Annotated in this window: 62 protein-coding genes (1 of these 62 running past the window's edge); 36 read left to right on the forward strand and 26 right to left on the reverse strand. The window is 64.4% G+C overall.

Features of this window, described 5'->3' with window-relative positions; genetic code table 11:
• Nucleotides 1–292, forward strand: the 3' portion of a protein-coding gene (locus FYJ91_RS15545) for a YaiI/YqxD family protein (RefSeq protein WP_149523155.1). 170 nt of this gene lie to the left of the window's left edge; the window shows 292 of its 462 coding nt (coding positions 171–462); its start codon lies off the left edge, out of view; it ends in the stop codon at nucleotides 290–292.
• Here FYJ91_RS15545 and FYJ91_RS15550 read toward each other — a convergent pair.
• Nucleotides 270–836 carry a DUF1993 domain-containing protein gene (locus FYJ91_RS15550; protein ID WP_219822605.1) on the reverse strand — a complete coding sequence of 189 codons (567 nt, stop codon included), beginning with the start codon at nucleotides 834–836 and terminating at the stop codon, nucleotides 270–272. The genes FYJ91_RS15545 and FYJ91_RS15550 overlap by 23 nt on opposite strands.
• A 78-nt stretch (nucleotides 837–914) precedes the next feature.
• Here FYJ91_RS15550 and FYJ91_RS15555 point away from each other — a divergent pair, with 78 nt between their 5' ends.
• Nucleotides 915–1,511 (forward strand): DedA family protein, encoded by a 597-nt coding sequence (locus FYJ91_RS15555; RefSeq protein WP_149523156.1) that lies wholly within the window; start codon nucleotides 915–917, stop codon nucleotides 1,509–1,511.
• Here the strand turns inward: FYJ91_RS15555 and FYJ91_RS15560 are convergent.
• Both FYJ91_RS15560 and FYJ91_RS15565 read right to left on the reverse strand, forming a co-directional pair.
• Nucleotides 1,491–2,273 (reverse strand): DODA-type extradiol aromatic ring-opening family dioxygenase, encoded by a 783-nt coding sequence (locus FYJ91_RS15560; protein WP_149523157.1) that lies wholly within the window; start codon nucleotides 2,271–2,273, stop codon nucleotides 1,491–1,493. The genes FYJ91_RS15555 and FYJ91_RS15560 overlap by 21 nt on opposite strands.
• 133 nt (nucleotides 2,274–2,406) lie before the next feature.
• Complete coding sequence (locus FYJ91_RS15565) at nucleotides 2,407–3,009, reverse strand: TlpA family protein disulfide reductase (RefSeq protein ID WP_149523158.1); 603 nt, start codon at nucleotides 3,007–3,009, stop codon at nucleotides 2,407–2,409.
• Here FYJ91_RS15565 and argH point away from each other — a divergent pair.
• The 4 genes from argH to galU are packed head-to-tail and all read left to right on the forward strand — an operon-like array spanning nucleotide 2,969 to nucleotide 6,740.
• Nucleotides 2,969–4,345, forward strand: a complete 1,377-nt coding sequence (gene argH, locus FYJ91_RS15570; RefSeq protein ID WP_149523159.1) for an argininosuccinate lyase — start codon at nucleotides 2,969–2,971, stop codon at nucleotides 4,343–4,345. The genes FYJ91_RS15565 and argH overlap by 41 nt on opposite strands.
• Complete coding sequence (locus FYJ91_RS15575; protein WP_149523160.1) at nucleotides 4,342–4,584, forward strand: flagellar basal body L-ring protein FlgH; 243 nt, start codon at nucleotides 4,342–4,344, stop codon at nucleotides 4,582–4,584. Before argH ends, FYJ91_RS15575 begins: the two co-directional genes overlap by 4 nt.
• A gap of 9 nt (nucleotides 4,585–4,593) precedes the next feature.
• On the forward strand, nucleotides 4,594–5,865 hold the full coding sequence (gene lysA / locus FYJ91_RS15580; protein ID WP_149523161.1) for a diaminopimelate decarboxylase: 1,272 nt from the start codon (nucleotides 4,594–4,596) through the stop codon (nucleotides 5,863–5,865).
• An 8-nt stretch (nucleotides 5,866–5,873) separates the two neighbouring features.
• Entirely contained in the window at nucleotides 5,874–6,740 is an 867-nt protein-coding gene (gene galU, locus FYJ91_RS15585; RefSeq protein WP_149523162.1) for a UTP--glucose-1-phosphate uridylyltransferase GalU, read from the forward strand.
• Nucleotides 6,741–6,861: 121 nt separating this feature from the next.
• On the opposite strand, the gene FYJ91_RS15590 is transcribed toward galU, so the two are convergent.
• The gene (locus FYJ91_RS15590; protein WP_149523163.1) at nucleotides 6,862–7,857 is read right to left on the reverse strand and encodes an aldo/keto reductase; all 996 of its coding nucleotides are present in this window, start codon (nucleotides 7,855–7,857) and stop codon (nucleotides 6,862–6,864) included.
• An 83-nt stretch (nucleotides 7,858–7,940) separates the two neighbouring features.
• On the opposite strand from FYJ91_RS15590, the gene FYJ91_RS15595 reads away from it, so the two are divergent.
• Entirely contained in the window at nucleotides 7,941–8,684 is a 744-nt protein-coding gene (locus FYJ91_RS15595) for a precorrin-2 dehydrogenase/sirohydrochlorin ferrochelatase family protein (protein WP_149523164.1), read from the forward strand.
• A complete protein-coding gene (locus tag FYJ91_RS15600) occupies nucleotides 8,684–9,592 on the forward strand; it encodes a zinc transporter ZntB (protein WP_246152655.1) in 909 nt (302 codons plus the stop codon). The genes FYJ91_RS15595 and FYJ91_RS15600 overlap by 1 nt, the downstream gene beginning before the upstream one ends.
• Here FYJ91_RS15600 and FYJ91_RS15605 read toward each other — a convergent pair.
• Complete coding sequence (locus FYJ91_RS15605; RefSeq protein ID WP_149523165.1) at nucleotides 9,589–10,638, reverse strand: enoyl-CoA hydratase/isomerase family protein; 1,050 nt, start codon at nucleotides 10,636–10,638, stop codon at nucleotides 9,589–9,591. The two genes, FYJ91_RS15600 and FYJ91_RS15605, sit on opposite strands and share 4 nt — an antisense overlap.
• On the reverse strand, nucleotides 10,635–11,294 hold the full coding sequence (locus FYJ91_RS15610; protein ID WP_149523401.1) for a YggS family pyridoxal phosphate-dependent enzyme: 660 nt from the start codon (nucleotides 11,292–11,294) through the stop codon (nucleotides 10,635–10,637). Before FYJ91_RS15610 ends, FYJ91_RS15605 begins: the two co-directional genes overlap by 4 nt.
• Before the next feature lie 21 nt (nucleotides 11,295–11,315).
• On the opposite strand from FYJ91_RS15610, the gene FYJ91_RS15615 reads away from it, so the two are divergent.
• On the forward strand, nucleotides 11,316–11,849 hold the full coding sequence (locus tag FYJ91_RS15615; RefSeq protein ID WP_149523166.1) for a thiamine phosphate synthase: 534 nt from the start codon (nucleotides 11,316–11,318) through the stop codon (nucleotides 11,847–11,849).
• Here FYJ91_RS15615 and FYJ91_RS15620 read toward each other — a convergent pair whose 3' ends face one another.
• Nucleotides 11,850–12,560 carry a porin gene (locus FYJ91_RS15620; RefSeq protein WP_149523167.1) on the reverse strand — a complete coding sequence of 237 codons (711 nt, stop codon included), beginning with the start codon at nucleotides 12,558–12,560 and terminating at the stop codon, nucleotides 11,850–11,852. It lies immediately after the preceding gene.
• Nucleotides 12,561–12,786: 226 nt separating this feature from the next.
• On the opposite strand from FYJ91_RS15620, the gene FYJ91_RS15625 reads away from it, so the two are divergent.
• Genes FYJ91_RS15625 through holA form a run of 4 tightly spaced genes read left to right on the forward strand, consistent with a single transcriptional unit; the run spans nucleotide 12,787 to nucleotide 17,314 of the window.
• Entirely contained in the window at nucleotides 12,787–13,230 is a 444-nt protein-coding gene (locus FYJ91_RS15625; protein ID WP_149523168.1) for a DUF3576 domain-containing protein, read from the forward strand.
• A 34-nt stretch (nucleotides 13,231–13,264) separates the two neighbouring features.
• On the forward strand, nucleotides 13,265–15,772 hold the full coding sequence (gene leuS / locus FYJ91_RS15630; RefSeq protein ID WP_149523169.1) for a leucine--tRNA ligase: 2,508 nt from the start codon (nucleotides 13,265–13,267) through the stop codon (nucleotides 15,770–15,772).
• Nucleotides 15,769–16,284, forward strand: a complete 516-nt coding sequence (gene lptE / locus FYJ91_RS15635; RefSeq protein ID WP_149523170.1) for an LPS assembly lipoprotein LptE — start codon at nucleotides 15,769–15,771, stop codon at nucleotides 16,282–16,284. Before leuS ends, lptE begins: the two co-directional genes overlap by 4 nt.
• Nucleotides 16,285–16,294: 10 nt before the next feature.
• A complete protein-coding gene (gene holA / locus FYJ91_RS15640; protein ID WP_149523171.1) occupies nucleotides 16,295–17,314 on the forward strand; it encodes a DNA polymerase III subunit delta in 1,020 nt (339 codons plus the stop codon).
• Nucleotides 17,315–17,320: 6 nt separating this feature from the next.
• On the opposite strand, the gene FYJ91_RS15645 is transcribed toward holA, so the two are convergent.
• Genes FYJ91_RS15645 through FYJ91_RS15670 form a run of 6 tightly spaced genes read right to left on the reverse strand, consistent with a single transcriptional unit; the run spans nucleotide 17,321 to nucleotide 23,105 of the window.
• Nucleotides 17,321–18,208, reverse strand: a complete 888-nt coding sequence (locus FYJ91_RS15645) for a ParB/RepB/Spo0J family partition protein (RefSeq protein ID WP_149523172.1) — start codon at nucleotides 18,206–18,208, stop codon at nucleotides 17,321–17,323.
• Between the two features lie 43 nt (nucleotides 18,209–18,251).
• Nucleotides 18,252–19,031 (reverse strand): ParA family protein, encoded by a 780-nt coding sequence (locus FYJ91_RS15650; protein ID WP_149523173.1) that lies wholly within the window; start codon nucleotides 19,029–19,031, stop codon nucleotides 18,252–18,254.
• The gene (gene rsmG / locus FYJ91_RS15655) at nucleotides 19,028–19,657 is read right to left on the reverse strand and encodes a 16S rRNA (guanine(527)-N(7))-methyltransferase RsmG (protein WP_149523174.1); all 630 of its coding nucleotides are present in this window, start codon (nucleotides 19,655–19,657) and stop codon (nucleotides 19,028–19,030) included. Before rsmG ends, FYJ91_RS15650 begins: the two co-directional genes overlap by 4 nt.
• Nucleotides 19,654–21,501 carry a tRNA uridine-5-carboxymethylaminomethyl(34) synthesis enzyme MnmG gene (gene mnmG / locus FYJ91_RS15660; protein WP_149523175.1) on the reverse strand — a complete coding sequence of 616 codons (1,848 nt, stop codon included), beginning with the start codon at nucleotides 21,499–21,501 and terminating at the stop codon, nucleotides 19,654–19,656. The genes rsmG and mnmG overlap by 4 nt, the downstream gene beginning before the upstream one ends.
• 52 nt (nucleotides 21,502–21,553) lie before the next feature.
• Nucleotides 21,554–22,870, reverse strand: coding sequence for a tRNA uridine-5-carboxymethylaminomethyl(34) synthesis GTPase MnmE (gene mnmE / locus FYJ91_RS15665; protein WP_281290622.1), 1,317 nt, complete (start codon nucleotides 22,868–22,870; stop codon nucleotides 21,554–21,556).
• Nucleotides 22,848–23,105, reverse strand: coding sequence for a DUF6489 family protein (locus FYJ91_RS15670; protein WP_149523177.1), 258 nt, complete (start codon nucleotides 23,103–23,105; stop codon nucleotides 22,848–22,850). The genes mnmE and FYJ91_RS15670 overlap by 23 nt, the downstream gene beginning before the upstream one ends.
• Before the next feature lie 106 nt (nucleotides 23,106–23,211).
• Between FYJ91_RS15670 and FYJ91_RS15675 the strand changes: the two genes are divergently transcribed.
• Nucleotides 23,212–23,907 carry a dienelactone hydrolase family protein gene (locus FYJ91_RS15675; protein WP_149523178.1) on the forward strand — a complete coding sequence of 232 codons (696 nt, stop codon included), beginning with the start codon at nucleotides 23,212–23,214 and terminating at the stop codon, nucleotides 23,905–23,907.
• Nucleotides 23,904–24,881, forward strand: a complete 978-nt coding sequence (locus tag FYJ91_RS15680) for a quinone oxidoreductase family protein (RefSeq protein WP_149523179.1) — start codon at nucleotides 23,904–23,906, stop codon at nucleotides 24,879–24,881. Before FYJ91_RS15675 ends, FYJ91_RS15680 begins: the two co-directional genes overlap by 4 nt.
• A gap of 49 nt (nucleotides 24,882–24,930) precedes the next feature.
• On the opposite strand, the gene FYJ91_RS15685 is transcribed toward FYJ91_RS15680, so the two are convergent.
• From FYJ91_RS15685 to hemE, 5 genes are all read right to left on the reverse strand, one after another.
• Nucleotides 24,931–25,989, reverse strand: a complete 1,059-nt coding sequence (locus tag FYJ91_RS15685) for a collagen-binding domain-containing protein (protein WP_181008533.1) — start codon at nucleotides 25,987–25,989, stop codon at nucleotides 24,931–24,933.
• A gap of 320 nt (nucleotides 25,990–26,309) precedes the next feature.
• Entirely contained in the window at nucleotides 26,310–26,954 is a 645-nt protein-coding gene (locus FYJ91_RS15690) for a TerC family protein (RefSeq protein ID WP_149523180.1), read from the reverse strand.
• A gap of 54 nt (nucleotides 26,955–27,008) precedes the next feature.
• Nucleotides 27,009–28,265, reverse strand: coding sequence for a transcription termination factor Rho (gene rho, locus FYJ91_RS15695; protein ID WP_149523181.1), 1,257 nt, complete (start codon nucleotides 28,263–28,265; stop codon nucleotides 27,009–27,011).
• Nucleotides 28,266–28,418: 153 nt separating this feature from the next.
• The gene (locus FYJ91_RS15700; protein ID WP_149523182.1) at nucleotides 28,419–28,871 is read right to left on the reverse strand and encodes a CopD family protein; all 453 of its coding nucleotides are present in this window, start codon (nucleotides 28,869–28,871) and stop codon (nucleotides 28,419–28,421) included.
• A 7-nt stretch (nucleotides 28,872–28,878) separates the two neighbouring features.
• Complete coding sequence (gene hemE, locus FYJ91_RS15705) at nucleotides 28,879–29,925, reverse strand: uroporphyrinogen decarboxylase (RefSeq protein ID WP_149523403.1); 1,047 nt, start codon at nucleotides 29,923–29,925, stop codon at nucleotides 28,879–28,881.
• A gap of 309 nt (nucleotides 29,926–30,234) precedes the next feature.
• On the opposite strand from hemE, the gene FYJ91_RS15710 reads away from it, so the two are divergent.
• The 10 genes from FYJ91_RS15710 to FYJ91_RS15755 all read left to right on the forward strand — a co-directional run bounded on the left by FYJ91_RS15710 (nucleotide 30,235) and on the right by FYJ91_RS15755 (nucleotide 36,397).
• The gene (locus FYJ91_RS15710) at nucleotides 30,235–31,062 is read left to right on the forward strand and encodes a pyruvate, water dikinase regulatory protein (protein ID WP_149523183.1); all 828 of its coding nucleotides are present in this window, start codon (nucleotides 30,235–30,237) and stop codon (nucleotides 31,060–31,062) included.
• A 2-nt stretch (nucleotides 31,063–31,064) separates the two neighbouring features.
• On the forward strand, nucleotides 31,065–31,661 hold the full coding sequence (locus FYJ91_RS15715) for a Maf family protein (RefSeq protein ID WP_149523184.1): 597 nt from the start codon (nucleotides 31,065–31,067) through the stop codon (nucleotides 31,659–31,661).
• Entirely contained in the window at nucleotides 31,658–32,530 is an 873-nt protein-coding gene (aroE, locus tag FYJ91_RS15720) for a shikimate dehydrogenase (RefSeq protein WP_149523185.1), read from the forward strand. The genes FYJ91_RS15715 and aroE overlap by 4 nt, the downstream gene beginning before the upstream one ends.
• Nucleotides 32,527–33,168 carry a dephospho-CoA kinase gene (gene coaE / locus FYJ91_RS15725; RefSeq protein WP_149523186.1) on the forward strand — a complete coding sequence of 214 codons (642 nt, stop codon included), beginning with the start codon at nucleotides 32,527–32,529 and terminating at the stop codon, nucleotides 33,166–33,168. The genes aroE and coaE overlap by 4 nt, the downstream gene beginning before the upstream one ends.
• Nucleotides 33,129–33,836 (forward strand): DNA polymerase III subunit epsilon, encoded by a 708-nt coding sequence (gene dnaQ / locus FYJ91_RS15730; protein ID WP_149523404.1) that lies wholly within the window; start codon nucleotides 33,129–33,131, stop codon nucleotides 33,834–33,836. Before coaE ends, dnaQ begins: the two co-directional genes overlap by 40 nt.
• Nucleotides 33,837–33,901: 65 nt before the next feature.
• Nucleotides 33,902–34,477 (forward strand): ribosome hibernation-promoting factor, HPF/YfiA family, encoded by a 576-nt coding sequence (gene hpf / locus FYJ91_RS15735; protein ID WP_149523187.1) that lies wholly within the window; start codon nucleotides 33,902–33,904, stop codon nucleotides 34,475–34,477.
• 46 nt (nucleotides 34,478–34,523) lie between these two features.
• Nucleotides 34,524–34,991, forward strand: coding sequence for a PTS sugar transporter subunit IIA (locus FYJ91_RS20950; RefSeq protein ID WP_246152680.1), 468 nt, complete (start codon nucleotides 34,524–34,526; stop codon nucleotides 34,989–34,991).
• A 1-nt stretch (nucleotide 34,992) separates the two neighbouring features.
• Entirely contained in the window at nucleotides 34,993–35,454 is a 462-nt protein-coding gene (locus FYJ91_RS15745; protein WP_246152656.1) for a PaaI family thioesterase, read from the forward strand.
• On the forward strand, nucleotides 35,451–35,780 hold the full coding sequence (locus FYJ91_RS15750) for a DUF1491 family protein (RefSeq protein WP_149523190.1): 330 nt from the start codon (nucleotides 35,451–35,453) through the stop codon (nucleotides 35,778–35,780). Before FYJ91_RS15745 ends, FYJ91_RS15750 begins: the two co-directional genes overlap by 4 nt.
• 128 nt (nucleotides 35,781–35,908) lie before the next feature.
• Complete coding sequence (locus tag FYJ91_RS15755; protein WP_149523191.1) at nucleotides 35,909–36,397, forward strand: MmcB family DNA repair protein; 489 nt, start codon at nucleotides 35,909–35,911, stop codon at nucleotides 36,395–36,397.
• On the opposite strand, the gene FYJ91_RS15760 is transcribed toward FYJ91_RS15755, so the two are convergent.
• The 6 genes from FYJ91_RS15760 to FYJ91_RS15785 all read right to left on the reverse strand — a co-directional run bounded on the left by FYJ91_RS15760 (nucleotide 36,394) and on the right by FYJ91_RS15785 (nucleotide 41,122).
• Nucleotides 36,394–38,457, reverse strand: coding sequence for an NAD(+) synthase (locus FYJ91_RS15760; RefSeq protein WP_149523192.1), 2,064 nt, complete (start codon nucleotides 38,455–38,457; stop codon nucleotides 36,394–36,396). The two genes, FYJ91_RS15755 and FYJ91_RS15760, sit on opposite strands and share 4 nt — an antisense overlap.
• Nucleotides 38,458–38,496: 39 nt before the next feature.
• Nucleotides 38,497–39,519: a GGDEF domain-containing protein gene (locus FYJ91_RS15765; RefSeq protein WP_149523193.1), complete on the reverse strand. Its 1,023-nt coding sequence runs from the start codon at nucleotides 39,517–39,519 to the stop codon at nucleotides 38,497–38,499.
• A gap of 82 nt (nucleotides 39,520–39,601) precedes the next feature.
• A complete protein-coding gene (locus FYJ91_RS15770) occupies nucleotides 39,602–39,817 on the reverse strand; it encodes a DUF2842 domain-containing protein (RefSeq protein ID WP_149523194.1) in 216 nt (71 codons plus the stop codon).
• 2 nt (nucleotides 39,818–39,819) lie between these two features.
• Complete coding sequence (locus FYJ91_RS15775) at nucleotides 39,820–40,401, reverse strand: 5-formyltetrahydrofolate cyclo-ligase (protein WP_149523195.1); 582 nt, start codon at nucleotides 40,399–40,401, stop codon at nucleotides 39,820–39,822.
• Between the two features lie 200 nt (nucleotides 40,402–40,601).
• Nucleotides 40,602–40,919 (reverse strand): cell division protein ZapA, encoded by a 318-nt coding sequence (locus tag FYJ91_RS15780; protein ID WP_149523196.1) that lies wholly within the window; start codon nucleotides 40,917–40,919, stop codon nucleotides 40,602–40,604.
• On the reverse strand, nucleotides 40,919–41,122 hold the full coding sequence (locus FYJ91_RS15785) for a hypothetical protein (RefSeq protein ID WP_149523197.1): 204 nt from the start codon (nucleotides 41,120–41,122) through the stop codon (nucleotides 40,919–40,921). The genes FYJ91_RS15780 and FYJ91_RS15785 overlap by 1 nt, the downstream gene beginning before the upstream one ends.
• Nucleotides 41,123–41,282: 160 nt before the next feature.
• Here FYJ91_RS15785 and tkt point away from each other — a divergent pair, with 160 nt between their 5' ends.
• From tkt to thiE, 7 genes are read left to right on the forward strand one after another with little or no spacing between them, the layout of a single operon-like run.
• On the forward strand, nucleotides 41,283–43,250 hold the full coding sequence (tkt, locus tag FYJ91_RS15790; RefSeq protein ID WP_149523198.1) for a transketolase: 1,968 nt from the start codon (nucleotides 41,283–41,285) through the stop codon (nucleotides 43,248–43,250).
• A gap of 17 nt (nucleotides 43,251–43,267) precedes the next feature.
• Nucleotides 43,268–44,278, forward strand: a complete 1,011-nt coding sequence (gene gap / locus FYJ91_RS15795; RefSeq protein WP_149523199.1) for a type I glyceraldehyde-3-phosphate dehydrogenase — start codon at nucleotides 43,268–43,270, stop codon at nucleotides 44,276–44,278.
• A 59-nt stretch (nucleotides 44,279–44,337) separates the two neighbouring features.
• Entirely contained in the window at nucleotides 44,338–45,528 is a 1,191-nt protein-coding gene (locus tag FYJ91_RS15800; RefSeq protein WP_149523200.1) for a phosphoglycerate kinase, read from the forward strand.
• Nucleotides 45,528–45,950, forward strand: a complete 423-nt coding sequence (locus FYJ91_RS15805; RefSeq protein WP_149523201.1) for a VOC family protein — start codon at nucleotides 45,528–45,530, stop codon at nucleotides 45,948–45,950. Before FYJ91_RS15800 ends, FYJ91_RS15805 begins: the two co-directional genes overlap by 1 nt.
• A gap of 26 nt (nucleotides 45,951–45,976) precedes the next feature.
• Nucleotides 45,977–46,876, forward strand: coding sequence for a fructose bisphosphate aldolase (locus FYJ91_RS15810; RefSeq protein WP_149523202.1), 900 nt, complete (start codon nucleotides 45,977–45,979; stop codon nucleotides 46,874–46,876).
• Between the two features lie 21 nt (nucleotides 46,877–46,897).
• Nucleotides 46,898–47,224: a DUF2834 domain-containing protein gene (locus FYJ91_RS15815; protein ID WP_149523203.1), complete on the forward strand. Its 327-nt coding sequence runs from the start codon at nucleotides 46,898–46,900 to the stop codon at nucleotides 47,222–47,224.
• Nucleotides 47,225–47,234: 10 nt separating this feature from the next.
• Nucleotides 47,235–47,936: a thiamine phosphate synthase gene (gene thiE / locus FYJ91_RS15820; RefSeq protein ID WP_149523204.1), complete on the forward strand. Its 702-nt coding sequence runs from the start codon at nucleotides 47,235–47,237 to the stop codon at nucleotides 47,934–47,936.
• Here the strand turns inward: thiE and FYJ91_RS15825 are convergent.
• Nucleotides 47,933–50,281 carry a S8 family peptidase gene (locus FYJ91_RS15825; RefSeq protein WP_149523205.1) on the reverse strand — a complete coding sequence of 783 codons (2,349 nt, stop codon included), beginning with the start codon at nucleotides 50,279–50,281 and terminating at the stop codon, nucleotides 47,933–47,935. The two genes, thiE and FYJ91_RS15825, sit on opposite strands and share 4 nt — an antisense overlap.
• 121 nt (nucleotides 50,282–50,402) lie before the next feature.
• Between FYJ91_RS15825 and FYJ91_RS15830 the strand changes: the two genes are divergently transcribed.
• Together FYJ91_RS15830 and dapD are read left to right on the forward strand one after the other, a co-directional pair.
• Complete coding sequence (locus FYJ91_RS15830; protein ID WP_149523206.1) at nucleotides 50,403–51,074, forward strand: pyrimidine 5'-nucleotidase; 672 nt, start codon at nucleotides 50,403–50,405, stop codon at nucleotides 51,072–51,074.
• The gene (gene dapD / locus FYJ91_RS15835; RefSeq protein WP_149523207.1) at nucleotides 51,071–51,904 is read left to right on the forward strand and encodes a 2,3,4,5-tetrahydropyridine-2,6-dicarboxylate N-succinyltransferase; all 834 of its coding nucleotides are present in this window, start codon (nucleotides 51,071–51,073) and stop codon (nucleotides 51,902–51,904) included. Before FYJ91_RS15830 ends, dapD begins: the two co-directional genes overlap by 4 nt.
• A 7-nt stretch (nucleotides 51,905–51,911) precedes the next feature.
• Here the strand turns inward: dapD and FYJ91_RS15840 are convergent, their stop codons facing one another.
• The gene (locus FYJ91_RS15840; RefSeq protein ID WP_149523208.1) at nucleotides 51,912–52,211 is read right to left on the reverse strand and encodes a hypothetical protein; all 300 of its coding nucleotides are present in this window, start codon (nucleotides 52,209–52,211) and stop codon (nucleotides 51,912–51,914) included.
• Nucleotides 52,212–52,358: 147 nt separating this feature from the next.
• Between FYJ91_RS15840 and FYJ91_RS15845 the strand changes: the two genes are divergently transcribed.
• Nucleotides 52,359–52,637 carry a DUF3297 family protein gene (locus FYJ91_RS15845; RefSeq protein WP_149523209.1) on the forward strand — a complete coding sequence of 93 codons (279 nt, stop codon included), beginning with the start codon at nucleotides 52,359–52,361 and terminating at the stop codon, nucleotides 52,635–52,637.
• Nucleotides 52,634–53,506, forward strand: a complete 873-nt coding sequence (locus FYJ91_RS15850) for an aldose 1-epimerase family protein (RefSeq protein ID WP_149523210.1) — start codon at nucleotides 52,634–52,636, stop codon at nucleotides 53,504–53,506. The genes FYJ91_RS15845 and FYJ91_RS15850 overlap by 4 nt, the downstream gene beginning before the upstream one ends.
• The last annotated feature ends 209 nt before the right edge of the window (nucleotides 53,507–53,715 follow it).

A 53,715-nucleotide genomic window follows, 5' to 3' on the forward strand; every position in this document is an offset into this window, starting at 1 on the left:
CGACGACTGGATCGCCGAACGCGCGGACGCCAAGGCGATCGTCGTCACCGCCGACATATTGCTCGCCGACCGCTGCCTGAAGGCGGGGGCGACATTGCTGTCGCCGACCGGCAAGCCCTTCACGCTGCAATCTATCGGTGCGCAGGTGGCGACGCGCGCGATCATGGCCGATCTTCGCGCTGGCGCAGTCGGCGATGCGATCGGCGGGCCGGCGCCCTTTTCCAAAGTCGATCGATCGCGCTTCCTGTCGGCCCTGGATGAAGCGATCATCAGGCTGCGGCGGGCGTCCTGACGATCACGTTCTGCAGCTGCAGATAATCCATCTTGCCCAGCGGCACGCCCTTCATCCGCATGATCGCGTAGGCCATTGATGCGTGAAAGAAGAAGTTCGGGAAGACGAAGCTGGCGAGGAAATCTTCAGCCGAAAAGCGCAGTTCGGCCCCCGGCAGCTTGACCAGAACTTCGGTGCCCGCCTTGGCATCGACGGTGGCCGCATCGACCGTGTCGAGATAGTCGATCGTGCGCTGAATCCGCCCGCGCAGGTCGGCGAAGCTCGCTTCGGTGTCCGCCATAGAGGGCGGTTCACCACCCGATAGCCGGCCGCCTGCGCCCTTCGCCGCGTCGCTCGCGATCTGATATTGGCGGGTCAGCGGGTGCATGTCGGGCGCGAGCCGCGCATCGAGCAATTCGCCTTCCGCCAGGCCAGTTTCGGCACACCAGGCGACGCCCTTGTCGAGGCAGGCGATCATGTTGACGAGGCCACGACGAAGCACCGGTATCGACAGCGTGTAGAGCGACATGAAGGCATATCCCCGATAATGTGATTTGACCGCCATCGGCCATCGGGCACGCCTCGTTGTCAAGCGTCGGAAACCCGTGGCTCTCCCCAGCCGTATCTCTATGCTGGCGGATATATGGCCGGCCTGGATCATCTTTTGGAATATGGCGCCTGGGCCATCGCGCTCGGCGCAGGTTTCGAGGGCGAGACAGCGGCGATTGCGGGCGGGGTGATGGCGCATCGCGGGATACTGACCCCAGTCGAAGCCTGGCTCGCGATCGCCTTCGGCGCCTTTACCGCCGACGAATTGTTCTTCCTGCTCGGCCGCCGCTTTCGCGATCGCCCGTTCGTCCAGCGTGCGCGGCAGAAACCCGCCTTCGCCAAGGCGATCGGCTTCGTCGAACGTTATCCGAACGCCTACGTCCTGCTGTTCCGTTTTCTCTACGGGTTGCGGATGGTCAGCCCCATCGCGATCGGCCTCACGCAGATGCGCTGGCGGCGCTTTGCCACGCTCAACGTCATCGCGGCCCTGATCTGGTCGGCGATCTTCGTGACGATCGGCTATCTGTTTGGTCCGGCGGTCGATCGGCTTCTCGCCAGCCTCGCGCCGTACAAGACCGAACTGATGATCGCCTTCCCGATCCCTGGCACCTGTTTCCTGATCTGGCTGTGGTGGCGCAAGCGACGCGCGCGAAAGCGCGCCGCTCTGGTCTCAATCGAAGCGGAAGCCTGAGATCGAGGCTTCGAGCACGCGCTCGCCATAGATCTGCGTGCCCACGCCCGATGCGGCGCCGGCGGCGACCATCATCGGCAGCAGATGCTCCTCACGCGGATGCGCGATCCGGGCGGCGGGCGCGCGGCTCCATTCGATCAGGCGGGCACGCCGCTCGGCGGGATCAGCGGCGGCCTCGACCAGCCAGTCGTCGAACTGCTTCGACGGGTCATTCGCCTGAGCGCGCCCGTAAAGGCGCAAGTCGTGAAAGCTCATCCCCGCGCCAACGATCAGCACACCTTCATCACGTAGGGGCGCAAGCGCCGCCCCGGAATCGAAGACGAGCGCGGGATCGAGATCCTTGTCGAGCGACATTTCGACCACCGGCACGTCCGCATCCGGAAAGGCGACCTTGAGCGGAACGAACACACCATGATCGAGCCCGCGTTCGGGATCGACCGCCGCATCGAACCCCGCCGCGCTCAACAGGCCAGCCGCGCGCGCCGCAAGATCGGGATCGCCCGGCGCGGGATAGGTCAGCTGATAAGTGTGCGGCGGGAAGTTATAATAGTCGAAGATCAAGGGCGGCCGAGCATTTCCCGTGAAGCGGAAACCGCGCGTCTCCCAATGGCCCGACACGATCAAGATCGCGCGCGGCTTGTCGGCCAAGGTCGCGGGCAGATCGCGCAGGAACGCCTCCATGCCCGTCCAGACGCCCTTGGGATCGTCCATGAAGAAGCAGGGGCCGCCGCCATGCGGGATGTAGAAGGTGGGCTGTCGCATGACGGCTAGATCGTGACGGGGCCGACTGCTTTCAATCCATCCACGCCGTTCGTGTCGAGCGAAGTCGAGACATGTTCACGCACGCTCAGCAAACATGTCTCGACTTCGCTCGACATGAACGGGAGTGGTGAGGTCAGCTAGGCCCGATCGCCCCGTCGATCAGCGTCTTCGCCTTGTCCCCGCTCCAGTCCATCGCGCCCAGCACGCGCCACTGTTCCTTGCCCGCCGCGTCGAAGAACACCGTGGTCGGCAGCGTCTCTGTCTGGAACGCCTGCATCAGGACATTCTGGGGATCGAGATAGGGCTTGAGCGTCTTGAGCTTTTCCTTCGCGAAGAAGGGCCCGACCAGCTTCTGCCCCTCAAGATCCTGGCTGACGACGATCAGCTGAAAGCGGCTGTCGCTGCCCGCGAGTTTCTCCAACGTCGGCATCTCGGCGATGCACGGCCCGCACCATGTCGCCCACAGGTTGACCATCAGCGGCTTGCCGCGAAATGCGGTCAGCGTAGCGGGGCCGCCGGCGGGTGCGACGAACGGAATGGCGGACATATCGGTGCCGCGCTTCGAAATATCGACCTTGCCGACCTGTTCGGGTGGGATGGCCGCTTGCGGCTGTTCGGCCGGCTTAGTATCGCAAGCCGCCAGCGAAAGCGCGAGGAGACAGGCGATTACCGGCCGTACCGACGATGCCAACACGATGTGGGGCGGGCGTTTCGCCGAAGGCCCGGCTGCGGTCATGCGCGAAATCAACGCCTCGATCCCTTTCGACAAGCGACTGTGGCGGCAGGACATAGCGGGTTCGAAAGCCCATGTCGCCATGCTCGGCAAGCAGGGAATCGTCAGCACGGCGGATGCCGAGACGATCACCGGCGGGCTCGCTACGATCGAAAGCGAATATGCCGAACGCGGCGTTCCGGTCGATCTGGCGCTCGAAGACATCCACATGGTCACCGAGACCCGGCTGGCCGAGTTGATCGGCCCCGCCGCCGGCCGGCTGCACACCGCGCGCAGCCGCAACGATCAGGTCGCGACCGATTTCAAATTGTGGGTGCGCGATGCGATCGATTCGGTCGAGGCGGGCCTGAAGGCGCTCCAGACCGTACTCGTCACCCGCGCGGGTGAACACGCCGCCAGCGTGATGCCGGGCTTCACCCACCTGCAGGTCGCCCAGCCGGTGACGCTCGGCCATCACCTGATGGCTTATTATGAGATGATCGGGCGGGACCGCAGCCGCTTCGCCGATGCGCGCGCGCGGCTCAATCGCTGCCCCCTCGGTTCAGCGGCGCTGGCCGGCACGGGCTTTCCGATCGATCGGCAGATGACGGCGGCGGCGCTCGGCTTCGACGCGCCGACCGACAATTCGCTCGATTCGGTCAGCGATCGTGACTTCGCACTCGATTATCTGATGGCGGCGACGCAGGCGTCGCTGCACCTGTCGCGCCTCGCCGAAGAATTCATCATCTGGGCGAGCCAGCCTTATGCCTTCGTCTCGCTGCCCGACAGCTATTCGACCGGCAGTTCGATCATGCCGCAGAAGCGCAATCCCGACGCGGCCGAACTGGTGCGCGGCCATTCGGGGCGGATCGCCGGCTGCATGATGGCGCTGACGATGACGATGAAGGGCCTGCCGCTCGCTTATTCGAAGGACATGCAGGACGATAAGCCGCCGGTGTTCGAGGCGCACGATCTGCTCGCGCTCTCGATCGCGGCGATGACCGGCATGGTCGAGAAGGTCACCTTCAACACATCCCGGCTTCGCCAGGCGGCCGAAGCCGGCTTCTCCACCGCGACCGACCTTGCCGACTGGCTGGTGCGTGTGGCGGACGTGCCGTTTCGCGAGGCGCATCACATCACCGGCACTGCGGTAAAGCTGGCGGAGCGCGAAGGCGTGGCGCTCGACAAGCTCCCGATCGAAGCACTCAAGGCGATCGATGCGCGGATCGACGATCGCGTCTATCAGGCACTGTCGGTCGACGCATCGGTCGCCAGCCGCCGCAGCCATGGTGGCACAGCGCCCGATCAGGTGCGGGAACGCATCGCACAAGCCAAGGCAGTATTGGGGATCGACGCATGAAGACCCGCATCGCCCTTATGTCCCTGGCGGTCGCGCTCGCCGGTTGCGGCCAGCGTGAGGCGCTGAAGCCGAAGGTCGGCCAAAGCCTTCCGCAGAAACCCGCGACTGCCGCCGTCCAGCCGACCGTTCCGCAGCTGCTGACGCCCGGCATCGACACGCGGCCTCGCCGCACCGACGATCTTCTCACCCGGTCGGAGGAACGCCCCGACGACCGGTTCGACCTGCCCCCTCCCGGCTGAGTTTTCCCAATGGACCATTTCGATATCAAGGACGGCGTCCTCCACGCCGAAGACGTGGCGCTGCCCGAAATCGCGGCTGCGGTGGGCACGCCCGTCTATGTCTATTCGAGCGCGACGATCGAGCGGCATGCGCGCGTCTTTCTAGACGCCGTCGCCGACGTCGAATCGGTGCCTGAGAAGCCGCTGGTCGCCTTTGCGGTGAAATCCAATCCCAACCGCGCGGTGCTCGCCATTCTCGCGAAGATGGGTCTTGGCGCCGACGTGGTTTCGGGCGGCGAACTGCTGCGTGCGCGTGCGGCAGGGATTCCGGCCGATCGCATCGTCTTTTCCGGCGTCGGCAAGACCGCCGAGGAGATGAAGCTGGCGCTGCGCGAGGGCATTTTCCAGTTCAACGTCGAATCCGAGCCCGAGGCCGAGATGCTGAGCGCGGTGGCGATCGAGCTGGGCGTGACCGCCCCGATCGCCTTCCGCATCAACCCCAATGTCGTCGCGGGCACCCACGCCAAGATCTCGACCGGAGGCTCCGAAGACAAATTCGGCGTCGCTTATGATCGCGCGATGGCGGCCTATGCCCGTGCCGCCGAACTTCCGGGCGTCGCCGTGCGTGGCGTCGCTGTCCATATCGGCAGCCAGCTGACGAACCTCGATCCGTCGCGCGCCGCATTCGAAAAGGTCGGCGTTCTGATCGCCGAGCTGCGCGCGGCGGGCCATGATATCGTCACCGCCGATCTCGGCGGCGGCCTGGGCGTGCCTTACGATCCTGCCAAGCCCACGCCCCCCCTGCCCGACGTCTATGGCGCGATGGTGCGCGAGGTGACGGCGGGGTGGAACGTGCGCCTGCTGTTCGAACCCGGCCGTGTGATCGTCGGCAATGCCGGCGTGCTGCTGTCCAAGGTCATCCGCGTGAAGCCGGGCGTCACCGATCCGTTCGTGATCGTCGATGCGGCGATGAACGATCTGATGCGGCCAAGCCTTTACGACGCCTATCACGAGGTGCGGAACGTCACGCCCGACGGCGGGCGGATGACGGCGCATATTGTCGGGCCGATCTGCGAATCGGGCGATACCTTCGCCAAGAACCGCGAGATGGACGGTGTGGAGGCTGACGACCTCGTCACCTTCATGACCGCAGGCGCCTATGGCGCGACGATGGCAAATACCTATAATTCCCGCGCATTGACGCCCGAAGTGCTGGTTTCCGGTAACAAATGGGCGCTAGTCCGGGAGAGGCAGCCGATCGAAAGCCTGATCGCGGCAGATAAGCTGCCGCCCTGGTTGTAGGAGCAAGCATGAAGCCCGTACGCAAGGCCATCTTCCCCGTCGCCGGTTTCGGCACCCGCTTTCTTCCCGCCACCAAGGCCGTCCCCAAGGAGATGCTGCCCGTCGTCGATCGGCCGCTGATCCAATATGCTGTCGACGAGGCGAAGGCTGCGGGGATCGAGCAGATGATCTTCGTGACGGGGCGCAACAAGGGCGCGATCGAGGACTATTTCGATCGCGCCTTCGAGATCGAGACCGACCTTGCCGCCAAGGGCAAGCAGAGCTTCATCGACCTGCTCGAAACCACCCGCCTCGCCCCCGGCAAGGCCGCCTTCGTGCGACAGCAGCAGATGCTGGGCCTGGGCCATGCCGTCGCATGCGCGCGGTCTTTGGTCGGTGACGAGCCGTTCGCGGTGCTCCTGCCCGACGAGCTTCTGTGGAATCCGGCCTCACCCTGCCTGATGCAGATGACCGAGACCTATGAGAAAAAGGGCGGCAATGTCGTCGCGGTGCTCGAAGTGGCCGCCGACCAGACCCACAAATATGGCATCGTCGATCCGGGCGCGCAGGATGGTCGTGCGACCGAGATCAAGCGGATGGTGGAAAAGCCCGCGCAGGGCACCGCGCCGTCCAACCTAGCACTCGTCGGTCGCTACATCCTGCAGCCCGAAATCTTCGACCTGCTCGACAAGGGCGAGCGTGGTGCGGGCGGCGAAATCCAGCTGACCGACGCGATGGAAAAGTTGATCGGCGTCCAGCCGTTCCACGCCCAGACCTTCGACGGCACCCGCCACGATTGCGGCGACAATGCCGGCTTCATCCAGGCGAACATCGCGCTGGCGCTGGAGCGGCCCGAAATTGCGGGCTCGATCCGGGCGTTCATCGCCAACCTTTGACGCCGCCTATCCGCTCGTCATTGCGACCCCGGACTTGATCCGGGGGAAGCAATCCAGTCCGCAGTTCGGAGTGGATTGCTTCGTCGCCGCAAGCGGCTCCTCGCAATGACGAGTTAGGGCGTCAGGCGAACTGCTCGGTCGACACCATCGACTGCATCGCCGCCGTGTAGCGGCTGCCTGAAACGGTGGTCTGGTTGATGAGTGCATCGAGTTCGGCCAGCCGCGCGTCGGACAGCGTGACGTCGTGCGCGCGCATATTCTCCTCCATATGCGCGGCGTTGGTGGTACCAGGGATGGTAACGATCGCGGGATCGCGTGCGAGCACCCAGGCAATGGCGAGTTGCGCGATCGTACAACCCTGATCGGAGGCGACTGCACGAAACCGATCGAGCAGCACCAGATTGGCGGCAAGGTTCGGCGCATTAAAGCGCGGCATCGGGCCACGCATGTCGCCCTGTTCATAGGTCGTCGTCGCATCGACCGCCCCGGCCAGAAAGCCGCGCCCGACCGGCGAGAAGGATACGAAGGTCACGCCCAGCTCGCGGCACGTGTCGAGCAGGGCGATCTCCGGATTGCGCGTCCACAGCGAATACTCGGTCTGGATCGCGGCAATCGGATGCGTCGCATGCGCGCGGCGCAGCAGGTCCGATGAAATCTCCGACACACCGATCGATCGGATCTTGCCCGCCTCGACACCGCGGGCGAGCGCGCCGATCGACTCCTCGATCGGCACGTTGGGATCGAGCCGGTGGAGATAATAGAGATCGATATGGTCGACGCCGAGCCGGTCAAGCGACTGATCGAGCGTCAGCGCGATCCCTTCGGGCGTGCCGTCGATCGCGCGGCCGCCCTCGCGCGTCGCGCCGAGCGCGCATTTGGAAGCTAGCGTGAATTCGTCGCGGCGATGGCGCAGCGCCTTGCCCACCAGCCGCTCGTTCGCGCCCATGCCGTAGGCCGCGGCGGTGTCGAGGAAGTCATAACCGATATCGATCGCGTGATTGAGCGCGGCGATCGCACTCGCCTCATCGGGCCGCCCGCCATAGCCGTGGCTGAACCCCATGCAACCGACACCAATCGGATTGATTTCGAACTGTCCGACCTTGCGTGTTTCCACCATTCTCGACTCCGTCACTAGACAATCCCTGCCCTCCCGTCCTGCACCGCTTGGCAAAATCTGTCACGCGCGTAACAAGGCATCGGATGCACAGCCTGCCGATCTTCGTTGCACTGAAAGGCCGCCCGGTCATCCTGATCGGCTCCGGCCCCGCTGCCGATACCAAGCGCCGCCTGCTCGAACGGGCCGGCGCGACGATCGTCGGCGAGGATGCGACCGCGGCGCTGGCGATCGTCGCGGATGGCGACGAAGCTGCCGCGGCACGGCTTCAGGCGCGGGGCGTTCTGGTCAACGTGACCGACCGGCCCGAACTGTGCGATTTCACGCTGCCGGCCATCGTCGACCGTGATCCCGTGCTGATCGCGATCGGCACCGGTGGCGCATCGGCGGGGCTGGCGAAGGCGCTGCGGCAACGGATCGAAAGCCTGCTGCCGACGACGCTGGGCACGCTTGCGACCGCCCTCCATGCGGCTCGCCCGCGCATCCGCGCGCGATGGCCTGCGGCGGACGATCGACGCCACGCAATCGACGCCGCGTTGGCGGGGCCACTCGATCCGCTAGGCGACACTGGCGATGTCGATACCTGGCTCCAGGCGCCTGTCGCGATTGCCGAAACCGGGCTTGTCCACCTGCGTCCGCGCTCGGCCGACCCCGACGATCTGACGCTGCGCGAGGCGCGGTTGCTGGGCCGCGCCGACCGGATCTACCACCGATCCGACGCACCCGCCGCGATCCTCGATCGCGCGCGCGCCGATGCCGAACGCATAATCTGCGTCACGCCGCCCGCCACGCTGCCAGTAGGTTTGTCGATCGATCTGGAGATTCTATAGTGGGAACCGGCACTTGGCACATCGGCAATCAACCCGATCTGTGCTGGACCCACCTCGACGGGCGCGATCCCGAATCGGTCGAGTGGCTCGATGCGCAGGATCTGCCGCTGACGGCGCGGATCGCACTGATGGCGGTCGAGACCCGCCCGCGCTGCCAGCCGCTCGAACAAGGCACGCTGATCAACCTGCGCGGTCTGAGGAAAGTGCAGGACGAGGAGGGAGACGCGCTCGTCTCGATCCGCGTCTGGGCGGAGAAGGGGCGCGTGATTTCGGTCAGCTTCCGCCAGCTCGCGGGGCTCGACGAGCTGTGCGAACATGCGAGCCATCAGGATTATAAGGACCCCGGCGACCTGATCGCGGCGATCGCGATCATGATCACCAGGCAGCTCGATCCCGTCGTCGCCGATCTGGGCGACAAGATCGACGATTGCGAACTCGGGCTCGATGGCGAACGCGCCTACGAACTGCGTCGCGAGATCACCAAGGCGCGGTCGGAAGCGATCAGCTATCGCCGCTTCATCGTGCCGCAGCGCCAGGCGCTGGAGACGATGAGCACGCTGCAGACCGCCTGGATCGAGGATGACGATCGCATCCACATCCGCGAAGCCGCCGATCGCTTCGCACGCATGGCCGAAGAACTGGAAGCGGTGCGCGAGCGATCGGCGCTGCTCCACGAACAGATTACCGATCTGCGCGCCGAAAAGATCGATCGCCGGTCGCTGGCGATCGCAGTGGTCGCGATGATCTTCCTGCCGCTAACCTTTGTCACCGGTCTGCTGGGCATGAACGTCGACGGCATACCCTATGCCCACCATCCCTACAGCTTCTGGGTGGTGACGGCGTTCTGCGTGTTCGTCGGCGTCAGCGTGACTGCCTATTTCGTGATCCGGAACTGGTTCAGGGGCTAGAGCGGCTGCGGCGTCCAGCCCTTGCCTTCTGGGAGCGGCGCGAAGACGGCGTCGATCATCTCGTCGGTGACCGCCTCTGACGTCGGCGGGCGCCATTGGGGATGGCCGGTCTTGTCAATGAGCAGCGCGCGGACGCCCTCCGCAAAGTCCTGCGAGACCGCGACGCGCGACGCGAGCCGATATTCGAGCGCCATTTCCGCCGCGAAATCGGGCAAGGTCGCCGCCTCCTTCAACAGGCGCAGGCTGATCTTGCACGACGACGGCGATTTGTGGCTGAGCGTCTCCAACTCCTTGGTCGCCCAGTCGGACGGATCTTCGGCGAGCGCGGCGAGGATGTCCTCGTAGCGCGGCAGACCGAACAGGCGGTTGATCCGCTCGCGATTGCCGAGAATGCGCGCGGCAGGCGGGTCGATCGAGGCGTCGGCGAGGATCACGTCGATATCGCCGGGCTCGGCGGCGATCGCGGCCTTCACGTCGCTCAGCGTTTCCGACGGCAGATAGTGGGTGGCGAGGCCGAGCGCCAAACACTCCGCCCCGTCGAGCCGCGCGCCCGTGAGCGCGAGGAAAGCGCCCGTCGCACCGGGCAATTGCGACAGATACCAGCCGCCGCCCACATCGGGGAACAGGCCGATCGTCGTTTCAGGCATAGCAAGACCCGTATTTTCGGTCGCGATCCGATAGCGCGCGGGGGCCGAAATGCCGACGCCACCGCCCATCGTCACCCCGTCCATGAACGCGACGATCGGCTTGGGATAGGTGAACATCAGGTGGTTGAGCCGATATTCCGTATGGAAGAAGGCGCGCGCATCCTCGCCATCCGCATCGCCTTCCGCCACCAGCCAACGCACGTCGCCGCCGGCGCAGAAGCCGCGGCCCTCACCATGATCGACGATCACCGTCGTCACCTGGACATCGCCGATCCATTCGACGAGCTGGTCGAGCATCGCCTGGCACATTTCGAGGTTGAGCGCGTGAATCGCCTTGGGCCGGGTCAGGCTGATCCGCCCGACGCCCCCTTCCACCGCGAAGTGCACCAGATCGGTCATGCCCTGTCCCCAAAAAGCGCAGTGCCAACGCGGACATGCGTCGCGCCCAGCATCACCGCAGTTTCGAAATCGCCCGACATGCCCATGCTGAGCCCGGTCAGATCATGGCGCTTCGCCAGCTTGGCGAGCAGAGCGAAATAGGGCGCCGGCTCGGTATCGAGCGGCGGCACCGCCATCAATCCCACCACCGGCAGGCCCGCGTCGCGCGCGCGGCCGAGGATGACCGGCAGATCGTCGATCCCGCAGCCGCCTTTCTGATCCTCGGCGCCGATATTGACCTGAATGAAGCAATCGGGGCGCTTTTCCGCCGCGTCCATCGCCTTGGCCAAAGCCTCGATCAGCGAGGGGCGATCGACCGAATGGATCGCATCGAACAGGGCCACCGCCTCGCGCGCCTTGTTCGACTGGAGCTGGCCGATCAGGTGGAGGCGCACGGCGTCGCGGGGCAGGCCGGGCCATTTCTCCTCGGCTTCCTGCACGCGATTCTCGCCGAAGCTGGCCTGGCCTTCGTCGATCAGCGGGCGGATCGCTGCAGCAGGCTTGGTCTTCGAAACGGCGATGAGTTCGATGTCGGCGGCTTTGCGCCCCGCAATTTCGGCCACCTGCGCAATGCGCGCGCGGATATCGGCCAACGGGCTGGTGTCGATCGCGATCATGTCGCTGCTATAGGAGGGGCGATGAAGCGCCGCCACCCTTACCCGCAACTCTGGATGATGACCGACGAACGGCAGGGCGACGCACTGTTCGCGGCGGTCGCGCATATGCCACGCGGTGCGGGCGTGATCTTCCGGCACCATGCCACCCCGATGGCAGAACGACGCATTCTGTTCGATCGGTTGCATGCACTGTGCCGGCGTCGCGGGGTGATGCTGTTACTCGCCGGCGACGACGCCAACGCGCGTCGGTGGCGCGCTGACGGGAGCCACCATCGCCACGCGGGCCCGCCCCGCATCGGCACCGCGCCGGCCCATGATCTTCGTGAATTACGCGCGGCCGAGCGATCGGGCGCGGCGCTGATCCTGATATCGCCTGTCCACGCCACCCGATCGCATCCCGGCGCGCCGGCGCTTGGGCAGATGCGGTTCGCGGCGCTTATGCGGGCGACGCGGACGCCGGTGCTGGCATTGGGCGGGATGGATGCGAAGCGCGGGCGGATCGCGATCCGTCTGGGTGCTTATGGATGGGCGGCGATCGACGCCTGGACCCGCTGATCAGAAGCGGAAAGCGGTGCCGACGTAGAGCGCCTGGCTGTCGAGGCGCTGATCATTGCCAAGATCGAGCCGCTCGCGCTGCGACTTGTAGCGCAGGCCGCCGGTAACCTCGAGATTCTTGGTCACCGAATAGGAGCCACCCAGATCGAGCGAGAGGCTCTGATCGATTCCAGCGATCCGCGTCTGATCGTTCGAAGCACGCTCGGCGCCGAACAGCAGACGTGTGCTCCACTTGTTGCCCGAATAGCTCAGACCCAGATCCGCGATCTCGCGGCTTTCGGCGATCAGGCCGCCATCGACCCGGGCGACATCGCCAGCGAGGGCGAAACGCTTCCAGCCCACCGAAGCGCCGAGGCTGTATGCCGAGGGTTCGAGGCCAGTAACCGTCGGGCTGAGCGACGCGCCGCTGCGGGCCGCGAACTTGGTATTGCGCGCGCGCACCGCCACGGTGACGGCGCGGCGATTGCCGCTTCCCGAAGGCGTGAACCGGAATCCGGCATCATCGACGTCGAGGCCTGCCTGCGCGAGCGACGCCGCGCGGGCTGGATTCGATGCGGCGGGGGTGAAGAAACCGATATTTGTGCGCTTGCGGACGATCTTGACCTTGGCGTCCGGCTGCTTCGACAGGGCCGGTGATACAGGCGCAAGCAGGAACAGCGACGCGGCCGCAGCGGCGCCAACCAGTCTTGCCGTGATCCCCCTGATCGTCATTGCCTAAAGGACTCGCCTGATCGGACTCGTCTTATCGTTCCGCCGCGCTTAGCACGCACTTTCGCGCGAAAGCCAGCCGCCGGATTCCGAATTCCGCACCCTGTTGCACATACTCCACAACCCGCATCCGCGCGCATGGTTGCGGGGCCGACGCGCCCGCGCTCTTGCGGGGGCGCAAGGAGCAACTATAACGGCGCGACATCGAGATCCCGAGGACGTTCCGCGCATGAAAATCCAAGCCCGCACCGCGATTGCCATTGCGCTCATCGCAGCCCTCGCCGGCTGTGGCGGCGGCGGCAAGAAGAAGGTGCGGACCGCATCCGACATCGCGGCGGCCAAGACCACCACGATCGGCGTCAACGCCTATTTGTGGAAGGCATCGCTGGAAACCCTGGCGTTCATGCCGCTGCTGCAGACCGATTCGAACGGCGGCGTGATCGTGACCGATTGGTATGTGAATCCCAATCAGCCGGCCGAGCGCATGAAGCTGACCGTCACCATCCTCGACGCCGATCTGCGCGCCGATGCGGTGCGCGTGGCGCCGGTGCGCCAGGTGTTGCAGAACGGCCAGTGGGTCGACGCCTCCGTCCAGGCTGCGACCGCGCAGAAGCTGGAAGACATCATCCTCACCAAGGCGCGCGATCTGCGCCGCGTGACTGTCGGGGGCTGATCGCCCCCACCACTGACAGATTTCGGAAGACCAGATGAACGCGCGTTTCAACCATGTGAAGGCGGACGCGCATTGGCAGCGCGTGTGGGAAGAGCAAGGCAGCTTCCACGCCGACGATACCAGTGCCAAGCCCCGCGCCTATGTGCTCGAGATGTTCCCCTATCCGTCGGGGCGCATCCACATGGGGCACGTCCGCAACTATACGATGGGTGACGTCCTTGCCCGCTTCCGGCGGATGCAGGGGCACGAAGTGCTGCACCCGATGGGGTGGGACGCGTTCGGCATGCCCGCCGAGAATGCGGCGATGGAGAAGAAGGTCCATCCCGGCGACTGGACCCGCGCCAATATCGCGGCGATGCGCGGGCAGTTGAAGCGCCTGGGCTTCGCGCTCGACTGGAGCCGCGAACTCGCGACCTGCGAACCCGATTATTATGGCCAGGAACAGGCTTTGTTCCTCGATCTCTATGCGGCGAACCTCGTCTATCGCAAGGAATCCGCGGTCAACTGGGATCCGGTCGATATGACCGTGCTCGCCAACGAACAGGTGATCGACGGGCGTGGTTGGCGCTCGGGCGCGCTGGTCGAACGGCGCAAGCTCAGCCAGTGGTTCCTCAAGATCACCGACTTTGCCGACGATCTGCTCGACGGCCTCAAGACGCTCGACCAGTGGCCCGAAAAGGTCCGCACGATGCAGGAAAACTGGATCGGCAAGTCGCAGGGCATGCGCTTCCGCTTCGCGCTGGATCGGGCCGTCGGCGACATCGACGGGTTCGAAGTGTTCACGACGCGCCCCGATACGTTGTTCGGAGCGAGCTTCTCCGCCATTGCCGCCGATCATCCGATCGCGCAGGCGCTGGCCGCGAACAATTCCGAACTCGCCGCCTTCATCGAGGACTGCAAGCGCACCGGCACCGCCGCCGCCGAGATCGAGACCGCCGAAAAGAAGGGCTTCGACACCGGGCTTTCGGTCACACATCCGCTCGATCCGACATGGAAGCTGCCGCTGTTCGTCGCGAACTTCGTGCTGATGGAATATGGCACCGGCGCGGTCTTCGGCTGCCCGGCGCACGACCAGCGCGATCTGGATTTCGCGCGCAAATATGCGCTGCCCGTCACCCGCGTCGTCGCCCCCTCGCCTGAGGAAGCCGACGCGCCGATCCATGACGAGGCCTATGTCGGCCCCGGCAGGATCGTGAACTCGCGCTTCCTGGACGGCCTGTCGGTCGACGAGGCGAAGGCGGCGGTGATCGCGCGCGGCGAAGGCGAAGGCTGGGGCACCGGCACGACCGTGTGGCGCCTGCGCGACTGGGGCGTCTCGCGCCAGCGTTACTGGGGCACGCCCATCCCGATCATCCATTGCGAGAGCTGCGGCCCGGTCGCGGTGCCCAAGGCTGATCTGCCAGTGGTGCTACCCGAGGATGTGAGCTTCGACATTCCCGGCAACCCGCTCGATCGCCACCCGACGTGGAAGCATGTCACCTGCCCGTCGTGCAATGCGCCGGCAGTTCGCGAGACCGACACGCTCGATACCTTCGTCGATTCGAGCTGGTATTTCATTCGCTTCGCCAGCCAGCCAGACGACCAGCCATTCGACCGCGCGACGGCCGAAAAATGGATGCCCGTCGGCCAGTATATCGGCGGGGTCGAGCATGCCATCCTCCACCTGCTTTACGCCCGCTTCTGGACCCGCGCGCTGGAGCGGATCGGTAAGATCGGCGTCAAGGAGCCGTTCACGGGCCTGTTCACGCAGGGTATGGTGACGCACGAAACCTATAAGGATCCCGCCGGCCAGTGGCTGAGCCCCGAGGACATCTCCAACGGCGTCGTGACCGCGACCGGTGAGCCGGTGACGGTCGGCCGCATCGAGAAGATGTCCAAGTCCAAGAAGAACGTCGTCGATCCGGGTCCGATCGTCGATCAATATGGTGCGGACGCGGTACGCTGGTTCATGCTGTCGGACAGCCCGCCCGAGCGCGATCTGGAATGGACCGAGAGCGGGATCGAAGGCTGTTGGCGCTTCATCAACCGGCTTTGGCGCATCACTGAACCGGGTGAGCCTGCGCAGGGGCAGGACAAGGATCTCGATCGCAAGCTGCACCGCGCGATCGCCGGCATCGCCGCCGATATCGATGCGCTCGGCTTCAACCGCGCCGTCGCCAAGCTGCACGAACTCACCAACGCGATCGAGAAAGCATCGCCTTCCGCGAGCCGCGACGCTGCCGCGCGGGCGCTGGTGCGGCTCGTCGCGCCGATGGTCCCGCATCTGGCCGAGGAAGCCTGGGCGCGGCTGGGAGAAACCGGCCTGATCGCCGACGCCCTGTGGCCCAAGCATGATCCAGCCTTGCTGGTCGACGACGAGGTCACGATCGCGCTACAGGTGAACGGCAAGCTGCGTGATACCCTGGTTGCCCCCAAGGGCACCGATCGCGCCGCGCTGGAGGCTATGGCGATGGCATCGGACAAGATCGTCCGCTCACTCGAAAGGGCTGCGCCCAAGAAGGTGATTGTCGTGCCCGATCGTCTGGTGAACATCGTCATATGAAGCAGCTTCGCCCCCTCCTCCTCGCTCTCCCGCTTCTGCTCGGCGCGTGCGGGCTGCGACCGCTTTATGGCGGCGGCGAGGCGGGATCGACCGCGTCGGCGCTCACGGCAGTCGAGGTTGCGCCCATCGAAGGGCAAAGGGGCTGGTTGGTTCGCACCGCCTTGAACGACCGGCTCCATCATCGCGACAGCGCCTATCGATATCGGCTTGAGGTCGAGCTCGACGATTCTATCACCGGCTTCGGTATCCGTCGCGATAGCGCCGTGACCCGTGAACGGCGCCAGCTGCGCGCACGCTATCGGCTGGTCGATGTCGGCACGGGTAGCGTGATGCTCGACCAGACGGCATCGGCAGACGCCGGCATCGACGTCGTAAGCTCGGAATATGCCACCGTCGCGGCGGAGCAGACCGCGCTTGAGCGGCTCAGCACCGCGCTCGCCGATCAGATCGTCGCCCGCATCGCGACCTACCTGCGCCGCCAGGGCGACCGCGCCGCATCCAGCGGCCCCTGAAGGCCGAGGCGTGAAAGCCAACGCCGCGCAGATCGCTCGCGCGCTCGACGGCGCCGATCCCGCCTATCGGCTGTTCCTGCTCTACGGTCCCGACGAGGCCGGATCGCGCGATCTCGCCGCGCGCTTGCCGAAGAAACTCGGCGCCGACGCCGAACGCATTGATTTCACCGGATCACAGCTCAAGGCTGACCCTGCCCTTCTCGCTGACGAGGCCGCCTCGATCTCGCTGTTCGGCGGTGCGCGTCATATTCGCGTGGAGCCCGCGGGCGACGAGATTGTCGAGGCGGTCGATGCCCTTCTGGAATCGAACTCCGCCGGCAATCCGGTGGTCGTGATCGCGGGCAATTTGCGCAAGGATTCCAAGCTGGTGAAGCTCGCCCTTGCAAGCGATTCGGCGATGGCTTTCGCCAGCTATGCGCCTGAGGGCGTGAAGGCCGATCAGGCTGCGATCGAGATCGCCCGTCCGCTGGGTGTCCAGCTGCATCCCGAGGCTGCGCGGCGTATTGCCGCCGCCACGGGCGCCGATCGCGCGCTGATGGCCCGCGAACTCGAAAAGATCGCTTTGTATATCGACGCTACACCCGAGGCCCCTCGCCCGGTCGAGCCGCAGGTTCTCGACGCGATTGCGGCCGCGATCGACGAAAGTGATATGTCGGCGGTGATCGACGCGGCGCTTTCGGGCCAGGTCGCCCGCGCAAGCGAGGAACTGGCGCAGATCGGCGATGCCGAAGGGATACCATTGATCCGCGGTCTGCTACGCCGCCTGGCCCAGATTCAGCCGCTGCGCGCCGAAGTGGACAGTGGCAAGACGGTGCAGGCGGCGATGGCGTCCGCCGGGCGCGGCATCTTCTGGAAGGATCAGGATCTGCTGGCGGGCATGACGGCGCGCTGGTCCTCCGATGCCATCGCGACCGCCACCCTCCGCCTCGCCGCCGCTGAGCGCGAACTCAAGCGCAGTGGCACCGCGGGATTTGCGTTGGTCGGCGAGGAAGTGATCGCTATCGCCCGAGCCGCCGCCGCGCGACGCTGAGACCGCTCAGATGGGTTCGCCGCTAAGCCGCTGACAAACGAGGTCGAGCTGGTCGAGCGTCGAATAGCCGATCACGACGCGCCCCCCTTTTCCCTGATGCTCGATCTGGACCTTGAGACCCAGAATATCGCCCAGGTGGCGTTCGAGCGCACCGATATCGGCGTCCGCGCTCTTATATTCGATCGGCACTTCCGATTGGCCGCGCTTGGCCGGCGGACGGCCGCCGCGCGCGAGCTTTTCGGTTTCGCGAACGGAAAGGCCGCGCTCGACCACTTCACGGGCAAGCGCTTCGGGGTCAGGCGCAGTGATCAGTGCGCGCGCGTGACCCATGTCGAGCGTGCCGCTCGCTACCATCACCCGCACGCTCTCGGGCAGTTCGAGCAGGCGGAGCAGATTGGCGATATGGCTGCGCGATTTGTTGACGAGCTTGCCCAACGCCTCCTGCGTATGTCCGAACTGCTTGGTAAGCCGCTGATATGCTTCGGCTTCTTCAATCGCGTTGAGATCCTGTCGCTGGATGTTCTCAATGATTGCAAGCTCGAGCGTCTGGACGTCGTCCAGTTCGCGCACGATCACAGGAACCTCGTGCAAGCGCGCGCGCTGGGCCGCCCGCCAGCGGCGTTCGCCGGCGACGATCTGATAGCCATGACCGCGCGGGCGGACGACGATCGGCTGGATCAGTCCACGCGCGGCGAGCGACGCCGCCAGTTCATCAAGCGCATCATCATCGAAATGGCGGCGCGGCTGATCGGGATTGGGGCTGATCGAGGCGATCGACAGCATCTGAACCCCTGCAGGACGATGCGCATCGGGGGCGACCGGCTGCTCGCGTTGAACCTCGCCGAGAAGGGCCGAGAGCCCGCGTCCCAGTCCGCGCTTGGGCGCCTCGCTCATCGAATATCTTCCTTCCCGAACTTCATAGAATGTGCGAACCGCTTCACGCGGCCTTTGCAGTCTTGGTCAGCCGCGTGATGCATTCGCGGGCCAGGGCGATATAGGCTTCCGACCCCGGGCAACGGTGATCGTAGATCAAAGCTGGCACGCCGTGGCTCGGTGCTTCGGACAGCCGGACATTGCGCGGGATCACCGTTTCGAACACGACATCGCCCAGTACCGCGCGGACATCGGCCGCGACCTGCTCCGAGAGGCGATTGCGGCGATCATACATGGTGAGCGCAACGCCCAGGATCGACAGCTGCGGGTTGAAGCGCGCGCGCACCCGCTCGATCGTCTGAAGCAACTGGCTCAATCCTTCGAGCGCGAAGAACTCGCACTGAAGCGGCACCACCATCATATTCGCCGCCACCAGCGCGTTGACCGTGAGCAGGCCGAGCGACGGCGGGCAATCGATCAGACAGACGTCCCACTGACCTTCCGACGGCGCCAGCGCCTCGTGCAGGCGGTGCGTGCGACGCTCGACCTCGATCAGTTCGATTTCCGCGCCAGACAGATCGACCGTCGCCGGGACGATATCCAGCCGTGGTACCCGCGTCGGGATCGCGGCTTCGGTCAGTGTCGCGTCACCCCGCAGCAGCTCGTAGCTCGATCGATCGCGTTCGCTGTTGTCGATACCCAGGCCGGTCGAGGCGTTTCCCTGCGGATCGAAATCGATGAGCAGCACGCGCCATCCGGTCGCCGCGAGCGCGGTCGCGAGGTTGATAGCGGTCGTGGTCTTTCCCACCCCACCCTTCTGGTTCGCGATCGCGATCCGGATCATCGACGTCCCTTCGGCTGAACATGGTCCGCGACGATGATCGCCGCTTCCGGATCGGTCACGCTCGGCACGACCCGGAAATCACCTTGCCACGAAGTCTTAACGGCTTCCAGTTCCTTGGCAGCTCCGCGCCCTTTTGGAAGCACCCAAATCGTCTCTGGTTTGGAAAATCGGTGTGCGATCGGGAGCAGACGATCGAGGGGTGCGAAGGCGCGGGCGCTGATCGCGGCAAACGGCTCACTGGGAACCGTTTCCAATCGCGAACCGACCACCCGGACATTTGCGAGATTAAGCCGACTGGCAACACCGATCAGAAAATCCACCCGCTTCCGCCGCGATTCGACGAGCACGACAGGCATCTCCGGGCGCATTGCCGCGATCACGAGCCCCGGAAAACCCGCTCCCGACCCGAGATCGATCCAGTTCGACGGCATATTGACGTGATCGAGAAGCTGGACAGAATCGACGATGTGCCGAGCGAAGAATTGGTCGAGCGTGGATCGCGCGACAAGATTCTGATTCTCGTTCTCCGTCGCAACGAACTCGCGCAGGCTGTGAAGTGATGCAAGTGTTTCACGTGGAACATCACCGCGCGCATCGAGCCAATCAAGCGCTTCCTGTTCGGTCATGCCGCGCGCCTGGCATGAAGCATGATCGCGGTGAGAGCCGCAGGCGTTACCCCCCGGACCTGCGACGCACGGCCAAGATCAGCCGGCATCGCCTTGTTCAGACGTTCTATCATCTCGTTCGAAAGCCCGCCTACTGATCGATAGTCCATGATACGATCGAGCCGTAACTCGCTGTCCGCACGAAGTCGCGCCAGTTCCTGCTCCTGGCGCTCCACATAGGGCGCGTAGCGCGCATCCTGGCCAAGCTCTGCGATAACGTCATTCGCAACCAACGGGATATTGCCGACGAGCGTCGCGATGTGCGAAGGCTCCACCTCAGGAAAACGTAGCCAGTCCCACCCGCTCCGGCGGACTCCGCTATCGTCCTTGAGGTCAGCGCCTGCGGTGCGCAGGTCCTTCGATGACATGTCAGATTCCTGCCATATCGTGCGAAGCGCTTCGCGTTGCGCCTCATGTTCCACGTGGAACATACGCCTATCGTTAGAAATGAGGCCGTTCGACAAGGCCCAGCCTGTCAGCCGCGTCCCGGAATTATCCGCACGAAGCCGCAGGCGATATTCCGCGCGGGCGGTAAGCATACGATATGGCTCGGTCACACCCTGCAAGGTGAGATCGTCGATCATCACGCCGATGTAGCTCGTCGCGCGATCCCAAAGAACGGGCGACTTACCCAAAGCGAAAGCCGCAGCATTCGCGCCAGCGACCAGACCCTGCGCCGCTGCCTCCTCATAGCCCGTCGTACCGTTCAGCTGGCCCGCGCAATAGATGCCGCCCATCGCGCGCAGACGAAGATCCGGATCCAGCGCCCGCGGGTCGATATGATCATACTCGACAGCATAGCCTGGGCGAACGATCTCGACCGACCGAAGACCCGCCATCGATCGGAGCATCGCGCGTTGAGTGTCCAGCGGCAGCGATGTCGATATGCCATTTGGGTAGATCAGATGATCGTCGAGCCCCTCGGGCTCCAGGAAAATCTGATGCCCATCTCTATCACCGAAGCGCAGCACCTTGTCCTCGATCGAGGGGCAATAGCGCGGACCTGACCCCTCGATCGCACCCGAGAAAAGTGGTGAGCGATCGAGACCGTCCCGGATGATATCATGTGTTGTCGTGTTGGTCCGCGTGATGAAGCACGCCAGCTGCGGTAACCGCCGCCCTGCCGTCATCGCCGAGAACGTCCAACCGTCCTCGTCCGACGCCTGTCGCTCCAGCTGCGCCCAATCGATCGTACGGCCGTCGAGCCGAGGCGGCGTTCCGGTCTTAAGACGCGCCATAGGAAGATCGAGTTCGCGAAGCTGCGCCGCCATGGCGGTGGCGGCCCGTTCTTCAATCCGCCCTCCCTCGATCGAATCGAGGCCGAAATGGAGACGCGCGCCTAGAAAGGTCCCCGTCGCAAGAACAACGGCGCGCCCCGTCAGCCGTCGCCCATCTTCGAGTTCGACGCCCTCTACCGCGCCAGCCCGGACGATCAAACGACTCGCCATGCCCTCGACGATCTGCAGATTCGGTTCAGCCGCGAGCGTCGCCTGGACAGCATCGCGATAACGAAGGCGGTCCGCCTGCACGCGCGGCCCCTGAACGGCGGCGCCCTTCGACTTGTTGAGCATGCGATGGTGGATCGCGGCCGCATCAGCCGCGCGCGCCATCAGGCCGTCGCAGGCGTCGACCTCACGAACGAGATGCCCCTTGCCAAGGCCACCAATTGCCGGGTTGCACGACATCGTGCCGATCTGATTGCGATCCATACTGAGCAGCGCCACATGCGCACCCATTCGTGCGGCGGCCGCAGCAGCCTCTGAGCCGGCATGGCCGCCGCCCACGATGATCACGTCGAAGTCCATGGCGTCCGCTATCGCAGCGCGGAGATTCGGTCAAAGCGTTCCACGTGGAACATCATTTGCCGATGCAGAAAGCTCCGAACAGCGCATCGAACATCGCCTCGGCCCCCGCCCTACCCGTCAGCGAATCGAACGCACCGCGTGCGACGCGAAGCGACTCGGCCTGCAACAAAGGATCGCCCGCACTCAAGGCGTCGGCGATCGCGTCGCTCGCTTCAGCGATCAACGCGGCCTGCCGTGTGTTCAATGCGGCCTCATCGGGACGCGGCGTCAGCTGCTCCGCTCTCGCTACTAATTGCGCGGCAAGCGCGTCGAGTCCGTCCCCACTGTGCGCCGACAGCGCGAGATCTATATCGTCGCCATGTGATCGAACGTCCGATTGTGCGCCGAGCCGCAGCGCCCCGGCCGGAGCCTGCGCCGGTTCGCCCAACCATAACACGACATCGGCCGTCGCAACCGCGCGCCGCGCCCGATCGATACCGATCAACTCAATCGCGTCGGCGCTATCATCGCGCAGGCCCGCCACATCGATCAGGACAAAGGCATGCCCCCCGATCTGCATCGGCGCCTCGATCATATCGCGCGTCGTTCCCGCTATCTCTGAAACGATCGCCGCGTCCCTCCCGAGAAGCGCATTGAACAGCGACGATTTGCCGGCGTTAGGCGGACCGGCCAGCACGACGCGGATGCCATCGCGAAGGCGCTCCGCGCGCGGACGGCTCAGCCAGCGCTCAAGTTCGCCGCGCAGGCCGACCAGGTCACGACTAATGTCGACGCCCTCCCCCACATCGTCTTCACCCGAGAAATCGAGCACAGCCTCAAGCCGCGCCGACAACGCCAACAAGGTCGCCTGCCACGCGTCTACGGCACGGCTCAACATCCCCTCGTGCATCAGCAGCGCATGGCGCCTCTGTGCCTCCGTCTCCGCTCCGAGGAGATCACCGAGTGCCTCCGCCTCGATCAGGTCGATGCGGCCATTGAGCAACGCCCGACGAGTGAACTCGCCGGCTTCAGCAGCGCGCAGACCCGGCTGCGCAGCAAGGCAATCCAAGACGGCCGCGATAACCGCCCTGCCACCGTGCACGTGAAACTCGGCCAAATCCTCGCCGGTCGCCGTCGCCGGCCCCGGAAACCACAACAGCAGCGCCTCATCGAGCAATCGCCCATTGCCGGGATCGACAAGCCGGCGCAGCGCGGCGCGGCGCGGCGGTGGCAGTGGCCGGGCTGTCAACGCTGTTATGACATCGCCTGCATGCTGGCCGCTGACGCGCACCACGCCGATCCCTGCCGGCGGCATTCCACTCGACAGCGCGAAGATCGTGGATGTTGGGAAGGCCCCGGTGTCGGGACTATTTTGCCGACGTTCCGGCACGACTGATCTGGTCAAGCATCGAGCGCCACATGGACATGCCCGCTTCGCCCATCGGCATCCATTGGCCGATCATGCTCTGCAATGCATCCGGGGTGATCCCCTCTTCCATCATACGCTTCATCTTATCGGTATAGGCATCGTGGATCGCCGTCATGTCGGGCAAGCCCATCAGTCGCCGCGCTTCTTCCGGCGTGCAATCGACGTCCACCGATACCTTCATCGCCGCTCCGATCATAAGACATTGAAACGACGCAAGGCCGCGTTAGGCTTATCGCAGGCATGCCGCTTGCGCACAAGCGAGCCGACTCATCGCGGTGCTAGTGCCCACAAGGAGAAATTCCATGGGAAAAACTATCGATATCAATGCTTTGGATGGATCTATCTTTCCTTGCTATCTTGCCGAGCCCACCGATGCACCCCGCGGCGCGATCATCGTGATCCAGGAAATCTTCGGCGTAAATCCGGGGATACGCGCGAAAGCCGATGAATGGGCATCACACGGATATGTCGCACTCGCGCCTGATCTGTTCTGGCGTATCGAACCCGGGATCGAGCTCAATCCCGATGTCGAGCCAGAGATGCAGCGCGCTTTCGAACTGTTCGGCCAGTTCGATCAGGCGAAGGGGATCGAGGATATCGAAGCTACGATCCGCGCCGCGCGCAAGCTGGCCGATGGCGGCAAAGTCGGTGCCGTAGGTTACTGCCTCGGCGGGCGCCTCGCTTATATGACCGCCACGCGCACCGATGTTGACGCGAGCGTCGGCTATTACGGCGTGGGCATAGACGGCCTGCTCAACGAATCGCACGCGATCGCCCATCCGCTGATGCTGCACATCCCGACCTCCGATCACTTCGTCGATGCCGATGCGCAGAAGGCAATGCACGAAGGGCTCGACGATCATCCCAAGGTCACGCTCCACGACTATCCCGGCCTCGATCACGGTTTTGCGACCACGTCGGGCAACCGTCGCGACGATGCCGGTGCGAAGCTTGCCGACGAACGCACCGCGGCCTTCTTCGCCAAGCATATCGGATGAGCGAGTGGCGCCTTTCGGTCGCGGCCTATGGCGGTCCTGAAGCGATTGCACGCGAGGATCTCGGCGCGTTGCAACCCGGCCCAGGCGAGGTGCTGGTCCGGCATCGCGCGATCGGGGTCAACTTCATCGATACCTATCATCGCACCGGCCTCTATCCGGTGCCGCTGCCAGCGGGGCTCGGGGTCGAGGCGGCCGGCGTCGTCGAGGCTCTCGGTGAAGGCGTCCAGGGATTGCGGATCGGGGAGCGCGTTGCCTATGTCACGCGTGTTCCCGGCAGCTATGCCACCGCGCGTACAGTCCCCGCAGGCGAGTTGATCAGCCTTCCCGACTCCGTAACCGACGATCTCGCCGCTGCAGCCTTGCTCAAGGGGCTGACAGCCGAGGCGCTGATCTTCCGATGCGCACGTGTCGATAAGGGCGCCACCGCGCTCGTGCACGCCGCCGCGGGCGGTGTCGGCCAGATTCTCGTTCAATGGCTTCACGCTGTCGGCGTTACCGTAATCGCGCATTGTGGATCGGTCGAGAAGGCGGCAATCGCACGATCGATGGGCGCCGACCACGCGCTGCACTGCGGGTTCGACACCCTGGCGGAAGAGGTCCGCGCTCTCACCAATGGTCGCGGCGCCGATGTCAGCTTCGACGGCGTAGGGGCAGAGAGCTGGACCGCCTCGCTCGATGCCCTCGCCCGGCGCGGCATGATGGTGACGTTCGGCAATGCCTCGGGGCCGGTGCCGCCCTTCTCGCCCCTCGAACTGTCACGGCGCGGGTCGCTGTTCGTCTCCCGGCCGACCCTGTTCGACTATATCGTCACGCCCGAGGAGCGGCAGGTGGCGGCCGATCGGCTGTTTACCGCACTCTCAGACGGCACGGTGAAGATCACGATCGGCAAGCGTTTCGCGCTGATCGACGCGGCCGATGCGCATCGCGCACTCGAGGCCCGGCAGACCACCGGATCGACACTGCTGATCCCCTGAAACGAAAAAGGGGGCCATTTGGCCCCCTTCGCCGTTCGAATGATTGAAATTACGCGCGGATGAGAACCAGCCCGCGCTGGCGTCGCATCACGCCACCGACCAGACCGAAGCCCAGGATCAGCATCGCCCACGTCGTCGGCTCGGGCATCGCCGAGACGCTGCCGCCGACCGACGAGAGATCACCCTGGAAGTTGAGCGCGTGAACTTCGCCGTAGAGCGAGACGTTGTTCGCGATCAGGTTGCCCTCAAGGTTACCACGGCTGTCCTTCACGAAGGTCGCCTTCGGCGCCAGAACGGTGCCCTGCCAGTCACCCAGCGTCAGGTCGGTCGCTTCGTAGAAGTTCCAGATGATGTTCTGCGCCGAACCGGTATTCGCCATATTGGCGTTGATCGAACCGCTGCTCAGGTTGCCGGCGACGTTGATGATCGTCGTCTTGCCCGAACCCGAAGTGATGCTGATCTGGTCGCCGATGCTCTTGAGCTGATCGACGGTGGTGTTGATCACATTGAAGGCGCCAGTGGCGTTATAGGTGAATTTGTTGTTCGCCGTGCTCGCCGTGCCGGTGCTCGCCAACGCCTTCAGATTGTCCGACAGGCTCGTCATGTTATTGATGAGCGAGGCCTTCTGGCTGGTCAGCGCGCTGGTGAAATTCGGATTGCTCTGAGCAAGGCCTGTCGTCGGCGACAGATTGTTCTGCAGGCCGGCACTGTTGGTGCCGCCGACATAAACTGTGTTGCCGTTGGTCTGACGCTCGAGCTGATAGACGTTCTGGTTGCCGCCAACCACGAGATCGCCCTGCTTGAAGTCGATCTTCTGGCCAGCGGTGTTACCGACGACCGTGAGCGAGCCCGTGCCGTTGGCCGAAGCCGAGGTGGCCGTGAAGTTATACTGGCCGTTGGTCGCCTGGATGTTACCGCCGACGAAGGTGCGACCCTCGATCTCACTGTTCATCTGAACGATGTTGTTGAACGCGATGAGGTTCCATTCCTTGAGCTGCGCCGCCGTGCTCGTCACGGGCGTGGCGATCATGGCAGCCTGCGCCGAACCAGCTGCGGCAAGCGCCAGCAGGCCAACACTCACATTCCGAACCATCTGCGTCCAACGCATCGTCATATTCCCTGTTCGCGCCGGTGTTGCCCACCCACGCATCGTCCGTCCCCCAGCGCTTATCCAAAACGGGAGAAAAGAAACAGTGAATTCACGCGCTGCTCACCAAGCCGATATGTAAAGATTTCCGACATTAATTCAGCTTGAAGATGTGATTCAGTAGCGCGCAAGGTCAGATAGATCGAAATCGCCGATATCGTTGTAAAAGTCGCCGACAAGCCGAAGCGAATTTTTTACAATTTCAGCGGCCTTCCCGTCAGAGAAACCGCGCCCTGGCGTGCCAAAAAGCCGCCAAGTGCACGAATCACGCGATTCGGGAATCAGCCGAGGAAAGGCGCGATCTGATGTCCGCCTTCGTAGATCATCTTGATCGCGACATAGACGATCACAACCAGGCCGACATAGCCGATCCAGCGATAGCGCTCGATGTAACGCGCGATCAGATTGGCCGCGATGCCCATCAGCGCCACCGACAACAGCAAGCCGACGACCAGGATTCCGGGATGCTCGCGCGCGGCACCGGCGACCGCCAGCACATTGTCGAGACTCATCGAGACGTCGGCGAGCGCGACCGACCAGGCGGCGCCCAGGAAGCTCTTGGGCTGCGGAACACCGTCATGATCCTCGGGGGCACCCTCGCCCGTCTGCATTCGCAGCTCGCGGAACATCTTCCACGCGACCCAAAGCAGCAGCAGACCGCCCGCGAAGACCAGCCCGACGATGTTCATCAGCGCGCTGACGCCGACCGCGAAAACGATCCGGAGCACCAGTGCGGCACCAATGCCGATCAGGATGACCTTCTTGCGCTGGGCCGGTGGCAAACCCGCCGCCAGTGCGCCGACGACGATCGCATTGTCACCCGCCAGCATCACATCGATCATCAGCACCTGGACGAACGCGGCCAGGGCGGAGGGCGATCCGATATTGGAGAAATCGGCGACGATGTGGTTCCAGAGGTCGATCATGACCCGCTGTTAGGATGGGAAAGCGCGGCTGTCGATGGACCCTGCGCCGGAATCCTACTGGTTCATCGAATCGAAGAAGTCTTCGTTCGTCTTCGAATCCTTCATCTTGTCGAGCAGGAACTCCATCGCGTCGATGGTGCCCATCTGCATGAGGATGCGGCGTAGCACCCACATCTTGCTGAGCTTGCCCTTGTCGACCAGCAACTCTTCCTTGCGTGTGCCCGATTTCCCGACGTCCATCGCCGGGAAGATGCGCTTGTCGGCGACCTTGCGATCGAGGACGATTTCGGAGTTACCGGTGCCCTTGAACTCTTCGAAGATGACCTCGTCCATGCGGCTGCCGGTATCGATCAGCGCGGTGGCGATGATCGAGAGCGAGCCACCCTCCTCGATGTTGCGCGCGGCGCCGAAGAAGCGCTTCGGGCGCTGCAGGGCGTTCGCATCGACACCACCGGTCAGCACTTTGCCCGACGAGGGAACGACGGTGTTGTAGGCCCGGCCGAGACGGGTGATCGAGTCGAGCAGGATCACGACGTCCTTCTTGTGCTCGACAAGGCGCTTGGCCTTTTCGATCACCATTTCGGCGACCTGGACGTGGCGCTGCGCAGGCTCGTCGAAGGTCGAGGAAATGACCTCGCCCTTCACGCTGCGCTGCATGTCAGTGACTTCCTCCGGCCGCTCGTCGATCAGCAGCACGATCAGGAAGACTTCCGGATGGTTATCGGTGATCGCCTTGGCGATGTTCTGCAGCAGAACCGTCTTACCAACGCGCGGCGGTGCGACGATCAGCGCGCGCTGGCCCTTGCCCTGCGGCGCGACGATATCGATCACGCGGGAAGACTTGTCCTTCACGGTCGGATCGAGCGTGTCGAGGGTAAGCTTCTGCTCGGGATAGAGCGGGGTCAGATTGTCGAAATTGACGCGATGGCGGACCGCGTCGGGATCATCGAAGTTGACCGAGACCAGCTTGGTCAGCGCGAAATAGCGTTCACCATCCTTGGGCCCGCGGACTTCGCCTTCGACTGTGTCACCGGTGCGCAGGCCGAATTTGCGAACCTGGTTGGGCGAAATGTAGATGTCGTCGGGGCCCGCGAGATAATTTGCCTCGGGGCTGCGCAGGAAGCCGAAGCCATCGGGCAGCACCTCGATCGTGCCGAGCCCCATGATCTGCTCACCATTTTCGGCTTCGACCTTCAGGATCGCAAACATCAGATCCTGTTTGCGCATCGTCGACGCGCCCTCGACACCCAGCTCCTCGGCCATGCTGACCAGGTCGGCGGGGGTCTTTTTCTTGAGGTCTTTCAGATGCATGCGGGTCGAAGTCCTGCGGGAGCTTGGGAGGATCGGTAGCGGCGATCAGCGCGCGTAAAACCAATGCTGTCAGTCGGGAAAAGTGCCTTGCTCGAACGGCAGGCCTGTTCTGTGCCCGCAGCTAAGCAGCGTGAGGCGTCAAGTCAAGCTGACTTAGAACGGCCGGACGATGACCAGGATGACGATGATGGCGGTGGCGATACCCGGAATCTCGTTCATGAACCGCAGAGATTTGTCGGACGGTGCGCGATATCCGGACGCCATCCGCTTGCCATAGCCGACCGCCCAGCCGTGAAAGCCCGAGAGCGCGAACACCGTCGCGAACTTGGCGAGGAACCAGGGCGTGGTCCACAATCCCTGGTCGAAGGCCAGAGTCAGCCCGAAAATCCAGACGATCGCCATCGCCGGGGTGATGATGATCGACCGCAGCCGTCGCTCACGCTCGATCCATGCCTTGTCCTCGGTCGATCCCGGCGTCGATGCCCAATGATAGATGTAGAAGCGCGGCAGCATGAAAAGCCCCGCCATCCAGAAGATGACGAAGATCAGATGCCCTGCCTTCACCCAGGGATAGGCATTGCCCAGAAATCCGACATAGGCGTCCATCAAAGCTTCAACCCCGCAGCCGGCCCAGAAGTTGCTCGACATGCGCGATCGGCACGTCGGGCGTTATGCCGTGGCCCAGATTGAACACATGCGGACGTGCCGGAAAAGCCCCTCTGATCGTATCGATCGCCGTATCGAGCGCCTCGCCACCGATCAACAAGGCCATCGGATCGAGATTACCCTGCACCGGCAGATTTTCGGGCAGGCTGGCATCCGCCCAGACCGGATCGACCGTCTCGTCGAGTCCGACCGCACTAACCCCCGTTTCGCGGGCATAAGCGGGAAGCTTGCCGCCAGCGCCTTTCGGAAAGCCGATGATCGGCGTGTCGGGATGGCGACGACGCAGTTCGGCGACCATCTTCGCCGTCGGCGCGATGACCCAGCGTTCGAACTCGCGCGGAGCAAGACTGCCCGACCAACTGTCGAACAACTGGACCGCATCGACACCCGCATCGATCTGCTTGGACAGATAATCGACCGTGGCATCGACCAGCGTATCGATGATCGCACCGAAAGCCGCCGGGTCGCGATAAGCCATGCGCCGCGTCTCGGCCTGCTCACGGCTTCCCTGTCCCGCAACCATGTAGGTCGCGACGGTCCAGGGACTTCCCGCAAACCCCAGGAAGGTGGTGCGCTCGGGCAGGCCGGCGCGCACCTTGCGGACGGTGTCGTAAATCGGATCGAGGCGATCGGCGACAGGCTCGAGCACGGACAGCGCATGATCGACGAGGGTTGGCGACAGGCGCGGCCCCTCGCCAACCTCGAACCGCAGATCCTGGCCCAGCGCGTGGGGGATCACCAGGATGTCCGAAAACAGGATCGCGCCGTCGAATCCGAAGCGGCGGATCGGCTGAAGCGTGATCTCGGCCGCCGCATCGCTGTCATAGGCCATGGCGAGGAACCCGCCCTTTTCGGCCCGCAGCGCGCGATATTCGGGCAGATACCGCCCTGCCTGCCGCATCAGCCACACCGGCGGCGGATCGCGCCGTTCACCGCGCAGCACCGCGAGCAGGGGGCGATCCGCATCGCTGACGGATTCGTGACGCGTCGCCATCATCTTCATGACTCTCTTAAGGAACTAAAGAATGGAAGTAGGAGTTTGTAGGGGTTCGGGAAGCGGGGTTTATTCACAAGCAGCCCGATTGCCAACAGCTTGACTCCTGCCGCGTCGTGATCCGCCGCCGAGTCCCTGATGTCATTCCCGTTATCCACAGCCCCATCGATTCGGTGCACCACCTGTGGACGAATCGATGAAGTGAGTCAGGGTCAGCGGGGAGCGATGCAGCGCTTGAAACGACACCCGCCGTTCGGGTAGCGCCATCCCCATGTTTTTCCACAGGTCTGTCCAGCGGGCACGGCGCCTATGATCCGGCTTCACCTCCACCTCCTGTCGGATTCGACTGGCGAGACGCTGGAAAATATCGCCAAGGCCGGTCTCGCCCAGTTCGAGAATGTCGAGACGATCAAGCATTTCTGGCCGATGGTTCGATCGGTTGGTCATCTCGACCGGATCATGCTCGAAATCGCACAGCGTCCCGGGCTCGTCATCTTCACGCTTGTGAACAATGACGTGCGCCGCCGCCTTGAGACGCGCTGTCACGCGCTGGGCCTGCCGATCGTATCGGCTCTGGATCCGGTGATCGAAGCCCTGTCACGGCTGCTGGGGCAGGAGGCAATTGCGCGTCCGGGCAGGCAACACAGTCTCGACGCCGCCTATTTCGCGCGGGTCGACGCGATCCAATATACGATCGCACATGACGATGGGATCGCGTCGGAGGATTGGGAAGAGGCTGATATCGTCCTGGCCGGCGTCTCGCGATCGTCGAAGACGCCGACGTCGATCTACCTCGCCAATCGCGGCTATAAGGTCGCTAACATTCCGCTGGTGGTCGAATCCCCGCCGCCGCAAAGTCTGTTCACGCTTGTCCATCCGGTGATCGTCGGGCTGACGACCAGCCCCGAACGCCTGATCCAGATCCGCCGCAACCGGCTGCTCTCGCTCAATCAGATGCCCGAGACAGCTTATGTCGATCAGGAGGCGGTTGCTGCCGAACTCGCTTTCGCTCGCCGCATGTTCTCCGATCAGGGGTGGCCGGTGATCGACGTGACCCGCCGATCGATCGAGGAGACCGCAGCGGCGATCATCAATCTGGTCAACGAAAAGTCCGGCGGCACAGGCGGGGGAATTTGAGGATGCGATTGATCCTGGCGTCCCAATCCGCCTCGCGCCGCGCGATGCTCGATGCTGCTGGCGTCCCGTTCGATGCGATGGCAGCGGCTGTGGATGAGGAATCGGCCAAATTGTCGCTGCGCGCCGAGGGCCGCGATGCCCGCGCGCTCGCCGATGCACTTGCCGAGCTCAAGGCGACGAAGCTCTCACGTAAATATCCCCAGGATCTCGTTCTCGGCTGCGACTCCACCGTCGCGCTCGACGATGGCGAGATGATCGACAAGGCGCCTACGCGCGAGGTGGCTGCCAATCTGCTTCGCCGAATGGCCGGCACGCGCCATCGCCTGTTCAGCGCTGCCGTGATCTGCGAGGGTGGTGCGCCGGTCTGGCGCTTCGTCGATGTCGCCAAGATGCATATGCGCGCGATGAGCGACGCGTTCATCGACTCCTATCTGGACGCCGAATGGCCTGCGGTTTCGGGCTGCGTCGGCGGCTACCGGATCGAAGGGCCGGGCGTGCAGCTTTTCGACAAGATCGAGGGCAGTCAGTTCACGATCATGGGCCTGCCGCTGCTCCAGCTCCTCACCTATCTGCGCGATCGGGGAGTGATGCCGCGATGAAGCCCCTTCGACCCAGCTCAGGGCAGGCCTATGCGGAGGTGATCGGCGATCCGATCGCTCATTCGAAATCACCGCTGATCCATCGCCATTGGCTCAGGCTTGCCGGCATCGACGCCGATTATGTCGCGACCCACGTGAAGCCGGACGAACTGGCCGGCTATCTCGCCAGCCGTCGCGCCGACCCGCAATGGCGGGGGTGCAACGTCACGATCCCGCACAAGCAGGCGATCATGCCTTTGCTCGACCGCATCGATCCGGCCGCAGAGCGGATCGGCGCAGTCAACTGCGTCGTGCCAGAAGGCGACGAGCTGGTGGGCTACAACACCGACTATGCCGGCTTCCTCGAGCCGCTCCAGCCGATGCTGGCCGACACCCACCTGTTTCACATGGCACGGATCTTCGGCGCGGGTGGTGCCGCCAAGGCGGTTGCGCTCGCTCTGCACGATCGGGGATTCACGATCGTGGTGGGTGCGCGCAATCTCGATCAGGCGCGGGCGTTGCGCGCCAATTTCGCGCCCGACGACAAATTGATTGCGCCGCTCGATCATTTCGCGACGCCGATCGATTTCAACTGGGATGATCGCGAAGGGATCCTCGACGTCGTCGTCAACACGACGAGCCTGGGCATGAAGGGCTATCCACCGCTGCCGCTCGATTTCAGCCACGTCCCGCCGAACGCGATCATCTACGACATCGTCTATGCCCCGCTCGAAACCCCATTGCTGGCCGAGGCGAGGCGGCGCGGTTTGCATACGATCAACGGGCTGGCGATGCTGATCGGTCAGGCGGCCGACGCTTTTCGCCGATTCTATGGCGTCGATGCACCGCGCGGTCAGGACGACGCGCTCCAGGCCAAATTGATCGCATGATCATTCTGGGGCTCACCGGGTCCATCGGCATGGGCAAATCGACCGTGTCGAAGATGGCGCGGCGGCTGGGTGTCCCCGTTTATGATGCGGATGCCGAGGTCCATCGGCTGCAGGGGCCGGGTGGAAAGCTGGTCGACGCGATCGACGCGCTCTTCCCGGGCGTAGGGGGCGAAGCGGGAATCGATCGCGTCGCGCTCGGCCGGCATGTGCTGGGGGACAAGAGCGCGCTCGCCAGACTCGAACGACTCATCCATCCCGTCCTCGTCGAGTCGCGCCGCCAGTTCCTGCGCCGGCATCGATCGCGCCGAGTCGTAATCCTCGACGTGCCGCTCCTGTTCGAAAAAGGGGGGTGGCGTTCGGTCGATGCATCGGTGGTCGTATCGGCCCCGGCGTGGAAGCAGGCGCGGCGCGTACTCGCCCGGCCCAATATGAACCCGTTGAAATTGCGTAATATCCGGCAGCTTCAGATGCCCGATCACGTCAAGCGGGCGCGCGCCGACTTCGTGATCGACAATGGCGGATCGGTTCATCGCACCATGTCACAGCTTCGTCATCTGCTGGCTTGCGTGTCGGCAAATGGAGTCCGATATTGTCGCTCATGCGGGAAATCGTCTTCGACACCGAAACGACCGGCCTGAACCCTGCCACCGGGGATCGGCTGGTGGAGATCGGCTGTATCGAAATCATCAACCGGGTCGAAACCGGCAACAGCTTCCACTGCTATTTCAACCCCGAACGGTTCATGCCGGCGGAGGCGGAGGCGGTGCATGGCCTGTCCGATCGCTTCCTTTCGGATAAGCCGCTGTTCGCCAGCCAGGCGCTCGCCTTGCTCGAATTCATCGGCGATGCGCCGCTCGTTGCGCACAATGCGACCTTCGATTTCGGCTTTTTGAACGCCGAACTATCGGCCGCAGGGCACGAACCCATCTGCCTGACGCGGATGGTCGATACGCTTGCGATCGCGCGCAAGGCGCACCCGGGCGCCAAGCACAGCCTCGATGCGCTGTGCAGCCGCTATGGAATCGATCGCAGCCACCGCGTGAAGCATGGTGCGCTGCTCGATGCGCAATTGCTCGCCCAACTCTATGTCGAGTTGACCGGCGGTCGCCAGATCGGTCTTGGTCTCAAGGTCGATACGCTCGTCGCGACGTCCGAACTGATCGTTGCGACCCAGATTCGCACCGCGCCCGCTGTTTTCCGGGCGCCGCGCCCCCATATGGCAAGTAAGGAGGAACTCGAAAGGCATCATGCGTTTATTCAAGGGCTTACGTCGGCCCTCTGGTTGGAGGACGCCGTCGCAAGCTGACCCAAGGCAGGCACCGGCATCATCGGGTCTGCCCAATGACTGCCAAAGCAGACTGGAGGTTGGAAATGGACATCCGTGTTTCGGGACATCAGGTCGAAACTGGTGAGGCTCTGCGAACCCATGTCGAGGATCGGCTACAGGCCATCGCCGACAAGTATTTTTCCCGCAGTATCTCGGCACACGTCACCTTCGGTCGAGGGCAACATGGTAACGGCTTCGGCTGTGACATTGTCGCCCACGTCATGCAGGGCGTGATCCTGAAGGGCCATGGCAGCGCGATGGACGCGCACCCCGCCTTCGATCAGGCGGCCGATCGCATCGAAACCCAGCTGCGCCGCTACATGAAGCGGCTGAAGGATCGCCACAGCGCGCAGCCCAATGGCGCCCTCAACGGCATCGACGACAATGCCGGCTATACGGTGTTCGAATCCCCGGTTGAGGAGGAGGTCGATAACGACAATCCGCTGATCATCGCCGAAACCCGCGTCGACGTGCCCGATGCCAGTGTTTCGGACGCGGTGATGATGCTCGATCTTCGCAACACCAATGCTCTGCTGTTCAAAAATAGCGGTACGGGAACCTTCAATATGGTGTATCGGCGCACCGATGGATCGATCGGCTGGGTGGAGCCCTCCCGATAGGCCCGAAGGAAGTATTGCAGCACCGCGAATGACCATTGCCCGATCGATGGATGATCTGAGCGACCTGCTCGTGCCGCAGGCGGTGCAGCAGGGGCTCACCGTCCCCAACAAAAAGGCGTTATTCCAACAGCTTGGCGGTGTTGCCGCCAAGCTGATTGGAAGTGATGCGCGCACGATCGTCGATCGGCTGTCCGAACGCGAACGGTTGGGGCCGACCGGATTCGGCGATGGCGTGGCGATTCCGCACGGCAAGATCGAGGGACTCGATCGCGTCGTGGGGCTGTTCGCGCGCCTCGCGACGCCGATCGATTTCGCCGCGATCGACGATCTGCCTGTCGATCTGGTCTTCGTGCTGCTGTCCCCCGTCGATGCGGGGGTCGAGCATCTCAAGGCGCTTGCCCGCGTCAGCCGTAGGATGCGCGACAAGGGTTTCGTGGCCAAGCTGCGCGGCGCCGGGACGGACGACGCGCTCTACGCGCTGTTCGCGAGCGGCGAAGCGCGCGACGCGGCCTGACGTGGCAACGCCACCGCCTTCGGGCGCCGCAGCGCACTATCGCGCGCTTGAATCGCTCTACGCAGCGGCGCCGATCAACCAGTTGTTCAAGTCGCGCCTCGAAATCGTCGAGGAAGGCTTCGCGCGGATCCATTTCGTCGTCGACGAGACGGTCTATCACGCCGCCGGCGCGGTGCACGGCACCACCTATTTCAAGATGCTCGACGATGCCGCTTTCTATGCGGCCAACAGCCTGGTCAGCGATTATTTCCTCCTGACGACGGCCTTCAATCTGCTGCTCACCCGCCCGATTCATGCCGGCCCGCTTGTGGCCGAAGGACGCTGGGTCAGCGGTAAGCGGCGCGTTTTTGTCGCCGACGCCCGGCTGGTTGATGCGGAGGGCGAAGAGGTCGCGCGTGGCACCGGTACCTTCATGCGATCGCGCATCGCGCTCGCGGGCCTGCCGGGCTACCGCCAGAAATGATCGAGCCGCGCGCGGCGTCCGCGCTGCTCGTGTCCGCCTTGATTCGCAGGATTCAGGATGATGGCGGATCGGCGATGGTTCTGGCGCGCGGCGACGAGATTGCCGGTTCGATCATCGTCGCGCTCGCCGATCGCGGCGTTCCGCTCGGCCTGGTCGAGCGCGTCTGGCGATTCGAGGGCGGATTCGGCCTCGACAGCGTCGGCCCGACCGATCCGATCGACCAAACCGACTATATCGCCCGCCGCCGCCGCACCGATCCCGATCTCTGGGTGATCGAGGCCGATCATCGCGATGCGCGGGCTATTGCCGAGGCGTTGCTGGCCTGAAGCCAGATCCGTCATTGCGAGCGTAGCGAAGCAATCCACTCTGCAGTTCGGAATGGATTGCCGCGTCGCCTCCGGCTCCTCGCAATGACGAGGTGGAAGAAGTTCCGCAAATGTTCTAAATAACGCGGATGGCCAGCCTTCCCGCCGACATCGATCCGACTCTCGCGCCGCTCGTCGCGCTCGATGTCGCGCGAGGTGTAGCGAAGTTGTTCCTGCGTGCCGAATTGATGCCGATGCCCGAAGTGCCGTTGGGCAATGGCCGCCGTGCCGATCTGATGGCGATCGATCCCAAAGGGTGCATCACGATTGTCGAGATCAAGGTGTCGCGCGCCGATCTGCTCGGTGACGCGAAGTGGCCGGACTATCTCGACTTTTGCGATCGCTATTTCTGGGCAGTACCGGCCGGGTTCGATCTCAGCCCGTTCGACGATCCCGCCTTCCGCCCCGACATTGCCGGTCTGATCGTCGCCGATCGCTATGATGCCGCAGTGCTGCGCGAACCCGCCTTGCGCCCGCTTTCCGGATCGCGCCGTAAGGCGGAGACGCTGCGCTTCGCCCGCCGTGCCGCACGGCGATTGTGGGGCGATCTCGATTGCGCAGGCGACGGTCTCGGCTAGAGGTCGACGCCGTCGAGCGCCGCACGCAGTTCGTCGAGCCAGACCTTAGCATTGCCGTCCGAAGGCGCCCGCCAGTCGCCACGCGGCGACAGAGCGCCGGCTCCGGATACCTTCGGCCCGTTGGGGATCGCGGATCGCTTGAACTGGCTGGTCGTGAAGAAACGCCACAGGAAGCTTTCGAGCCAACGGCGGATCGTTGCCATGTCGTACCCATTGCGCTTGTCCGCCGGGAAACCGATCGGCCACAGCCCCGCATCGGCATCGTGCCATGCGTGCCAGGCGAGAAACGCGACCTTCGAAGGCGGCAGGCCGAGTCGCGCGATATGATGCAGGAAGAAATCGTGCAGCTCGTAGGGGCCGATCTTGGCTTCGGTGCTCTGGATCGCGCCATCGGCATCGGCGGGGACGAGTTCTGGCGAGATTTCGGTCGCGAGGATGGCGGTCAGCAGGCCGCCTGTCGCCGCATCGAACTGCCCGCTCGTCACAGACCAGCGGATCAGGAACTGGATCAAGGTCTTGGGCACGCCGGCATTGACGGCATAGTGGCTCATCTGGTCGCCGACGCCATAGGTGCACCAGCCGAGCGCGAGTTCGCTCAAATCGCCCGTCCCCACCACGAAGCCGTCACGCTGGTTGGCCAGGCGGAACAGGTAATCGGTGCGCAGGCCGGCCTGCACGTTCTCGAAAGTCACGTCATAGACTGCCTCGCCCTTGGCGAATGGGTGGTCCATGTCGGTCAGCATCTGGCGCGCGGCGGGGCGGATATCGATCTCGTCCGCAGTCGCACCCAGCGCCTTCATCAGCGCCCAGGCATTGGCCTTTGTCGCCTCGCCCGTCGCGAAGCCCGGCATGGTGAAGGCCAGGATCGCCGATCGCGGCAGGCCCAGCCGGTCGCACGCTTTGGCCACGACGACCATGGCATGGGTCGAATCAAGCCCGCCCGACACGCCGATCACCATCGTCTTGGCGCCCGACGCCTCGACGCGCTTGGCGAGCCCGGCGACCTGGATGTTGAATGCTTCGTAGCAATCGAGGTCGAGCTTTTCGGCATCTTCGGGAACGAAGGGGAAGCGCGCGACGGGGCGCTTCAGCCCGATATCGGCAAAGCTGGGCGCGTGATCGAAGGTGATGCGGCGGAATGCCGTCTCGGGATGGCCGACCGCCATCGCATTGTCGTTGAACGTGCCCGTCCGCATCCGCTCGAGTCGCAGCCGGCCGACATCGACATCGGCGATGATCAGTTCAGATTCGGTATCGAAACGCCCCGATTCGGCAAGGGTTTCGCCGAGCTCGTGGATCATCGCCTGCCCGTCCCAGGCGAGGTCGGTCGTGCTCTCGCCCGGGCCGCTCGCCGAATAGGCATAGGCCGCGATCGCCCGCACCGATTGCGATGCGCTCAGCAGAGCGCGTTCGCGGGCCTTGCCGATGATGATGTTGGACGCCGACAGGTTGGTGAGGATCAGCGCCCCGGCCAAAGCGCCCATCGTCGACGGCGGCAGCGGCGCCCAATAATCTTCGCAGATCTCGACGTGGAAGACGAAGTCGCGCAGGTCGTTCGCGGCGAAGATCTGATCGGGGCCGAACGGCACGATCTGCCCGCACAGATCGATGGAGAGGCCTGAAAGGTCGTAGCCGAGCGCGAACCAGCGCTTCTCATAATATTCGCGATAATTGGGCAGATAAGACTTTGGAACCACGCCCAAAATCCTGCCGTGTGAGATGGCGATGGCCGTGTTGTAGAGCCGCCCGCTGCGGCGGATCGGCGCGCCGACCAGCAATACGGGCTTAAGCTCGGCGCTCGCGGTGACGATCTTCGCCAGTTCGATCTCGACCCGATCGAGCAAGGCGTCCTGCAGATGCAGATCGTCGATCGCGTAGGAGGACAGGCAAAGCTCGGGGAGGACGAGCAGGTCGACGCCTTTGGCATCCGCACGCTCGGCAAGATCGAGGATCGCGGCGGCATTCGCACCGACATCGCCGACGGTCGCAACCGGCGTACCCGCGCCGACGCGCACGAAGCCATGTCTGTGAATCGATGCGAAGTCGTTACGGGCGCTCATAAGCACGCGCTTACAGCGTGCTGAAGATAAAGGCCAATATCAGGCGTCGAGCATCACGCGGTTACGCCCGCTTTCCTTGGCGCGATACAAGGCCGTGTCGGCGCGACGCAGCAACGTGCCCGGCGAATCGGCATCTTCCAGCATCGCAATCCCGCCCGAAAAGCTCAGGCGACCCAGTGACTGGCCGGTATTCGTGACCTTTAGCTCGCGCGACGCGATTACGGTGCGGACCTTGTCGAGCATGGCGCGCGCGGCCTCGGGATCGGTACGCTCGATGATCAGGACGAATTCCTCGCCGCCGTAACGCGCGCAGAAGCCGTCATTGCTCGCGCGCGCCAGCGAGGTACCCACGAACTTGATCACTTCGTCACCGATCTGGTGGCCGTGCGTGTCGTTGAACTGCTTGAAATGATCGATGTCGCAAATGGCGAGCGCGAGCGGGGTCTTCTGCCGCCGCGCATTTTCCAGCGCCATGCGCAGCTGGTGATCGAAGGCGCGGCGATTCGGCAGGCCGGTCAGCGGATCGCTGTTCGCGGTGCGATGCGCGGCGGCGAGATCGTCATGGAGCGTCTTGATCTGCGCCTCGGTGCGGCGGAGCTCGTCCTCGGCGGCACGGGTCTTGTCGATCATCGCCTTGGTCAGGCCGACCAGCGTGTCGACCGTCATACCCGAATCCTCGATCGAAAGGCCGGCGGCGCCACTCTCCAGATCGGCGGCATAATCGCGCGCCTCGTCCCCCGATCGGGTGACGACCGCGCTCACCTGCTCCAGCAGCCCGCGCGCATTCGCCGCCATGTCGGACAGGTTGCCGCTGTCGAGCCCCGATCGGACCTGCGCGTTGATCGCGGCCAGCGCGGCGGGTGTGATGCGGCCATCCTGGCGCACCGCCTTGTCGATCAGGCCCACGATCATGCTGTCACCGCTCAGATAGCGGTGGCACAGGTCGAAATTCTCGGGAGTCGGCTCGATATCGTTGGAAAAAAGGAGCTCGCCAATACGGTCGTAGAGGCGACGCCATTCGCCTCTCTGTGCGGACGATTCGATGATCTTGTCCTGATGCACGCCGTCGGGGATCCTGTTCTATCTCCCGTCCTGACTAGTGCCCGTTTTGATTATATCCGGTTAATGCCGTGGCGAGACCGTCCTAAAATTTGCGCCAGTGGCCGGTCTCCATCCACGACAGAAGCGGCTTCAGCGGGAGGATCCAGACGATGCCCGCGATCGTATAAACGACGGCCTGGAGCAGCGCCGGTAATCGCTCGATCAACGGCGATGCGAGCAGGACCAGCACGGCCCAGATCATGATCAGCGCAAGAATAACGAATATCCCGAAGGGCTTGCGCCAGCTTGGCTCGCTCATCGTCAAAAACCTTGATGCAAAAGTTTGCGTTCGGTGCAGACCATGTCGAGCGGTTGATCCCAGGGGTCGCATGGGATCTTCTGCACCGCCTGCACGGACCAGGCGACACCGAGCCGCCTTGCGGTGCGATTAGCCGCGAAGACGCGGTCATAAAAGCCCGCCCCCTGCCCGATTCGCATGAACTGCGAATCGAATCCCAGAAGCGGTGTCAGAATCAGGTCGGGGAACAGTTCCGGCGAATCCGCTGGCGGCTGCAGGAGGTTGAACCAGCCTCGATCCAGCGGATCGCCGGGAAACCAACGCAGAAAGCGCATCGGCCGATCGCGGCCATCGACATGGGCCAGTGCCGTCGCGGCCCCGTTAGCTGCCGCGCGCGCCAGTATCGCCATGCATGAGATTTCGGATCCGAGGCCGATATAGCCCGCCACGACATGCGCCGATTCGAGAGTGTCCGCCGCAAGGGACCCCAGCGATGCCTCGGCGGCTTCGCGTTCGCCCGGCGTCATCGCGCTCACGAAGACGTCGCGCTTCGCGCGCAATTCGGCGCGCAGGACGGATTTCTGCGTCTTGGCCGGATCAGTCATGGGCGGAGGTGGCGGGACCGCCGTGGTCGTTTTCCGGAATATCCACTGACGCCAAGTACGTCAGGTGGGGACCATATGCTTCGGACCAGAATCCTAACAGGGACAGCCCCCTATGGATGTGAATCGCCTCAGGGATGTTCTCAGCAGCTCGTGCCGGGCAGTACCCGCCACCCCCTATGTAGGGTGCGGGGGCCGTCGGCTCAAGCGTCGCTGTTCAATCGGTCCGCAAGGCGCTCGATACGCTCGGCGATGCGCTCGATAGCCTGGGCATAGCTGGGGTCGAGATCGGGCTGCGACGGCGGCGTCGCATCTTTCGATTTTGCGTCGTTCAGCTCGTCGGCAAGCAGGATTGCGCTCATCAGCAGGACGCGCGCCTCGGTCATGTCACCGATCGCACGGGTGATGTCGCCAGCCTTGCGATCGACCATGCTCGCCAGCGTGCGCAGTTGATCCTCCTCGCCATCGCGGCAGGCGAGCTTGTAGCGGCGGCCACCGACCGCAACGTCGACTTCGGCCATCAGCCGTTCCCCAGCAGGCGATCGATGCGCTCGATCGCGGTCTCGGTGGTCTCTCGCAATGTCCGGTGGCGCTCGGCAAGACGGAACAGCGCCTCGCTCTCGTCATGCGACAATGAACGCGGACCCGCGTCGAGTCCCTGCTCCACACGCACAAGCGCACGTTCAAGGCGGCCCAGCGCCAGCATCAGGCTTCGATCATCCATCACAGACCGAAATAGCAGGCTGATCGTCGCCCGCAAGCCGCCCAGAGCCTCGATCCTTGGTTGACGATAAGGCCGCGACAGGACAAAGGGTCGCGCGGTTGGGGGTCGCGGCGGCGCGGCACTTTGCCATTTCAGGTCCGCTCCCGCGCAAGGTCTTCAGATGAGTGTAACGCCACGCCAGCTCGCCAACGCCATCCGGGCGCTGTCGATGGATGCCGTGCAGGCCGCCAATTCGGGCCATCCGGGCATGCCGATGGGCATGGCCGACGTCGCGACCGAATTGTTCACCAACCATCTGAAGTTCGATCCGCTGCAGCCCAAATGGGCCGATCGCGACCGTTTCGTCCTGTCGGCGGGGCATGGATCGATGCTGATCTATTCGCTGCTCCACCTGACCGGCTATGCGCGCCCCACGATCGAGGACATCGCGAATTTCCGCCAGCTGCACAGCCCGTGCGCCGGCCACCCCGAGAATTTCGAGCTTGCCGGGGTCGAGGCGACCACCGGTCCCCTCGGTTCGGGCCTGGCCACCGCAGTCGGCATGGCGATCGCCGAACGGCATCTGAACGCCGTGTTCGGCGACGATCTGGTCGATCACCGTACCTGGGTCCTCGCCGGCGACGGCTGCCTGATGGAAGGCGTCAACCATGAGGCGATCGGTCTCGCTGGGCATCTGAAGCTCGGCAAGCTGATCGTGCTTTGGGACGACAACCGTATCACCATCGACGGCGCGGTCTCGCTCTCGTCGTCCGAAGACGTGATGGCGCGCTACGCCGCGACCGGCTGGCACACCGTCGCTTGCGACGGGCATGATGCGGCGTCGATCGCCAAGGCGCTGGAAGCGGCCAAGACCGATCCGCGCCCTTCGATCGTCCAGTGCACCACGGTCATCGGCTATGGCGCCCCGAATAAGCAGGGCACGTCGGCCACCCACGGTTCGGCGCTTGGCACCGATGAAGTCGCGGCCACCCGCACCGAACTTGGCTGGACGTCCGAGCCGTTCGTCATCCCCGCCGACATCGCCGAAGCGTGGCGGGCCGCCGGCCATCGCGGCTCGTCGGTTCGCTCACAGTGGGAATCGCGCCTTGTCGCCAATGGTCAGCGCGCCGAGTTCGAGCGTCGCATGGCGGGCAAACTGCCGGCCGACTTCTCGCTCCAGCCTTATCTCGAAGGCCTGATTGCGAACCCGCAGAAGGTCGCGACCCGCAAGGCATCTGAAATGGTGCTCGGTCCGATCAACGATCAGCTTCCCGAGACGATCGGCGGTTCGGCCGATCTGACCGGGTCGAACAACACCAAGACCAAGGGCCAGGCGCCGCTCACCGCCGATGATTATAGCGGTCGCTATATTTATTACGGCATCCGCGAATTCGGCATGGCCTGCGCCATGAACGGCCTCGCGCTCCACGGCGGCGTGATCCCTTATGGCGGCACCTTCCTGGTATTTTCGGACTATTGCCGTGGCGCGATCCGCCTGTCGGCGCTTCAGCAGCAGCGCGTCGTCTATGTCATGACGCACGATTCGATCGGGCTGGGCGAAGACGGCCCGACCCATCAGCCGATCGAGCATCTGATGAGCCTGCGCGTGATGCCGAACCTCGACGTCTATCGCCCGTGCGACGTGATCGAGACGGCCGAATGCTGGCAGCTGAGCCTCGAAAAGGCCGATGGTCCTTCGCTCCTCGCTCTGTCGCGCGAAGGTCTGCCGCAGCTGCGCACCGATATCTCGCAGAACTTCTCCGCGCTGGGCGCCTATCGCCTCAAGCCCGCGACGGCCGCGCGCAAGGTCGTGCTGATCGCGAGCGGCTCGGAGGTCGAGATCGCGGTGGCCACCGCAACGAAGCTTGAAGAAGCCGGCATCGGTGCCGATGTCGTTTCGATGCCCAGCTGGGAGCGGTTCGACGCGCAGGACGAAGCCTATAAGGACGGCATCCTGCCGGCCGACGCGCTGCTCGTCTCGATCGAGGCCGGCTCGACGATCGGCTGGGAACGCTATGTCGGCCGCAAGGGGCTGCGTTTCGGCCTCGACGGGTTTGGCGCCTCGGCCCCCGTCAAGGCGCTCTACGACCATTTCGGCCTGACCGCCGACAAGATTGCCCCGCAGATCATCGGGGCGCTTTCGAACTGAGCAAGGAGTAAGCGAGTATGGCCGTGAAGGTTGCGATCAACGGGTTCGGGCGTATCGGTCGCCTTGTGGCGCGCGCCATTCTTTCGCGCACCGACCATGATCTGGAGTTGGTCGCGATCAACGATCTGGGCGACGCCAAGTCCAATGCTCTGCTGTTCAAGCGCGATTCGGTGCACGGCAATTGGGCCGGCGAAGTCGGCGTCGACGGCGACAGCCTCGTCATCAACGGCAAGAAGATCAAGGTCACGGCCGAGCGTGATCCCGCCAACCTGCCGCACGCGGCACTGGGCGTCGACATCGCGCTCGAATGCACCGGCATCTTCACCGACAAGGCGAAGGCCAGCGCGCATCTGACCGCCGGCGCCAAGCGCGTCGTGATCTCGGCACCCGGCACCAATGTCGACAAGACGATCGTGTTCGGCGTCAATCACGACAAGCTGACCGCCGATGACATCGTCATCTCCAACGCCAGCTGCACCACCAACTGCCTGGCGCCGCTCGCCAAGGTGCTGAACGACGCGCTCGGCATCGAGAGCGGCTTCATGACGACGATCCACAGCTACACCAACGATCAGAACACGCTGGATCAGCTGCACAAGGACATGCGCCGCGCGCGCGCTGCCGCCGTCTCGATGATCCCGACCTCGACCGGCGCCGCCCGCGCGGTGGGTGAGGTTCTGCCGGAGCTGAAGGGCAAGCTGGATGGTTCGTCGGTCCGCGTGCCGACCCCGAACGTCTCGGTCGTCGACCTCAAGTTCATCGCCAAGAAGGACACGACCGTCGCCCAGGTCAACGAACTGCTGAAGGCGGCATCGGAAGCCGGTCCGCTCAAGGGCGTGCTGGGTTATTCGGACGAGCCGCTGGTCTCGATCGACTATAATGGCGATCCGCGCAGCTCGACCGTCGACAGCCTGGAAACTGCCGTCGTGGACGGCAAGCTGGTGCGTGTGCTCAGCTGGTACGACAATGAATGGGGCTTTTCGAACCGCATGATCGATACCACCGGTATCGTGGCGAAGTTCCTCTAAGAACCATCGGGGCGGCCCCCAAGGGCCGCCCCTTTCTTTTCCTCTATCAAGGTGCCGGCATGACCTTCAAGAGCCTCGACGACATCGGCGAAATCAAGGGCAAGCGCGTCCTGGTCCGCGAGGATCTGAACGTGCCGATGGACGACGGCAAGGTCACCGACGACACCCGGCTGCGCGCCGCCGCCCCGACGATCGCCGAATTGGCGGACAAGGGCGCGATCGTGCTGATCCTCGCGCATTTCGGCCGCCCCAAGGGCGAGCGTAACCCCGACATGAGCCTGGCGATGGTCACCACGCCGCTGCGCGACGTTCTGGGCCGCGACGTGCGCTTCATCGGCGATTGCGTGGGCGAGCAGGCTGAGGAGGCGGTTGCGCAGCTCCAGCCAGGCGACATCGCGATCCTGGAAAACACCCGCTTCCACAAGGGTGAGGAGAAGAACGACCCCGAACTCGCCAAGGCGATGGCGAAGCTGGGCGATCTCTACGTCAACGACGCCTTCTCGGCCGCGCATCGCGCGCACGTCTCGACCGAAGGCCTCGCGCACATTCTGCCTGCCTTCGCGGGCCGCTCGATGCAGGCCGAGCTTGAGGCGCTCGAAAAGGCGCTCGGCAAGCCCGAACATCCGGTGATGGCTGTCGTCGGCGGCGCCAAGGTCTCGACCAAGCTCGACGTGCTCAAGCAGATGGTGACCCAGGTCGACCATCTCGTGATCGGTGGCGGCATGGCCAACACCTTCCTCGCCGCGCGCGGCGTGAATGTCGGCAAGTCGCTGTGCGAGCATGACCTTAAGGACACCGCGCTCGAAATCCTCGACGCGGCGGACAAGGCCGATTGCACCGTCCACCTGCCCTATGACGTGGTGGTGTCGAAGGAATTCCGCGCCAATCCGCCCGTCCGCACGATCAACGTCCACGAAGTGGCCGACGACGAGATGATCCTCGATTGTGGCCCGTCCGCCAGCGAGCAGATCGCCGATGCGCTCAAGACCTGCAAGACGCTCGTCTGGAATGGCCCGCTCGGCGCGTTCGAAATGGCGCCGTTCGATACGGCGACGATGGCGCTGGCGAAGATTACCGCAGCGCTCACTAAGTCGGGCTCGCTCATTTCGGTCGCGGGTGGTGGCGATACGGTCGCGGCGGTCAACGTCGCGGGCGTCGCGGACGACCTGACGTTCGTGTCGACCGCGGGCGGCGCCTTCCTGGAATGGATGGAAGGCCGCGAGTTGCCGGGGGTCGCTGCTCTCGGCTGATGATCACTATCCGTGCCATCGACCATGTCGTGTTCCGGGTCGTCGACCTCGAACGGATGGCGCGATTCTATACCGATGTGCTCGGTGCCCGCTTCGAGAAGCATCAGGAGGCAATCGGCCTTCATCAGCTTCGGGTGGGCGATGCGCTGATCGACCTGATACCGGTCGACGGACCGCTGGGTGCCAAAGGTGGCGCGGCACCCGGCATCGAGGGCCGCAACGTCGACCATATCTGCTTCCGCGTCCTCCCCTGGGACGGGGATGCGATCTTGAGAGAGCTGGAGGGGCATGGAATCACGGCCGAAATCGCCTCGCGCTACGGCGCAGAAGGTGAAGGGCCGTCGATCTACCTCACCGATCCTGAAGGCAATATGCTGGAGCTCAAGGGTCCGCCCTGGGCGCCGGTGCCGAAACCGAACTGAACACACCATCCACCGGAGGCCAGCCGATGACGATTGACCAGAAGACGAGCGAAAAGGTTGCGAAGGGCGACGGCTTCATCGCCGCACTCGACCAGAGCGGCGGTTCGACGCCCAAGGCGCTGAAGGGCTATGGCATCGACGAAAGCGCCTGGTCCGACGAAGCCGGCATGTACGCGCTGATCCACGATATGCGCAGCCGCATCATCACCTCACCCGCTTTCAGCGGCGACAAGGTGCTCGGCGCGATCCTGTTCGAGCGCACGATGGATGGCCAGGTCGATGGCAAGCCGACCCCGCAGGCGCTGCTCGATCGCGGTGTCATACCCTTCATCAAGATCGACAAGGGCCTCGAGGATGAGGCGAACGGCGTCCAGCTGATGAAGCCGATGCCCGAACTCGACGCGCTGCTCGCAAAGTCGAAGGCGCTGGGCGTTTACGGCACCAAGGAGCGTTCGGTGATCAACCTCGCGAATCGCGAGGGCATCGCCGCTGTCGTCAAGCAGCAGTTCGAAATCGGCCAGCAGGTGCTCGCGGGCGGCCTCGTGCCGATCATCGAGCCCGAAGTGAACATCAAGAGCGCCGAGCGCGCCGAAGCCGACCAGATCCTGCTCGAAGAGCTGGTGAAGGCGCTCGACGCGATGACCGGCGACGACAAGGTGATGCTGAAGCTGTCGCTGCCGACCAAGCCGGGCCTGTTCCAGCCGCTGGTCGATCATCCGCGCGTCCTGCGCGTCGTCGCGCTCTCGGGTGGTTTCGAACGCCCCGAGGCCTGCGTCGAACTCGCCAAGAATCCGGGCATCATCGCCAGCTTCAGCCGCGCGCTGCTCAACGATCTGCGCCACAGCATGACCGATGACGAGTTCAACGCGTCGCTGGGTCAGGCGATCGACGACATCTACACCGCTTCGGTCAAGAAGACGGTCTGATCGGTGACGGGGGCGGGGCGGATGTTCGGCATCTACCTCGCCCTCTCGATCCTCGGCGCGATCCTGCCGCTGTCGGCCTTCGCGCCTTGGTTCGTCGAGCATGGACTCGACCTTCCGGCCTTCGTGGCCGAACTTTTCTCCACCCGCATCGGCGCCTTCTTCGGCTGGGACGTAATCGTCACAGCGCTGGTGTTGTTCGTTCTGATCGCGGTCGAAGGCGCGCGGGCCGGCGTTCGCCATCGCTGGCTGCCAATTTTCGCGACATTAGCCGTCGGCGTGTCGTGTGGTCTGCCGCTATTCCTCGCGTTGCGCGAGCGTGCGCTTCGCGGAGGCCGTGATTTCGGCTAGGGGCGTCGGTATGACTGATAATGATTTCGATGACGAACTCCGCCTCGACCCCGGCTTCGCCGACCGTTTCGAGCACGATGCGAAAAAGCCCGCCTGCCAGCTTTATCTGATCTCCCCGCCGCGCATCGATGCGGACTTTGGTGACGCGCTTACCGCCGCGCTCGACGCGGGGCCCGTTGCGGCGTTCCAGCTTCGGCTCAAGGGGATTGATGAACATGCGATCGCCGATCTCGCACCGCCGCTCCAGGCGATCTGCGCGGACAAGGGCGTCGCGTTCATCGTGAATGATTCGATCGGGCTGGCGAAACGCCTGAATGCCGACGGCGTCCATCTGGGTCAGGACGATGGCGACGCGCGTGAGGCGCGGGATATCCTCGGCCCCAATGCGCAGATCGGCGTGACCTGCCACGACAGTCGCCACCTCGCGATGGAAGCAGGCGAGGCGGGTGCCGATTACGTCGCCTTCGGCGCGTTCTATCCGACCGAGACCAAGGAGACGAAGCACCAGCCTGAACTGTCGATCCTCGGCTGGTGGTCGACTTTGTTCGAAGTCCCTAGCGTCGCGATCGGCGGGATCACTCCGGAAAACGCCGCGCCGCTCATCGCGGCCGGCGCCGATTTCCTCGCGGTCAGTGGGGCGGTTTGGAACGATCCGGAGGGCCCGGCGGCCGCGGTAAAACGCTTCGCCGCCGTGCCGGGAATGGGATCCTAGAAGCCCATCCCGTAACGCAGCGCCAGGCCCGCATCGGGCGTGGTCGACGCAAAGTGGTCGGGCTGGCGGCGGACAAAGGCGTTGGCGTCGAGCCAGCCATTGCCCAGCGCCAGACCATAGCTTGCCTCGACATCGATCTCGCGACCCTTGGGCGTGAGGTTGAGGGTCGAGCGGCCGTAGCCGACCGATCCGCTCACATAGTCGTAGCTGGTCGGCAGGTTGAGTTTCAGCCCGCCCGATGCGACGCGCAGTGGCTGTGAGATGCGCAGGCCGAAGCGGCGCGTGGCACCGAAGTGACTCAGGTCGATCGCGAAGGCGTTGCTTGCGATGCGCCCGCCGCTCAGGGCGCCGGCGCGATCGGCCATGGTCCAGCCCTGGCGCGCGGCGATTGCCGCCTGCCAGCCCTGGCCCAGATCGTAATTGCCGCGCAGGTCGATCGTGGCGGTCGAGGCACCCCCGCCCCCGAACGCCGCACCGAAGCGGGCGCCGAGGACCGAGCGGTCCTCCCGCATCATCCCCACGCCCGCCGCCAGCGACAGCGCGCCGAAGCGACGATCGAGTCGGACGCTCGCCGCGGTGAAGTTGGCGACGTTGCGATTGCGCGCGATCCGTAGAGGGGCGGTCGACCCGCTCTCTCCCGCCAGCGTCAGGCCGGCGAAACCGAGATCGCGACGCAGCGCGAGAGACGGTCCTCGCACGTTCGCCATGCCGAAGGTCGAGGTTGCGTCGCGTGCGACGATGAACGGCAGTTCGGCGCGACCGTCAAGCATCGCCGACAGATGCGCCGCGCCTTCGCGGAAACCGAACAGAGCCTGCGAACGATCGCCGACACGCGCCAGGACACGCGCAGAGAGCATGCGGGCCGCCCGTGCCGAGTTCTGATCGAGGCCGAGCGCCCGCACGTCCGCCGGCGCGAAGTTACGATCGGCACCGACGTTGATCGACACCGAGATCGGGCCGGACGACAGCCCGGTCGAGCGCATTCCGCCGACCAGCGCATTGCCCAGCGGGCGGGCACCGGGGCTTGCCGCCAACGTGCGGCCGAGGTCGAGATCGTAAGCGCGGCCATAGCTGTCGAGGATCACGGCGCGAGCGCCGCTCGACGATCCGCCCTGTGCGGCATCGCCCATCGCGGGACCGGTCCTGCCATTGGCCGAGGTGGTCGACACCGGGACCGCGCCACCCGCCAGGCTCGACGAACCCTGCGGCTGGAAAGCCTTGGCGAGATTCAGGACACCGCGCCCGAAGACGGCATCGACGCCCGCGTCGCCCGCATCGGTGGCGGTGGCATAAAGCAGGTCGACGATCTGCCTTCCGGTCAGCGTCGGGAAAGCCTGTGCCAGCACCGCGACAGCGCCCGCAATCGTCGGCGCCGAATAGGAGGTGCCGGAATAATAAAAATCCTTGCCCTCCTGATTGAAGGCGCGGACGCCGTCGCCCAGTGCGGTCAGGTACACGGTGCCGAAGCTGCCCGCCTTGTTCGAAAAGCTGGAGATCGTGTTGTCGGTGCCGCGTGATCCGGCGATGATCACCATGCCGTTCATGCCGCTGGCCGCCGCCATCTGCGCGAAGGCATCGGGATCGGCCGCGCCTTCGTTGCCCGCGGAGATCACGACGACGATTCCCGCCTGCGCTGCCTGTCGCACCGCGGCGGTCAGCGTGCTGCTCGCCGCATAGCCGCCCAGCGAGATGTTGATGACGCGCGCGCCGTTGGTTCGCGCCAGATCGACGCCTTTCGCGATCGCCGAATCGGGGTGACTGCAGCCCTTCTCCGAAGCACAGCTGCCGACGCTGTCGGTGCGGGCGATCAGCAGGCTCGCGTCGAATGCGACGCCCATGATGTTGCTGCCGTTGCGCCCTGCCGCCGCGACGGCGGCGACCGAAGTGCCGTGCCCGCCCTCGTCGCCGATGCCACGACTGCCGACCATGTCGGCGCTGGCTGCATCGATTCGGCCGCTGAACTGGCCGAGCGTGTCGGTAAGGCCGCTGTCGACCACCGCGATCTTCACGCCCTTGCCAGTCGCGCCGTTCTGATAGGCGGTGATCGCGCCCGAAGAGGTTACCGCGTTGGAGCGGCGATATTCGGCGTCGTCATAGTTGATCGACGACTTCTGCGTCGCGGGCGTCGGGAGCGTGGTCGTCGACGTGTTCGTCGTGGTCGTGTTCGTCGTCGGGGCGGTCACCACGACGTTCGACGGGGTGGTCGAGTCGGTGGTTGTCGATCCGGTGCTGGTGCTCGTGGTCGGCGCGGGTGTCGAGCTGACACCACCACCTCCGCCGCACCCGGACAACAGAATCATCGGCAAGGTGGCCGCGCACAGGCGGACACCGAACTCATTACGCATACAACGCTCCGCGAACTGGAAATCGGGTGGAGCATCGCGCAATCGTTTAAAGATAGGCTTAACGCCGCCTTCACCATGATCGCTTGCGGCTTTGGCGAGCAACGCCTAGTCGGCTCGGCGCATGATCCCCGCGCTTTCCCACGTCGATTGCTGGATCTTCGATCTGGACAATACGCTCTATCCGGCGTCGGCCGATCTGTTCGGCCATATCGACGTGCGCATGGGCCTCTACATTCAGCGGCTGCTGGGGGTGGACCCGGAGGAAGCGCACCGGATCCAGAAGGGTCTGTTCCGCGATCACGGCACCACCCTGTCGGGGCTGATGACGACGCACGACATCGATCCACACGAATTCCTGGCCTTCGTCCACGATATCGAGATGGATTCACTCGCCGAGGATCGCCGGATCGTCGAAGGCATCGCCGAACTGCCCGGCCGCAAGCTGATCTTCACCAATGGCGATCGCGATTATGCGGGCCGGGTCCTGCAGAAGCTGGGCCTGTCGACCACCTTCGAGGCGATCCACGACATCCACGCCTGCGCTTATCAGCCCAAGCCCCATGCCGCGAGCTATGCCAGCATGGTCGACGCGCTGGGCGTGACGCCGCACAGCGCCCTGTTCGTCGACGATATGTCGCGCAACCTGAAGCCCGCCAAGGCGATCGGGCTGACGACGGTGTGGGTCAACAACGGCTCGGATCATGGCGATCATGGCCATGATCCCGACCATATCGATTTCGAGATCAACGACGTCGGCCAGTGGCTCGACGAGATTTTAGGGAAGATCAGATGAGCGGCCAAAATACTGAGTTGCAGGCGACGATCGAGCAGGCGTGGGAAGATCGCGATGGCATCGGTTTCGACACGAAGGGCGCCGTGCGCGATGCGGTCGAAGAGGCGCTGCTGGCGCTTGACGCGGGCACGATGCGCGTCGCCGAAAAGGGTGTGGACGGCTGGGTCGTCAATCAGTGGCTCAAGAAGGCGGTTCTTCTCTCCTTCCGTCTCAACGACATGGAATTGATCCCCGGCGCGCCGGGTGGCGCGAGCTGGTGGGACAAGGTGCCGTCGAAGTTTGCGGGCTGGGGCGAGGCCGAATATCGCGCCGCCGGCTTCCGCGCGGTTCCTGGATCGATCGTCCGCCGCGGCGCGCATATCGCCAAGGGCGCGGTGCTGATGCCCAGCTTCGTCAATCTCGGCGCGTTCGTGGGTGAAGGCACGATGGTAGACACCTGGACGACGGTGGGCAGCTGCGCGCAGATCGGCAACAACGTCCACCTGTCGGGCGGCGTCGGCATCGGTGGCGTGCTCGAGCCGCTTCAGGCGGGCCCGGTCGTGATCGAGGACAATTGCTTCATCGGTGCGCGTTCGGAAGTCGCCGAGGGCGTGATCGTCGAAGAGGGCGCGGTGCTGTCGATGGGCGTCTATCTGGGCGCCTCGACCAAGATCGTCGATCGTGCGTCGGGTGAGGTCTTCATCGGCCGCGTGCCGTCTTACTCGGTCGTTGTCCCCGGCACGCTGCCGGGCAAGGACGGCGGCCCGGGCCTCTATTGCGCGGTGATCGTGAAGCGCGTCGACGCGCAGACCCGCAGCAAGACGGGGATCAACGAGCTGCTGCGGGATTAAGGTGGGCTTAGCGCGCCAGCTGCGCCACCGCGGCGATCTGGCGCGCATCATAGCCGAATTCCTGCAGGCGCGCGGCCATGTCGGCGATGTCGGCGCGGGCGCGCACCTTGCACACGAAGCGGCGCAACGTTTCGAGGCGCGGATCAGCGAGCGGCATCTTCGGGGCGATCCCGGTCAGATTCTGGAACAGGCGGGCGAGCCAGCCCTGGCGCTCGTCGCCGCTGTTAGCCTCGCGCATCGCGAGCGACACGACCTTCCATTCGAGCGCCGAAAACAGGTTGGTGGTCCGCTTGCCGTCGATCGCCATGATCGGTCTCCGTTGAACTGTTAACCAGTGTAATGCCGATTCGCGGCTGAACGCGCTGTGACGCACACCACAATCTGCGGTTCATCTTCGACTTTCGGCTGCAACGGCATTAAGGGCGGCCGCATTCAGACAAGCAGGACCGAATCCATGAGCGACACGCCCCCCGACCATCTCTCGATCAACCCGGCGAGCCCGCATTATGACGGCGCGCTGCTGGAACGCGGCGTCGGCATCCGCTTCAAGGGCGTCGAAAAGACCAATGTCGAGGAATATTGCGTGTCCGAAGGCTGGATCCGTGTCGCGGTGGGCAACACCCGCGATCGCAAGGGCAATCCGCTGACGATCAAGCTCAGCGGCCCAGTGGAGCCCTATTTCCGCGACGACGCCGCGCCTGAGGCAAAGGACGAGGCGACCGACGCCGAATGACGCCGGTGCGGATCGCATCCGCCGGCGTGGCGGCGGAAATCGCGCCGCTCGGTGCCGAGCTGGTGCGGGTGACCGATGCCCACGGGCGCGACTGGCAATGGGGCGGCGATCCCGCCGTTTGGGCCGGCCGCGCGCCGATCCTCTTCCCGATCGTCGGCACGTTGCGCGACGATATGTTTCGCTGGAAGGGGCGGAGCTACAGCCTGCCCCGCCACGGCTTCGCACGCCGATCGACCTTTGAAATCATCGATCGGGCCGAGGATCGCGTCACCCTCCGGCTCGAATCGAGCGAGACGACCCTGGCCGTGTGGCCCTTCGCGTTCCAGCTCGACATGATCTACGCCGTCGCGGGCACGACGCTGACGATGACGGCGATCGTCCGCAATCCGTCGGCCGATCCGATCCCCGCGTCGTTCGGCTATCATCCAGCCTTGCTGTGGCCGCTGCCGGGCGACGCGACGCGGGACGCGCACGAGATCCGTTTCGACAAGCCGGAGCCCGCCGCGGTACGTCGCCTCGACGCTGACGGTCTGGTCGATCCGGAGCCGAGGCCGACGCCGATCGAGGGCGATCGACTGGCTTTGTCGGATTCGTTGTTCGCAGAAGATGCGCTGATCCTCGATCAGCCCGCATCCGATCGACTGGTCTATGGCGCGCCGGGGGGCGGCCGCGTCGCGGTCGGTTATGCGGGGATGCGACAGATCGCCTTCTGGCAGAAGCCCGGAGCGGGATATCTGTGCATCGAGCCGTGGCACGGCCTGTCCGATCCGGCGGATTTCGACGGCGACATCTTCGATAAGCCGGGCATGGCGATCATCGAGGGCGGGGGTGAAAAGAGCTTCACCATGACGATCGAGCTTATGGCCTGAAAAAGATCGGCCCGGCGTCTCCAGGGTCGAGACGTCGGGCCGCTACTTTCTTCCGTTCGGATGCATCGCCGAAACGCAACGGGGCGACGCAAACCGAAACGGGAAACAAACGCTTACGCAACTGCACTCTACGCCGTGCAACTCACTCGTCATCTAAGGCGGCATCCCCGCGCCCGAAGTGACGAGCATCACATGCCCGCCGATTCGAC

This window comes from Sphingomonas montanisoli, assembly GCF_008274695.1.
Lineage (GTDB): Bacteria > Pseudomonadota > Alphaproteobacteria > Sphingomonadales > Sphingomonadaceae > Rhizorhabdus > Rhizorhabdus montanisoli.

Bases quoted from the DNA above. Each gene is read 5' to 3' on its own strand.
- FYJ91_RS15550 (WP_219822605.1), bottom strand. From the start codon at position 836: ATGGCGGTCAAATCACATTATCGGGGATATGCCTTCATGTCGCTCTAC.
- FYJ91_RS15555 (WP_149523156.1), top strand. From the start codon at position 915: ATGGCCGGCCTGGATCATCTTTTGGAATATGGCGCCTGGGCCATCGCG.
- FYJ91_RS15560 (WP_149523157.1), bottom strand. From the start codon at position 2,273: ATGCGACAGCCCACCTTCTACATCCCGCATGGCGGCGGCCCCTGCTTC.
- argH (WP_149523159.1), top strand. From the start codon at position 2,969: ATGTGGGGCGGGCGTTTCGCCGAAGGCCCGGCTGCGGTCATGCGCGAA.
- FYJ91_RS15565 (WP_149523158.1), bottom strand. From the start codon at position 3,009: ATGACCGCAGCCGGGCCTTCGGCGAAACGCCCGCCCCACATCGTGTTG.
- FYJ91_RS15575 (WP_149523160.1), top strand. From the start codon at position 4,342: ATGAAGACCCGCATCGCCCTTATGTCCCTGGCGGTCGCGCTCGCCGGT.
- lysA (WP_149523161.1), top strand. From the start codon at position 4,594: ATGGACCATTTCGATATCAAGGACGGCGTCCTCCACGCCGAAGACGTG.
- galU (WP_149523162.1), top strand. From the start codon at position 5,874: ATGAAGCCCGTACGCAAGGCCATCTTCCCCGTCGCCGGTTTCGGCACC.
- FYJ91_RS15590 (WP_149523163.1), bottom strand. From the start codon at position 7,857: ATGGTGGAAACACGCAAGGTCGGACAGTTCGAAATCAATCCGATTGGT.
- FYJ91_RS15595 (WP_149523164.1), top strand. From the start codon at position 7,941: ATGCACAGCCTGCCGATCTTCGTTGCACTGAAAGGCCGCCCGGTCATC.
- FYJ91_RS15605 (WP_149523165.1), bottom strand. From the start codon at position 10,638: ATGACCGATCTGGTGCACTTCGCGGTGGAAGGGGGCGTCGGGCGGATC.
- FYJ91_RS15610 (WP_149523401.1), bottom strand. From the start codon at position 11,294: ATGATCGCGATCGACACCAGCCCGTTGGCCGATATCCGCGCGCGCATT.
- FYJ91_RS15615 (WP_149523166.1), top strand. From the start codon at position 11,316: ATGAAGCGCCGCCACCCTTACCCGCAACTCTGGATGATGACCGACGAA.
- FYJ91_RS15620 (WP_149523167.1), bottom strand. From the start codon at position 12,560: ATGACGATCAGGGGGATCACGGCAAGACTGGTTGGCGCCGCTGCGGCC.
- FYJ91_RS15625 (WP_149523168.1), top strand. From the start codon at position 12,787: ATGAAAATCCAAGCCCGCACCGCGATTGCCATTGCGCTCATCGCAGCC.
- leuS (WP_149523169.1), top strand. From the start codon at position 13,265: ATGAACGCGCGTTTCAACCATGTGAAGGCGGACGCGCATTGGCAGCGC.
- lptE (WP_149523170.1), top strand. From the start codon at position 15,769: ATGAAGCAGCTTCGCCCCCTCCTCCTCGCTCTCCCGCTTCTGCTCGGC.
- FYJ91_RS15645 (WP_149523172.1), bottom strand. From the start codon at position 18,208: ATGAGCGAGGCGCCCAAGCGCGGACTGGGACGCGGGCTCTCGGCCCTT.
- FYJ91_RS15650 (WP_149523173.1), bottom strand. From the start codon at position 19,031: ATGATCCGGATCGCGATCGCGAACCAGAAGGGTGGGGTGGGAAAGACC.
- rsmG (WP_149523174.1), bottom strand. From the start codon at position 19,657: ATGACCGAACAGGAAGCGCTTGATTGGCTCGATGCGCGCGGTGATGTT.
- mnmG (WP_149523175.1), bottom strand. From the start codon at position 21,501: ATGGACTTCGACGTGATCATCGTGGGCGGCGGCCATGCCGGCTCAGAG.
- FYJ91_RS15670 (WP_149523177.1), bottom strand. From the start codon at position 23,105: ATGATCGGAGCGGCGATGAAGGTATCGGTGGACGTCGATTGCACGCCG.
- FYJ91_RS15675 (WP_149523178.1), top strand. From the start codon at position 23,212: ATGGGAAAAACTATCGATATCAATGCTTTGGATGGATCTATCTTTCCT.
- FYJ91_RS15680 (WP_149523179.1), top strand. From the start codon at position 23,904: ATGAGCGAGTGGCGCCTTTCGGTCGCGGCCTATGGCGGTCCTGAAGCG.
- FYJ91_RS15685 (WP_181008533.1), bottom strand. From the start codon at position 25,989: ATGCGTTGGACGCAGATGGTTCGGAATGTGAGTGTTGGCCTGCTGGCG.
- FYJ91_RS15690 (WP_149523180.1), bottom strand. From the start codon at position 26,954: ATGATCGACCTCTGGAACCACATCGTCGCCGATTTCTCCAATATCGGA.
- rho (WP_149523181.1), bottom strand. From the start codon at position 28,265: ATGCATCTGAAAGACCTCAAGAAAAAGACCCCCGCCGACCTGGTCAGC.
- FYJ91_RS15700 (WP_149523182.1), bottom strand. From the start codon at position 28,871: ATGGACGCCTATGTCGGATTTCTGGGCAATGCCTATCCCTGGGTGAAG.
- hemE (WP_149523403.1), bottom strand. From the start codon at position 29,925: ATGGCGACGCGTCACGAATCCGTCAGCGATGCGGATCGCCCCCTGCTC.
- FYJ91_RS15710 (WP_149523183.1), top strand. From the start codon at position 30,235: ATGATCCGGCTTCACCTCCACCTCCTGTCGGATTCGACTGGCGAGACG.
- FYJ91_RS15715 (WP_149523184.1), top strand. From the start codon at position 31,065: ATGCGATTGATCCTGGCGTCCCAATCCGCCTCGCGCCGCGCGATGCTC.
- aroE (WP_149523185.1), top strand. From the start codon at position 31,658: ATGAAGCCCCTTCGACCCAGCTCAGGGCAGGCCTATGCGGAGGTGATC.
- coaE (WP_149523186.1), top strand. From the start codon at position 32,527: ATGATCATTCTGGGGCTCACCGGGTCCATCGGCATGGGCAAATCGACC.
- dnaQ (WP_149523404.1), top strand. From the start codon at position 33,129: ATGCGGGAAATCGTCTTCGACACCGAAACGACCGGCCTGAACCCTGCC.
- hpf (WP_149523187.1), top strand. From the start codon at position 33,902: ATGGACATCCGTGTTTCGGGACATCAGGTCGAAACTGGTGAGGCTCTG.
- FYJ91_RS20950 (WP_246152680.1), top strand. From the start codon at position 34,524: ATGGATGATCTGAGCGACCTGCTCGTGCCGCAGGCGGTGCAGCAGGGG.
- FYJ91_RS15750 (WP_149523190.1), top strand. From the start codon at position 35,451: ATGATCGAGCCGCGCGCGGCGTCCGCGCTGCTCGTGTCCGCCTTGATT.
- FYJ91_RS15755 (WP_149523191.1), top strand. From the start codon at position 35,909: ATGGCCAGCCTTCCCGCCGACATCGATCCGACTCTCGCGCCGCTCGTC.
- FYJ91_RS15760 (WP_149523192.1), bottom strand. From the start codon at position 38,457: ATGAGCGCCCGTAACGACTTCGCATCGATTCACAGACATGGCTTCGTG.
- FYJ91_RS15770 (WP_149523194.1), bottom strand. From the start codon at position 39,817: ATGAGCGAGCCAAGCTGGCGCAAGCCCTTCGGGATATTCGTTATTCTT.
- FYJ91_RS15775 (WP_149523195.1), bottom strand. From the start codon at position 40,401: ATGACTGATCCGGCCAAGACGCAGAAATCCGTCCTGCGCGCCGAATTG.
- FYJ91_RS15780 (WP_149523196.1), bottom strand. From the start codon at position 40,919: ATGGCCGAAGTCGACGTTGCGGTCGGTGGCCGCCGCTACAAGCTCGCC.
- FYJ91_RS15785 (WP_149523197.1), bottom strand. From the start codon at position 41,122: ATGGATGATCGAAGCCTGATGCTGGCGCTGGGCCGCCTTGAACGTGCG.
- tkt (WP_149523198.1), top strand. From the start codon at position 41,283: ATGAGTGTAACGCCACGCCAGCTCGCCAACGCCATCCGGGCGCTGTCG.
- gap (WP_149523199.1), top strand. From the start codon at position 43,268: ATGGCCGTGAAGGTTGCGATCAACGGGTTCGGGCGTATCGGTCGCCTT.
- FYJ91_RS15800 (WP_149523200.1), top strand. From the start codon at position 44,338: ATGACCTTCAAGAGCCTCGACGACATCGGCGAAATCAAGGGCAAGCGC.
- FYJ91_RS15805 (WP_149523201.1), top strand. From the start codon at position 45,528: ATGATCACTATCCGTGCCATCGACCATGTCGTGTTCCGGGTCGTCGAC.
- FYJ91_RS15810 (WP_149523202.1), top strand. From the start codon at position 45,977: ATGACGATTGACCAGAAGACGAGCGAAAAGGTTGCGAAGGGCGACGGC.
- FYJ91_RS15815 (WP_149523203.1), top strand. From the start codon at position 46,898: ATGTTCGGCATCTACCTCGCCCTCTCGATCCTCGGCGCGATCCTGCCG.
- thiE (WP_149523204.1), top strand. From the start codon at position 47,235: ATGACTGATAATGATTTCGATGACGAACTCCGCCTCGACCCCGGCTTC.
- FYJ91_RS15825 (WP_149523205.1), bottom strand. From the start codon at position 50,281: ATGCGTAATGAGTTCGGTGTCCGCCTGTGCGCGGCCACCTTGCCGATG.
- FYJ91_RS15830 (WP_149523206.1), top strand. From the start codon at position 50,403: ATGATCCCCGCGCTTTCCCACGTCGATTGCTGGATCTTCGATCTGGAC.
- dapD (WP_149523207.1), top strand. From the start codon at position 51,071: ATGAGCGGCCAAAATACTGAGTTGCAGGCGACGATCGAGCAGGCGTGG.
- FYJ91_RS15840 (WP_149523208.1), bottom strand. From the start codon at position 52,211: ATGGCGATCGACGGCAAGCGGACCACCAACCTGTTTTCGGCGCTCGAA.
- FYJ91_RS15845 (WP_149523209.1), top strand. From the start codon at position 52,359: ATGAGCGACACGCCCCCCGACCATCTCTCGATCAACCCGGCGAGCCCG.
- FYJ91_RS15850 (WP_149523210.1), top strand. From the start codon at position 52,634: ATGACGCCGGTGCGGATCGCATCCGCCGGCGTGGCGGCGGAAATCGCG.